The organism is Streptomyces venezuelae (assembly GCF_008642375.1).
GTDB classification, from domain to species: domain Bacteria; phylum Actinomycetota; class Actinomycetes; order Streptomycetales; family Streptomycetaceae; genus Streptomyces; species Streptomyces venezuelae_G.
Genome location: NZ_CP029194.1, coordinates 5,160,327 through 5,216,719, shown reverse-complemented (window position 1 = coordinate 5,216,719; position 56,393 = coordinate 5,160,327). Strand labels below are relative to the sequence as shown.

At 72.8% G+C, this 56,393-nt stretch carries 47 protein-coding genes, 1 tRNA gene and 1 pseudogene (2 of these 49 cut by a window edge); 23 read left to right on the top strand and 26 right to left on the bottom strand.

The window, feature by feature from the left end:
- Positions 1-2,250, top strand: the 3' portion of a protein-coding gene (locus tag DEJ46_RS24060) for a YfhO family protein (protein ID WP_150269545.1). 63 nt of this gene lie to the left of the window's left edge; only the last 2,250 of its 2,313 coding nucleotides appear in the window; its start codon lies beyond the left edge, outside the window; it ends in the stop codon at positions 2,248-2,250.
- 9 nt (positions 2,251-2,259) lie between these two features.
- Positions 2,260-3,054 (top strand): tetratricopeptide repeat protein, encoded by a 795-nt coding sequence (locus DEJ46_RS24055; protein WP_150269543.1) that lies wholly within the window; start codon positions 2,260-2,262, stop codon positions 3,052-3,054.
- Here the strand turns inward: DEJ46_RS24055 and DEJ46_RS24050 are convergent.
- Both DEJ46_RS24050 and DEJ46_RS24045 read right to left on the bottom strand, forming a co-directional pair.
- Positions 3,051-3,542 carry a GNAT family N-acetyltransferase gene (locus DEJ46_RS24050; RefSeq protein ID WP_150269541.1) on the bottom strand — a complete coding sequence of 164 codons (492 nt, stop codon included), beginning with the start codon at positions 3,540-3,542 and terminating at the stop codon, positions 3,051-3,053. The genes DEJ46_RS24055 and DEJ46_RS24050 overlap by 4 nt on opposite strands.
- Before the next feature lie 5 nt (positions 3,543-3,547).
- Positions 3,548-4,276: a DUF2625 domain-containing protein gene (locus DEJ46_RS24045; RefSeq protein WP_150269539.1), complete on the bottom strand. Its 729-nt coding sequence runs from the start codon at positions 4,274-4,276 to the stop codon at positions 3,548-3,550.
- Between the two features lie 94 nt (positions 4,277-4,370).
- Between DEJ46_RS24045 and DEJ46_RS24040 the strand changes: the two genes are divergently transcribed.
- Positions 4,371-4,760, top strand: a complete 390-nt coding sequence (locus DEJ46_RS24040; protein ID WP_150269537.1) for a hypothetical protein — start codon at positions 4,371-4,373, stop codon at positions 4,758-4,760.
- 45 nt (positions 4,761-4,805) lie between these two features.
- Here DEJ46_RS24040 and DEJ46_RS24035 read toward each other — a convergent pair whose 3' ends face one another.
- The 5 genes from DEJ46_RS24035 to DEJ46_RS24015 form a co-directional block, all read right to left on the bottom strand.
- On the bottom strand, positions 4,806-5,201 hold the full coding sequence (locus tag DEJ46_RS24035; RefSeq protein WP_150269528.1) for a VOC family protein: 396 nt from the start codon (positions 5,199-5,201) through the stop codon (positions 4,806-4,808).
- A 133-nt stretch (positions 5,202-5,334) separates the two neighbouring features.
- On the bottom strand, positions 5,335-5,733 hold the full coding sequence (locus DEJ46_RS24030) for a hypothetical protein (RefSeq protein ID WP_150269526.1): 399 nt from the start codon (positions 5,731-5,733) through the stop codon (positions 5,335-5,337).
- A gap of 143 nt (positions 5,734-5,876) precedes the next feature.
- Positions 5,877-7,424 (bottom strand): protein kinase domain-containing protein, encoded by a 1,548-nt coding sequence (locus DEJ46_RS24025; protein ID WP_411757833.1) that lies wholly within the window; start codon positions 7,422-7,424, stop codon positions 5,877-5,879.
- Positions 7,425-7,480: 56 nt separating this feature from the next.
- Positions 7,481-8,095, bottom strand: a complete 615-nt coding sequence (locus DEJ46_RS24020) for a hypothetical protein (protein WP_150269522.1) — start codon at positions 8,093-8,095, stop codon at positions 7,481-7,483.
- A 123-nt stretch (positions 8,096-8,218) separates the two neighbouring features.
- Positions 8,219-10,333 (bottom strand): N-6 DNA methylase, encoded by a 2,115-nt coding sequence (locus tag DEJ46_RS24015; protein ID WP_150269521.1) that lies wholly within the window; start codon positions 10,331-10,333, stop codon positions 8,219-8,221.
- A gap of 353 nt (positions 10,334-10,686) precedes the next feature.
- On the opposite strand from DEJ46_RS24015, the gene DEJ46_RS24010 reads away from it, so the two are divergent.
- Both DEJ46_RS24010 and DEJ46_RS24005 read left to right on the top strand, forming a co-directional pair.
- On the top strand, positions 10,687-11,493 hold the full coding sequence (locus tag DEJ46_RS24010) for a DUF4190 domain-containing protein (protein WP_150269519.1): 807 nt from the start codon (positions 10,687-10,689) through the stop codon (positions 11,491-11,493).
- An 84-nt stretch (positions 11,494-11,577) separates the two neighbouring features.
- On the top strand, positions 11,578-12,294 hold the full coding sequence (locus DEJ46_RS24005; protein WP_150269517.1) for a hypothetical protein: 717 nt from the start codon (positions 11,578-11,580) through the stop codon (positions 12,292-12,294).
- A gap of 7 nt (positions 12,295-12,301) precedes the next feature.
- Here the strand turns inward: DEJ46_RS24005 and DEJ46_RS24000 are convergent, their stop codons facing one another.
- From DEJ46_RS24000 to DEJ46_RS23990, 3 genes are all read right to left on the bottom strand, one after another.
- Positions 12,302-13,048, bottom strand: coding sequence for an N-acetyltransferase (locus DEJ46_RS24000; RefSeq protein ID WP_150269515.1), 747 nt, complete (start codon positions 13,046-13,048; stop codon positions 12,302-12,304).
- A gap of 60 nt (positions 13,049-13,108) precedes the next feature.
- Positions 13,109-13,741 carry an HNH endonuclease family protein gene (locus DEJ46_RS23995; protein ID WP_150274726.1) on the bottom strand — a complete coding sequence of 211 codons (633 nt, stop codon included), beginning with the start codon at positions 13,739-13,741 and terminating at the stop codon, positions 13,109-13,111.
- A gap of 110 nt (positions 13,742-13,851) precedes the next feature.
- Positions 13,852-14,745 carry an SCO6745 family protein gene (locus DEJ46_RS23990; RefSeq protein WP_150269514.1) on the bottom strand — a complete coding sequence of 298 codons (894 nt, stop codon included), beginning with the start codon at positions 14,743-14,745 and terminating at the stop codon, positions 13,852-13,854.
- A 75-nt stretch (positions 14,746-14,820) separates the two neighbouring features.
- Here DEJ46_RS23990 and DEJ46_RS23985 point away from each other — a divergent pair, with 75 nt between their 5' ends.
- Together DEJ46_RS23985 and DEJ46_RS23980 are read left to right on the top strand one after the other, a co-directional pair.
- Entirely contained in the window at positions 14,821-15,402 is a 582-nt protein-coding gene (locus DEJ46_RS23985) for a TetR/AcrR family transcriptional regulator (RefSeq protein ID WP_150269512.1), read from the top strand.
- 48 nt (positions 15,403-15,450) lie between these two features.
- On the top strand, positions 15,451-16,710 hold the full coding sequence (locus DEJ46_RS23980; RefSeq protein WP_150269510.1) for an SGNH/GDSL hydrolase family protein: 1,260 nt from the start codon (positions 15,451-15,453) through the stop codon (positions 16,708-16,710).
- Positions 16,711-16,832: 122 nt separating this feature from the next.
- On the opposite strand, the gene mfd is transcribed toward DEJ46_RS23980, so the two are convergent.
- From mfd to DEJ46_RS23965, 3 genes are all read right to left on the bottom strand, one after another.
- The gene (gene mfd, locus DEJ46_RS23975; RefSeq protein WP_150269509.1) at positions 16,833-20,363 is read right to left on the bottom strand and encodes a transcription-repair coupling factor; all 3,531 of its coding nucleotides are present in this window, start codon (positions 20,361-20,363) and stop codon (positions 16,833-16,835) included.
- Positions 20,364-20,566: 203 nt separating this feature from the next.
- Positions 20,567-23,140: an ABC transporter permease gene (locus DEJ46_RS23970; protein ID WP_150269507.1), complete on the bottom strand. Its 2,574-nt coding sequence runs from the start codon at positions 23,138-23,140 to the stop codon at positions 20,567-20,569.
- Positions 23,137-23,925 carry an ABC transporter ATP-binding protein gene (locus DEJ46_RS23965; protein WP_150269505.1) on the bottom strand — a complete coding sequence of 263 codons (789 nt, stop codon included), beginning with the start codon at positions 23,923-23,925 and terminating at the stop codon, positions 23,137-23,139. Before DEJ46_RS23965 ends, DEJ46_RS23970 begins: the two co-directional genes overlap by 4 nt.
- Before the next feature lie 314 nt (positions 23,926-24,239).
- Between DEJ46_RS23965 and DEJ46_RS23960 the strand changes: the two genes are divergently transcribed.
- A complete protein-coding gene (locus DEJ46_RS23960) occupies positions 24,240-25,694 on the top strand; it encodes an MFS transporter (RefSeq protein ID WP_150274724.1) in 1,455 nt (484 codons plus the stop codon).
- Here the strand turns inward: DEJ46_RS23960 and DEJ46_RS40940 are convergent.
- From DEJ46_RS40940 to DEJ46_RS23940, 4 genes are all read right to left on the bottom strand, one after another.
- Entirely contained in the window at positions 25,589-25,948 is a 360-nt protein-coding gene (locus DEJ46_RS40940; RefSeq protein ID WP_411757832.1) for a VOC family protein, read from the bottom strand. The genes DEJ46_RS23960 and DEJ46_RS40940 overlap by 106 nt on opposite strands.
- Positions 25,914-26,855: a cellulose-binding protein gene (locus DEJ46_RS23950; RefSeq protein WP_150269503.1), complete on the bottom strand. Its 942-nt coding sequence runs from the start codon at positions 26,853-26,855 to the stop codon at positions 25,914-25,916. Before DEJ46_RS23950 ends, DEJ46_RS40940 begins: the two co-directional genes overlap by 35 nt.
- A 130-nt stretch (positions 26,856-26,985) precedes the next feature.
- The gene (locus DEJ46_RS23945; RefSeq protein WP_150269501.1) at positions 26,986-29,517 is read right to left on the bottom strand and encodes an SUKH-4 family immunity protein; all 2,532 of its coding nucleotides are present in this window, start codon (positions 29,515-29,517) and stop codon (positions 26,986-26,988) included.
- Between the two features lie 7 nt (positions 29,518-29,524).
- Positions 29,525-30,523: an SMI1/KNR4 family protein gene (locus DEJ46_RS23940; protein WP_150269499.1), complete on the bottom strand. Its 999-nt coding sequence runs from the start codon at positions 30,521-30,523 to the stop codon at positions 29,525-29,527.
- Positions 30,524-30,770: 247 nt separating this feature from the next.
- Here DEJ46_RS23940 and DEJ46_RS23935 point away from each other — a divergent pair, with 247 nt between their 5' ends.
- Together DEJ46_RS23935 and DEJ46_RS23930 are read left to right on the top strand one after the other, a co-directional pair.
- The gene (locus DEJ46_RS23935) at positions 30,771-31,283 is read left to right on the top strand and encodes a YwqJ-related putative deaminase (protein ID WP_150269497.1); all 513 of its coding nucleotides are present in this window, start codon (positions 30,771-30,773) and stop codon (positions 31,281-31,283) included.
- A gap of 10 nt (positions 31,284-31,293) precedes the next feature.
- Positions 31,294-31,791, top strand: a complete 498-nt coding sequence (locus DEJ46_RS23930; protein ID WP_150269496.1) for an SUKH-3 domain-containing protein — start codon at positions 31,294-31,296, stop codon at positions 31,789-31,791.
- A gap of 15 nt (positions 31,792-31,806) precedes the next feature.
- On the opposite strand, the gene DEJ46_RS23925 is transcribed toward DEJ46_RS23930, so the two are convergent.
- The gene (locus DEJ46_RS23925; protein ID WP_150269494.1) at positions 31,807-33,129 is read right to left on the bottom strand and encodes a sensor histidine kinase; all 1,323 of its coding nucleotides are present in this window, start codon (positions 33,127-33,129) and stop codon (positions 31,807-31,809) included.
- Positions 33,130-33,268: 139 nt separating this feature from the next.
- Here DEJ46_RS23925 and DEJ46_RS23920 point away from each other — a divergent pair.
- From DEJ46_RS23920 to DEJ46_RS23910, 3 genes are all read left to right on the top strand, one after another.
- Positions 33,269-33,340, top strand: a tRNA-Gln gene (locus DEJ46_RS23920).
- A 109-nt stretch (positions 33,341-33,449) separates the two neighbouring features.
- The gene (gene glmU / locus DEJ46_RS23915) at positions 33,450-34,898 is read left to right on the top strand and encodes a bifunctional UDP-N-acetylglucosamine diphosphorylase/glucosamine-1-phosphate N-acetyltransferase GlmU (protein ID WP_150269492.1); all 1,449 of its coding nucleotides are present in this window, start codon (positions 33,450-33,452) and stop codon (positions 34,896-34,898) included.
- Between the two features lie 121 nt (positions 34,899-35,019).
- Positions 35,020-35,994, top strand: a complete 975-nt coding sequence (locus DEJ46_RS23910) for a ribose-phosphate diphosphokinase (RefSeq protein ID WP_017241154.1) — start codon at positions 35,020-35,022, stop codon at positions 35,992-35,994.
- A gap of 100 nt (positions 35,995-36,094) precedes the next feature.
- Here the strand turns inward: DEJ46_RS23910 and DEJ46_RS23905 are convergent, their stop codons facing one another.
- Together DEJ46_RS23905 and DEJ46_RS23900 are read right to left on the bottom strand one after the other, a co-directional pair.
- Entirely contained in the window at positions 36,095-36,970 is an 876-nt protein-coding gene (locus DEJ46_RS23905) for a serine hydrolase (protein ID WP_223835035.1), read from the bottom strand.
- Complete coding sequence (locus DEJ46_RS23900) at positions 36,967-37,926, bottom strand: LysR family transcriptional regulator (RefSeq protein WP_150269490.1); 960 nt, start codon at positions 37,924-37,926, stop codon at positions 36,967-36,969. The genes DEJ46_RS23905 and DEJ46_RS23900 overlap by 4 nt, the downstream gene beginning before the upstream one ends.
- A 224-nt stretch (positions 37,927-38,150) precedes the next feature.
- Between DEJ46_RS23900 and DEJ46_RS40075 the strand changes: the two genes are divergently transcribed.
- The 5 genes from DEJ46_RS40075 (at position 38,151) to DEJ46_RS23875 (ending at position 42,548) form a co-directional block, all read left to right on the top strand.
- Positions 38,151-39,635 (top strand): penicillin-binding transpeptidase domain-containing protein, encoded by a 1,485-nt coding sequence (locus DEJ46_RS40075; RefSeq protein ID WP_263411756.1) that lies wholly within the window; start codon positions 38,151-38,153, stop codon positions 39,633-39,635.
- A 179-nt stretch (positions 39,636-39,814) separates the two neighbouring features.
- Positions 39,815-40,402 (top strand): 50S ribosomal protein L25/general stress protein Ctc, encoded by a 588-nt coding sequence (locus DEJ46_RS23890; RefSeq protein ID WP_150269486.1) that lies wholly within the window; start codon positions 39,815-39,817, stop codon positions 40,400-40,402.
- Between the two features lie 130 nt (positions 40,403-40,532).
- A complete protein-coding gene (pth, locus tag DEJ46_RS23885; RefSeq protein WP_150269484.1) occupies positions 40,533-41,129 on the top strand; it encodes an aminoacyl-tRNA hydrolase in 597 nt (198 codons plus the stop codon).
- A gap of 52 nt (positions 41,130-41,181) precedes the next feature.
- Entirely contained in the window at positions 41,182-41,625 is a 444-nt protein-coding gene (locus DEJ46_RS23880; RefSeq protein WP_150269483.1) for a hypothetical protein, read from the top strand.
- Between the two features lie 125 nt (positions 41,626-41,750).
- Positions 41,751-42,548, top strand: a complete 798-nt coding sequence (locus DEJ46_RS23875; protein WP_150269482.1) for an LPXTG cell wall anchor domain-containing protein — start codon at positions 41,751-41,753, stop codon at positions 42,546-42,548.
- A 67-nt stretch (positions 42,549-42,615) separates the two neighbouring features.
- On the opposite strand, the gene ppc is transcribed toward DEJ46_RS23875, so the two are convergent.
- A complete protein-coding gene (gene ppc, locus DEJ46_RS23870; protein WP_150269480.1) occupies positions 42,616-45,345 on the bottom strand; it encodes a phosphoenolpyruvate carboxylase in 2,730 nt (909 codons plus the stop codon).
- A gap of 238 nt (positions 45,346-45,583) precedes the next feature.
- Between ppc and DEJ46_RS23865 the strand changes: the two genes are divergently transcribed.
- The 4 genes and pseudogenes from DEJ46_RS23865 to DEJ46_RS23850 all read left to right on the top strand — a co-directional run bounded on the left by DEJ46_RS23865 (position 45,584) and on the right by DEJ46_RS23850 (position 50,974).
- The gene (locus tag DEJ46_RS23865; protein ID WP_190622857.1) at positions 45,584-46,585 is read left to right on the top strand and encodes an acyl-CoA desaturase; all 1,002 of its coding nucleotides are present in this window, start codon (positions 45,584-45,586) and stop codon (positions 46,583-46,585) included.
- Positions 46,585-47,277, top strand: coding sequence for a TetR/AcrR family transcriptional regulator (locus DEJ46_RS23860; RefSeq protein ID WP_150274718.1), 693 nt, complete (start codon positions 46,585-46,587; stop codon positions 47,275-47,277). The genes DEJ46_RS23865 and DEJ46_RS23860 overlap by 1 nt, the downstream gene beginning before the upstream one ends.
- A 282-nt stretch (positions 47,278-47,559) precedes the next feature.
- A pseudogene (locus DEJ46_RS23855) lies at positions 47,560-49,008 on the top strand (FG-GAP repeat domain-containing protein); the annotation flags it as partial.
- Between the two features lie 241 nt (positions 49,009-49,249).
- On the top strand, positions 49,250-50,974 hold the full coding sequence (locus tag DEJ46_RS23850) for an FG-GAP-like repeat-containing protein (protein ID WP_223835031.1): 1,725 nt from the start codon (positions 49,250-49,252) through the stop codon (positions 50,972-50,974).
- A gap of 87 nt (positions 50,975-51,061) precedes the next feature.
- On the opposite strand, the gene DEJ46_RS23845 is transcribed toward DEJ46_RS23850, so the two are convergent.
- The gene (locus DEJ46_RS23845) at positions 51,062-51,895 is read right to left on the bottom strand and encodes a trans-aconitate 2-methyltransferase (RefSeq protein ID WP_150269478.1); all 834 of its coding nucleotides are present in this window, start codon (positions 51,893-51,895) and stop codon (positions 51,062-51,064) included.
- 163 nt (positions 51,896-52,058) lie between these two features.
- Here DEJ46_RS23845 and DEJ46_RS23840 point away from each other — a divergent pair, with 163 nt between their 5' ends.
- Complete coding sequence (locus DEJ46_RS23840; protein ID WP_017241145.1) at positions 52,059-52,556, top strand: MarR family winged helix-turn-helix transcriptional regulator; 498 nt, start codon at positions 52,059-52,061, stop codon at positions 52,554-52,556.
- On the opposite strand, the gene DEJ46_RS23835 is transcribed toward DEJ46_RS23840, so the two are convergent.
- The 4 genes from DEJ46_RS23835 to galT form a co-directional block, all read right to left on the bottom strand.
- Positions 52,515-53,300 (bottom strand): response regulator transcription factor, encoded by a 786-nt coding sequence (locus DEJ46_RS23835; protein ID WP_150269476.1) that lies wholly within the window; start codon positions 53,298-53,300, stop codon positions 52,515-52,517. The genes DEJ46_RS23840 and DEJ46_RS23835 overlap by 42 nt on opposite strands.
- Positions 53,301-53,551: 251 nt before the next feature.
- Complete coding sequence (gene galK, locus DEJ46_RS23830) at positions 53,552-54,700, bottom strand: galactokinase (protein WP_150269474.1); 1,149 nt, start codon at positions 54,698-54,700, stop codon at positions 53,552-53,554.
- Complete coding sequence (gene galE / locus DEJ46_RS23825; RefSeq protein WP_150269472.1) at positions 54,697-55,692, bottom strand: UDP-glucose 4-epimerase GalE; 996 nt, start codon at positions 55,690-55,692, stop codon at positions 54,697-54,699. Before galE ends, galK begins: the two co-directional genes overlap by 4 nt.
- Positions 55,689-56,393 carry the 3' portion of a galactose-1-phosphate uridylyltransferase gene (gene galT, locus DEJ46_RS23820; protein WP_150269470.1) on the bottom strand. 339 nt of this gene lie beyond the right edge of the window, so 705 of the gene's 1,044 nt are visible here — the last part of the coding sequence; its start codon lies off the right edge, out of view; the stop codon is at positions 55,689-55,691. Before galT ends, galE begins: the two co-directional genes overlap by 4 nt.

The window sequence follows — 56,393 nt, the reverse complement described above, 5'->3', positions numbered from 1 at the left end:
GGCGACGCCGTGGCCCGGGTCTTCCCCTTCGGGCCGCGCCACCGGGCCGTCAACGACCTCGCGAACCAGTTCGTGCCGTTCCACGCGCACCTCTGGGACCTGCTGCGGGGCCGCGCGGACGGCGGGCTGCTGCTCGACTGGCGGGCGGGCTGGGGCACGAGCTTCCTCCCCGACTACGGCACCTACCTGTCGAGCCCCTTCGCCCCGCTCGTGGCGCTCCTCCCACGCGCGGACATCGAGTACGCGGTGTACGGGATCACCGTCCTGAAGACGGCGGTCGCGGCGGCGGCGATGACGTTCCTGCTGCGGCGGACCGGGCCGGGCGGCGTGTGGTGGTGGGCGGCGGTCCTGGGCGCCGCGTACGCGCTGTGCGGCTGGTCGCTCGCGGAGGGCACGTACAACCCGATGTGGCTGGACGGCCTGATCGCCTTCCCGCTGCTCTGCCTGGTCGGCGAGTGGGTACGGGAGGGCCGCAGGCCGCTCCTGGGGCCTGCGGTGGTGGCGGTGTGCTGGCTGGCGAACTTCTACACGGCGTACATGGCGACGCTCGGCGCGGCCCTCGTGCTCCTGGTCCGCCTGGCGACGACGGACGGCGTCCGTGCGCGTCCGGTGGTGCGGGCGGCGCTGACGACCTCGCTCGGCATCGGTCTCGCCGCCCCCGTCCTCGTCCCCGTCTTCCTCGGGTCGCGCCACGCGTACCCCGGGGTGGTCAGGGAGTTCGACCCGGCGGCCGGTACGGACGTCCTCGCCCGGCTCCTCCCGGCGACGTACAGCTTCGCCACCCCGGCGGCCTTCGTCAGCACGGCGGTGCCGCTGCTCGCGGCCACGCTCCTCTTCCGCAGGGACCTCCCGGGCCGGGTGCGGTGGCTGTGGGCGGGCCTGTGCGTGGCGGTCGCGCTCTCGATGCAGTGGGGGCCGGCCCATCTCGTCTGGCATGTCTTCGCCACGCCGAACGGCAGCCCGTACCGGCAGACGTTCGTCTTCTCCGGCGTCCTCGTCCTCGCCGCCTGGACGGCCGTCTCCCACAGGCTCCCGGACCGGCGGTCACTGGCGGCGGGGGCGGCGGTCGTCCTCGCCCTCGCGGCCGGGGCGCTGCCGAGCCGCATCCTCACCCCCACGGCGCTGCTCCTCGCGGGCGCGGGCCTCGCGGCGGTGGCGGGCGCGCTCCTCCTCCCCCGCCGGGGCCGGTACGGGATCCTGGCCGCGCTCCTGGTCACGGGCACGCTGCTCGGGCAGGCGGCGGCGACGGCGGCCCACGCGGACCGGGAGCGGGCGGCCCGGCTCGACGACTACCCGCCGCTGGGCGCGGAGCAGCAGCGCCGGGCGGCGGCCCTGGCGGCGGCCGACGGCTGGCCCGCGTACCGCACGGACACGGGGCTGCCCCGGGTCGCGGGCAACGATCCGCTGCTCCTGGGCGGTCAGGGCGCCGCGTACTACAGCAGCCACACCCCGGCGGTCCTCACGGAGACGCTGACGGCGCTCGGCGGCGGCTGGACCTCGCGGGGCCGGAACCTGCTGAGCCTGGACAACCCGGTGACGGACGCGGTGTTCGGGGTGGGGGCGCGGTGGCGGGACGGATCGGTGGAGCGTACGGAGACGTACCTGCCGCTCGTGAGCGTGCGCCCGCCGGGCCCGCCGCCGGTCTACGGCCCGTCGCCCTTCCGCAACCAGGAACTCCTGCTGGGCTCCCGGGTGTACGAGGCCGCGCGCGCGGGCGCCTGCCCGGTCGGCACCGAGGTCTTCCTGTGGGCGCCCGACGCCACGGGCCGGGCCCGGCTGGGCGCGAGCACGGCGGCCCTCCTGGGCGGCCGGCCGAAGCGCAGCGCGGCCATGACGTCGCTGGGGGTCCAGCGGACGGCGGGCACGAGGGTGGAGGTGCCGGGCGGCGGACGCGGCGAGATCGGCTGCCTGGACCACGCGCGGCTGCGGGAGGCGGTGACGTCGCTGCGCGCCGAGGCGGCCACGGCGGTCCGTGCCGCGCCCGACGGCATCAGGGCGGCCCTCCCGGCGGGCCGGCCGGGAACCGTCGTCGTAGCGGCCCCGCACATCGCCGGCTGGACCTGCGCAAACTCCCCCACGACCTCGTACGGCGGCCTCCTCGCCCTCCCGGCGCCCGCCTCCGGCACCGTCGACTGCGCCTTCCGCCCGCCGGGTCTGCGGGCCGGTCTTGCGGTGGGAGCGGGCGCTCTGGTGGCGCTGGCGCTCTCGCGCCTGACCTCCGCCATCAGGCGTTCCCGGGACCGGCCTTAAGGTCGTCGCATGCATCTGGACGAGGGACGGAAGGCCGCCGAGGCCGGGGAGTGGGTGGCGGCCGGGCACGCGTTCGTGCGGGCCGCCATGGAGGGCAGCGCGGAGGGCGCCGAGCTCGCGACGCAGGTGACCGTCGGCCTCGTGCCGCTGGCCGACGCCGGGTCGGCGGAGGCGGCCGCGCTGCTGGCCGGGATCTATCTGGAGTACTTCGACGAGTCGGCCCTGCCCGACGCCGTGCGGTACGCCCGGGCGGCGGCCGGCGCCGGGGACCCGGCCGGGCAGCGCACCTACGGGTACATGCTGCTCGAAGGGATCGGCGTCCCGGAGGACCACGAGCACGCCGCCGAACTGTTCCGGGCGGCGGCGGAGGCGGGGGACGCGTACGCCTGCCTCAACCTCGCCCAGCTCGTCGACGACTTCGACGAGGCCCGGCTCCTCCTGGAGAGGGCCACCCGCGAGGGGATCGACCTCGCCGGCGCCCTGCTCGCCGACCGGCTGTCGGAGCTGGACCGCGACGAGGAGGCGCTGACCTGGTACCTGTGGGCGGCCGAGCGCGGCCACACGGGCGCGATGCACGCCGCCGCCTGCTGGTACCGCGACGGCTTCGGCACCGAGCCGGACCCGGTGCAGGCGGTGCGCTGGTTCCTCGTCATGCTCGCGCACGGCGAGGGCGACGGCGTCCACGAGGCGATCGAACTGGCGAAGTCCGGGGCCCTGGACGCGGACGAGGTCCGCGAGGCGGGCCGCCTGGCGGGCGACCCGGCCACGGCCGACGCCGTCATCGCAACGGTGTGGGGGTCTTAGGGCCTGTCCAGACGCCAGCGGATCTCCCCGTCCTGCTCCTCCCCGGTCGGGGCGAGTCCGGCCGCGCGGGCGACGGCGGCGGAGGCCGTGTGCTCGGGGTGGACGTGCGCGAGGACCGTCCGTACGCCCTGGGCGACGAGCAGGCCGACCAGCCCCTGGGCGGCCTCGCGGGCGATCCCGCGCCCCTGCCAGTCGGTGCCGACGACCCAGGCGACCTCCGCGACCCGCCCGCCGTCGGTGACGGTGGCCTGCACGGCCCCGGTGAGCCGGTCCTCGTCGCGCAGCCGCACGACCCAGTTGCACCAGACCACGGAGGGGTCCGGCGACCCGGTGGCCAACCGCTCGTACCGGGCGCGCAGTTCGGGCGCGGTGAGCGGGGCTCCCCCGATGAAGGCGTGCAGGGCGGGATCGGCCAGGACGCCGGCCATCTCCTCGGCGTGCGCGACGTCGAGCGGTACGAGGTCGAGCCGCCCGGTCCGTACGGTCATCCCGCTCACAGCGCCCCCAGCGAGCCGGGGTCGACCTCGTCGAACTGCGTGCTCGTCTCCCGCTCCAGCTCCAGCAGCTCGGCCATCGTCACGACGCGCCGGCTCGTGGCCCCCAGGTCCTGGTGCGCCTCGGCGGACCACAGCGGCGGGTGGAGGGTGAGCCCCCGGTCGCCGTCCAGGTCACGGACCTCGTCGCGCCAGCCGGGCCAGCGGAGGTTCTCGTAGAACTCCTCGGTGCCGCCCGCGAGCATCCACGACAGCCAGGCCCCGTATCCGGCACCCAGCGCCTCCCACCGGAGCGAGTCCGGCGCGAAGTAGACCACTTCCGCGGGCTGTCCCGGCAGCCCGGCCTCGTCGGCGGGCCCGCCCTGGACGACGAACGTCCCGCCCAGGACGTCGTGGGCGACGACGAGCCCGGCCCGCGGCAGCCAGTCGGGGACGGTCAGCGGCGGGTAGCTGTTGACCCGCGCGAGGGAGGGCAGCCTCCGGGAGTTGTCGGCGGGCGGGCTGCCGTACACCCGGAGCCAGCCGTCGTCGACGAACGCCCCGCCACTGCGCAGCAGGAACGCCCCGAGGAACGACCGCACGGTCACCTGCGTCTGCACCAGCGCGGCGGCCCCACGCTCCGGATCGGCGTCCAGCACCTCGACGGGCACGGCCGCGCCCCGCAACTCGGCACCGAGCACCGGCCACGCCGGATCCTCGACCTCGATCAACTCGCTCAGTTCACGCACCGCAGCATGCTCGCACGCATGCGGACCGAGGCGGCATCCCCGCTTCGGAACGAAGTCACCCACCGAACTGGTGAGCGGCTGTAGCATCCGGCGGATGATCAGTCAGGGGTGGCGGGCAGGGATCGGCGCCGTGGGCGCGGTCGCGTTCTGCTGGGGTGTGGCGGGCGCGGTCCATCTGGGGTTCGAGCATCAGGGCAGCAACGGGAGGGGCGCGAACTACTACGGCCTGCCCGAGGGCGGCTGGGGGTACGAGATCGCCCTGCTCGCGGGGTTCATCGTCTCCGTCTACTCCACGCCCGGGCTCCTGCGCCGCGCGGCCTGGTGGCCCTCCATGAGCCTGAGCCTGGGCGCCGGGGCGGGTGTCGTCGCCGTGCTGTCACTGGGGCAGGAACCGAGGCACTGGGTGGCCGCCGCGCTGCTGTGGGCGACCGGGATCGCGGCGCCGCTCGTGAACCGCTTCTGGGGCCGCCACCACCCCGTCTAGCGTCCGGTCGCGCGGCGGTCCGCTCCGCGTCGCGCCCCGACGGCGTCAGCGCAGGTAGGGCGTGGTCATGATCTCCATGTTGTGTCCGTCCGGATCGTCGAAGTACGCGCCCCGGCCGCCGAAGAGCCGGTTCACCTTGCCCGGCTCGGTGTGGCCGGGGTCGGCGTAGTACGTCACGCCGGCCGCCTCCAGGCGCCCGATCATCGCGTCGAAGCTCTCCTCGGGCACGAGGAACGCGAAGTGCTGCGACTGGACCGGGGATTCCTTCCACTCGTAATAGTCGAGGGTCACGCCGTTGGAGAGGTCGACGGGGAGGAACGGCCCGAGGGGGGTGCCGACCTCCAGGCCCAGGATGTCCGCGAGGAAGTGCGCGGAGAGGGAGCGGTCGTAGGCGCGGACGATGGTGTGGTTCAGCTGGATCGCATCTGAGGGATGTGCCATCCGGCCGACGGTAGACCCGGCCCACGAGCGGACCAAGGCGGATCCCCGGGGACACGCCGCATTCCGGCCACGACGCGAGAAGGGCCGGGACCCCGTGGGGTTCCGGCCCTTCTCGGTACGCGTGTCCGCCGTACTACTTCGCGGCGATCTCTTCGAGGCACAGCACGAACTTGATCGTCTCGAGCTGCTGCGCGAGCGCCGAGAGCTCCTCGCCGCACTTGTTCACGTCGAAGGTGTCCTCGACGACCTTGACGACCTTGAACGTGTCGGCCTTGCCGGCCGCGCAGTCGACGGTGTCGACCTTCGGGTCGTTGTCCGGACCGGTCACCGTGACGCACTCGCCCGCCTTGGCGTGCACCGGGGCCTCGCCCGTGAGGTACGGGACGCCGAACTTCCAGGCGAGGACGGCGACGATCGCGACGAGGACGGCGCCGATCTTCTTGAGGATCTTCTTGCCCTTCGAGGGAGCCTCGGGGGCGCCGGAGGCGGCGGGCTGCTGCTCGGGGGTGAGGGGCGCGGACGGCGTCGTCATGAGGATTCCTTGCAGGACGTGGACATGATCAGACGCGAACGTTACATGCACCAAAACCGACAAAAAGGAAAGGAAAGATCCACTTCTCCATCAGATGCCGAGTCGTGATTCTGGCGCTCCGTCAGGGTCGCACCGGGGTCGCGTCAGGGGCGTGGGCCCAGCTGGCGCTGGCGGTCCAAAGCCCTTCGCAAGTCGACCGGAAGCGGGTGATACGGGCCGTACGCGCGCTCCGCGTCGAACAACAGCCGCTGGAGTTCCGCCTGTCCGGCCGCGTGCTCCCCCGTCGCCAGGTGCAGCAGCCCCGTCCGGTGCCGGATGTCGAAGGCCCGCGCCGGGTCGGCGGCCTGCTCGTAGAACGGCAGGACCGCGCGGAACTCCGCGAGCGCGGCGGCCGTTTCGCCCAGCTGCTCCAGGCACACGGCCGCGTCGTACCGGAACTGGAGCGTCTGCGCGTCCGCCGGGCCCGCCTCCGCGGCGCGGTCCTCCGAGAGACGGCGCAGCTCCGGCAGCGCGCGCCGGTACTGGCCGTCGTCCATCAGCGTCGACGCGTACTGCTTGCGCAGGATGCGGACGACCGGCGAGGCCTCGCCGTGCTCCGCAGCGGCGGCGGGCAGGATGCCGCCGAGGATGTCCACGGCCTGCGTCAGCGAGCCCTCGGCGAGCAGCCGCTTGACCTCGTCGACCGCTGCGGCGACATCGGGCCGGGGAGGCGCCGTCGGAGGCGGGGGCGTCGTCGCGTACATCCGGGGATCGGCGGGCGGGGACGACGGCGGCTGTACGGGCAAGGGGACGGGTACGGGAGTGGGGGCGGTCGTGGGCGCCTGGGGAGACTGCGTCGTGCTCCGGTCCGGCCAAGGGGCGTGCGGGCGCAGGAACGGGCGGGTCGGGTCCATCGGCCCCGCCGGGGCGCCGCGCGCGGGCAGCAGCGGGAGGAGGTGCTCGTACACCTCCTGCGCGCCCGACGGCCGGTCGCGCGGGTCCTTGGCCAGGAGGCGCAGCACGAGCGCTTCGAGCGCCTCGGGGACCTCGGGGCGCAGCTGGCGGATCGGGCGCGGCGGTTCGTACAGGTGCCGGTGCAGCACGCCGAGCGCGGTCGAACCGGAGAACGGCACGTCCCCGCTGAGGAGTTCGTGGAGGAGGGCGCCGAGCGCGTACAGGTCGGTGTACGGGCCGACGGCGCCGCCCATGGCCTGCTCGGGCGCCATGTACGCCGGGCTGCCGATGGGGGAACCGGTGTGGGTGAGGCGGGTGGTGTCCGTGTCGAGGACGGAGGCGACGCCCAGGTCGAGGACCGTGACCGTGCCGTCCGGACGGACCATCACGTTCCGCGGCTTGAGGTCGCGGTGCACGATCGGCACCGCGTGCACGGCGGCGAGCACCGCGCACAGCTGCGCGGCGACGCAGACGGCCCACACCCAGGGGTACGGGTCGTTCTCGGCGAGGTGGTCGGCGAGGTCCGCGCCCTCCACGTACTGCATGACGAGGTACAGGTCCTCGCCGTCGCTGCCGGCGTCGTGCACGGTGACCAGGCCCGGGTGGTCGACCTGCGCCGTGACCCGGCACTCGCGCACGAAGCGGCGCCGCAGCTCGTCGGCGGCGGTCGCGGGCCCGGCGATGCCGGCGGGGTGCAGCAGCTTCACCGCGACCCGGCGGTCGAGCCGGCCGTCGTACGCCGTCCAGACCTGGCCCATGCCGCCCTGCCCGATGACGGTGGCGAGCTCGTAACGCCCGCCGATGACACGCCCGTTCATCTCCGGCCTTCGCCTTCCCCGCCCTGCCCGCCGTGCGGGCCGTCCCGCCCGTCCCGTCCGTCCTGGCGCAGGAGGTCGCTCAGCTCGTCGAGCTCGGCGCGGACCTGCTCGATGCGGGGCGCGGTGGGCGGCTGGACGGGCTGGGGGACGGCGCCGAAGTACGGAGCCGGGGCCGGGGGCGAGCTCGGTGTCGTCGTGGCGGCGGAGCGGTCAGGCCCGTACCCGTACCCGAGCGGCCCGTACGGGGCCGGCACCGCCATCGCGCGGCGGCGGTCGTAGTAGCGGATCTCCCCGACCAGGTAGTAGGCGACGGAACCGGCCCCCAGGGCCAGGATCGTGCCGACCCCGATGACGGCCTCCAGGTCGGTGGCCTCCTTCTCGCCCGTGACGCCCATGTAGACGAAGAGCGCGGTGGCCACGACGAAGGCCAGCCCGAAGAACACCCAGTCCCGCACCGCGCGGGTGAGGATCGCGAGACGCAGCATCGGCGCCCACGCCAGGAAGCCGCAACTGAGCAGCGGCAGCGCGACGAAGAGGACGCGCAGCGCGATCAGGCCGCCGGAGGCGGGACCGGGCGGCGACGGCTGCGGGGCCTGCGGGGGGCCGTACATCTCGGCTGCTGCTCCTGCTCGAACGGATCGGAACGGATCCGGAGCGGATCCGGGACGAGCGTATACACCGTCACCGACAACGGTTCCGGGTTGTCCGGAACCGTTGTCGAACCGATCAGACCCTCACGGCTCCACCGTGCCGTCCGCCAGGCCGTCGTACAGGCCCTGGACAAGCTGTTCGCCCAGCCGGGAGGCCTGCCGCAGGCTCTCCTCGAACTCCGCGAGGGCACGGAACCGCTCGCCGAACCGGCGCTGTTCGGCCAGGGGCAGGCGCGGCAGCTGGAGGCGGCGCACGTCGAGCCTGGTCGCGGTGGAGGCGTAGCTGCTGGCCTGCCGGGTGTTGGCGGTGGCCCGGAGGAATCCGGCCAGGAACCACGGGTCGAGGGCTGCCCGGTCGGGGCGGAGCAGTTGGAGGTTGCGCCCGAGGGCGGCTCCCTCGGCAGGGGTGTCGACGACGCGGACGGCCGCGCCGCCGCCGAGGACCGGGACGACGACGTCACCGGCGGCGAGGAGGACCGGGTCCTCGGGCGGGCCGTCGGGGAGCGTGCCGGAGGGCGGCTGGGCGGCGAGGACGTCGTGGTCGGTGAGGACCGCGACGGGGGCGCCGGCGGGGGCCGTGCCCGCGCCGCCCGCGTGCAGGGTCAGGGCTCCGGCGCGCGCCAGTTCGCCGACGGTGGTCGTGCCGGCCGTGGCACCGGCCGGGCCTCCCCCGGCCGTGGCGGGCTCGGTCACGGGCGCCGGCGTCAGCTCGCGGGTCCGGTGCAGGGTCTCGGCGAGCCGCTCGCGGACCAGGGCCAGCTGGGTCGCGCCCTCGGCGGCGGCGCGGGGCGGGAGGTGGCGGGCCGGGGCGAGGTCGACGTCGTCGTCGAGGAGCTCGATGACGGGGACGGCGCGGCTCTCCCCGGGGGTCGCGGCGAGGGTCCCGTCCCGGTCGAAGGCCGTCCAGGCGTCCAGTACGGCCGTGTGGACGGCCGGCCAGTCGAGCCGGTCCCGGCTGTCCCTGCCGTCCCTGCCCTGGCCGTCCCGGCCGCCTTGGCCCGTGTGCTCGGACGCGGTGTCGACGAGGAGCAGTTCGGCGGCGGGGCGCTCGCCGGGGACGGGCCTGCGCAGGACCCAGAGGTGGAGCGGGATGCCGTACGGCGGTGCGGCACCGGCCGGGAGAGCGACGACCGCGCGGAGGGCACCCCGGCGGAGCAGGTCGGCGCGGATCCGGCGGCCGGAGCGGCGGGAGGCGGCGGCGGGCGGCATGAGGAGGACGGCGGTGCCGCCGGGGCGGAGGCGGGCCAGGGCGTGCTGCACCCAGGCGAGCTCGGACTCCGTACGGGCCGGGAAGCCGTACTCCCAGCGGGGGTCGTAGGCCAGTTCGTCGTGGCCCCAGTTGCGCTCGTTGAACGGCGGATGGCACAGGACGGCGTCGGCGGCGAGCGCCGGGAACGCGTCGGCGCGGAGACTGTCGCCGGAGCGGACGCGGATGTCGGCGGCGGTCTCGGCGGAGAGGGCCAGGCGGAGGGCGGTGAGCGCGGCGAGGTCGTGGTCGGCGTCCTGGCCGCAGACGGCGCCGGGCCGCTCGACCGCGCTGAGCAGGCCGCCGGTGCCGCAGGCGGGGTCGAGGACGGTGAGCGGGGCACGGGTGCCGTCGGCGGCCGCCGACGCCGTGCCGCCGGTCGCGAGGGCGGCCATCAGGGAGGCGGGTCCTGGCGGGGTCAGCGTGTACTGCCGGGGGTTGGCGTCGAGGTGACGGCCGAGCAGGAACTCGAAGGCCGGGCGGACTCCGCCCATCTCCGCCGCGAGCTCGGCGGCCCCTCGGAGGAGGGGGACGGAGGGGGCGAGCGCGGAGACGGTGGGGGTCAGGACGGCCCGCTCGGGGCCGAGGCGCCCGGTGAGCGTCTCCTCCAAAGCGACGGGGAGGACGCCCGTGAGCCGCTCGTCCGGCAGCGCGGCGAGCGCCGGCCAGGCCGCCGACCTGTCCCGTACGAGCAGGAGGGCGCAGCCCGCGTGGACGAGGGCGGTGACGGCGCCGGCGGGGTGGCCCGCGATCTGCTGCCACACGCGCTCGCGCAGGGGGACCTCGGCCAGCTTGCCCTGCTCGCGGAGCCACCGCTCGACGTCGGCGAGGGCGAAGGAGGGGCTGGTCTCCGTGCCGCCCACGGGCTTGGGGAAGTCGGAGTGGCGGCGGCGCCAGTTGCTGACGGCTGCCCGGCCGACCCCGGCGAGCCGGGCGATCCCGGCGGCGGTCACCTCTGCCGAGCCGGGGTCTGCGGCGTCTCCCGTGGCTCCGGCGGCTCCCTTGGCTCCCGCGCCTTCCGTGGCTCCCGCGCCTTCCGTGGCTCGCGTGTCTTCCGTGGCTCGCGTGTCTTCCGTGGCTCCCGTGTCCCCTGCGTCTCCTGCGCGCTCCTCCGGCACCTGACTCATCTCCCTGGCTCGCCTCGCCCACGTCCTCGTGTGACATCGATCTTACCGACGAACACGCACGGCACCACTTCACAGCGTGAGCGGACTCGTTTTTCGTGAATCGTGTTGACTCGGTTCACAAGCTCTGTTGTGATTGACCCATCGCTTCAGACAGCTTCTCTGTCCGGGAGGACACACCCATGTCGTACGACACTCAGGTCCCCGCCGCCGCCCCGCGGCAGGTCATGCGCAACGGCCTCGGCACCGCGGCCCTGATCCTCGGCATCATCGGCACGGTCTCCGGCCTCATCCCGCTGCTCTTCTGGCTGGCCGGCACCCTCGGCGTCATCGCGCTGGTCCTGGGCCTCGTCGGCAAGGGCCGGGTGAAGCGCGGCGAGGCGAGCAACAAGGGCGTGACGATCACCGGCGCGATCCTGGGCCTCGTGTCCCTGATCCTCGCGACGGTCGGCCTGATCATCACGGTCACGGCGGTCAGCGACGCGGTCGAGGAGATCGACAAGAGCATCAAGGACGCGGCGCCGAAGGACCCGACGAAGGCCGGGGCCTCGTCGGGCGACGCCGGGACGTCGGACAAGGGGACGGCGGACAAGGGCAAGGCCCTGGCGGACGGCGACACCTCGGTCTACGACAACGACCTGAAGATCACGGTCTCGGACCCGAAGGCGTACACCGCCAGCGAGTACGCGGTCGGCCACACCAAGGGCAACAAGGCCTACCAGGTCACCGTCGTCGTCGAGAACGGCGGCAAGAAGAACTTCGACGCCGTCGGCGTCCTGCTGAGCGCACGCGCCGGCACCGACGGCGTCGAGGCGGAGCAGATCTTCGACGAGAAGGTCGGCGCGGGCTTCCAGGGCGCCGTCCTGCCCGGCAAGAAGGCCACGCTCACCGTCGCCTTCGACACCCCGAAGGACGCCAAGAACCTGACCGTCGAGGTCAACCCCGGCTTCGACTACAACGCCTCGCAGTGGGAGCTGAAGCTCGGCTGACCCAGACGGTCACCACGCACCACCAGGACCGGGGGCCCCACGGGGCCCCTTCCCTCGTTCACGCCCCCCGGAGAGACTGCCCCCATGCACGCCTTACTCCGCCGCCCCGTCGCCGTCGCCCTCCTCTGCGCGGCCTCCGGCCTCTCCGCCACCGCCTGCGGTCGGCCCGCGGCGGACCCGGCCGAACCCTGGATTCTCGACAAGGCGATCAGGGCGACGGAGTCGGCGGAGTCCGTGACCGTGCAGTCCGACGGGTTCTCGTTGATGGTGCCGATGAAGAGCCGCAGCTCCCGCGACGGCCGGGGGAACTGCACCACGACGCTGTCCCACGGCACGTCGGACACGCTCGACGTCATCAGGGTCGACGGGGACGTGTACGTCCGCCGCGACGAGGCGCGCCTGCGCCGGGAGGAGAGCCACCGGACCCCGGAGGACCTGGAGGCCCTGATCGGCAGGCTCAAGGGCCGCTGGACGAAGTCGCCCGCCGACGGCCCCGCCGCCCCGGAGGGGCTGGGGACCTGCAGCTGGAAGGTGGGTTCCCCGAGCTTGGTGAACGGCTGGGACGACGACTCCGTGGAGCCCGCGGAGACCACCGTCGACGGCCGGAAGGCGCTGAGGCTGGCGCAGCCGGTCGGCGGCGACGGCGAGACGACCACCGTCTACATCGCCGCGGAAGGCCCGCCGCACCTCCTGAAGATCGTCATGACGGGCGGCGAGACGCCGGGGACCACCACCTACCACTACGACAGGCCGGTCGAGGTGAAGGCCCCGCCGGCCAAAGATGTCGTCGTGATGAATTGATCTCTCGTCAGATGCTGTGCCGCACCCACACGTTGGGCTCGACGTAGACGGCGTACCCGCGCGAGACCTCGCAGTGGACCGGGACGAGGGCCTTCTCGACCTCGACCGGGCCGTCCGTGTCGAAGGGCAGCCCCGTCCACGCGCGCCACTGCTCGACGGAACCGCTGACCGTCATCGACGCCGGGGCCACCGCCTCGACGACACCGCCCGCGCGGACGTGGACGCGCAGCCACGGGTCGACCGGCAGGCCGTCGGACTCGCGGGTGCGGAAGGCGTACTCGTGGATGGAGGACTCCGCCTCCAGGTGCTTGCCGTTGGGGCGGACCGGGGCGACGAGCTCCGAGAAGCCGAGCCGCTTCGTGTTGTCCCGCATCGCGGCGAGCATCCGGTGCGAGACGCCGTTGCCCAGCGCGCTCGTGTCGACCGTGATCTCGATCGCGCTGACGGTGTCCGGCTCGCGGCCGGCCCGCAGGTCCGAGAAGGCCCAGAGCAGCACCTCGTCCCAGCCCCGGGGCGGCAGCTCGCGGCGGCCGTCGACGTCCATCCGGAAGGGGACGCTGAAGCCGCGCGCGACGACCTTGCCCTCGGCGTCGGTGGCGACGAGGACGTACTCGGGCAGCTCACGCACGATCCGGCCGATGTTCGCCCAGCCCACCGGGTCGTACATCATGAACTCGGGCCAGAGGTCGAGCATGCTCCACATCGGCCCTTCCAGCTCGGGACGGGCGGCGAGGGTCGATATGTTCAGGTCCATGCGGGCAGGATAAAGATCGTCTTCCGAAGGGCGAAACGATTTTCCCGGCGGCTCGGCTCCCTACGGGAGTTTCTGCTGCGGGCAGCCCTTGAGGACCCGCTTCATCGCGTCCCGCTCGGCGCCCGTCACCCACACGCTGTACTTCTGCTTCACGGAGACCTGCCGGGCCACGTACGTGCAGCGGTACGCCTTGTTCGGCGGGAGCCAGGTCGCGGCGTCGCCGTCGGACTTGCGCCGGTTCGCCGAGGAGTCGACGGCGAGGAGGTTGAGGGGGTCGTTGGCGAAGCGGCGGCGGGTGTCCGCGTCCCACCACCTGGCGCCCTTCTGCCAGGCGTCGGAGAGCGCCACGACGTGGTCGATGTCGACCTTGCTGCGGCCCCGGACGTACGCGACGGTGGTGCCGGTGTACGGGTCGTCCATGAGGGTGCCGGAGGCGACCTTGCAGCGGCCGTCCGTGAAGCGGACGCCGGACAGGTCGCGCCGGAGTATGTCGTCGCGGGTGCCGCAGCCGTTGCCGTCGACATCCGCCCAGGCCCGGCCGAACTCCTCCCGCGCGTAACCGGTCTTCGGGGCCCGGCCCTTGACCGTGAGGGTGTCCACGGCGGCGAGCGCGGTGCCGCGCGCGGCGGGCTTCCCGCCCGAGCCGCCGTCGGCTGCGGGGGTGTCGGAGCGGGGCGTGCAGGCGGTGGCCATGAGGGCGGCCACGGCAAGCGCCGTGGCGGCCGAGGGGCTTCGATATACGCGGAACGTCCGTTGTGTGAACACCCCCGCATCCTAGGCGGGGGTGTGGCGCGGCCCTCGCCTCACACCTTGCCGATGCCGAGGGTGTTCTCGGCGGGGAGCAGGCCGGAGCCGATCGCGGAGAGCCAGGGCCCGCCGAGCAGTTCGGCGAGGCGGGTGGTGCCGTCCTGGCCGAGGGCGTCCCAGGGAGCGGCGGCGAGTTCGTCCGTACGCAGCTCGACCTCGGCGCGGAGCGCGCGGCCGGCTTCGGTGACGGTCCCGTCCGCGTCCAGGACCCCGCGGGCCGCGAGGCGGGTGCGGGCGGCGGACCACTCGGCGGCGGACCAGCCGCGGCTCTCGAACACGGCCTCGGGGGCGGCGCCGACCGCCGCGAAGGAGACGAGCGCCTCGACCGGGTCGAGGCCGGCGACGAGGAGCGCGGCGAGGTGCCCGTCGCCGCGGTGCTCGCGCAGGATCGTCGCGGCCTGCCAGAGGACGAGGTGCGGGGCCCCGGGCCAGGGCAGGGCGGCGTTGGCGGCGGCGAGGGGGCGCCCCTCCGTCCCGGCGGCCTCGGCGGCGCGGCGGGCGAGGGCGGCGGCCTCGGTGAGCTCGGGGCTCTTGACCGTGTCCTCGCCGAGGACGGCCCGGTAGGTGCGGTCGACGGCACGGAGGCGGGCGGCGAGGACGTCGGCGGGGGCCGCGGAGGGCCCGCCGGGGACGTACCGGGCGACCATCCCGGGACTGAAGCTGTAGAAGGCCGAGGCGACCCCGACCGGGCCGGCCGCGCCCAGCGGGGCGGAGCGCCAGGCGAAGTAGGAGGGCCAGCGCTCGGCGGTGTCGTAGCCGAGGGCGGCGGCCTCGTCGAAGGCCTCGGGGGCGTAGTAGAGCAGGGCGTGCAGGGGTTCGAGCAGGTGCCACATCTGACGTACGCGTGCGGATTCCACGAGGTACCCCTCTCGTGTTGAACGGCGGACCATCAACTTGTCACTGACTAGATAGTGCGCACCGAAACGGGAACTTGTCAACGACTAGATGAGGGCTAGGCTGCCCCCATGAGTCCGAGCCGGAAGACCTACCACCACGGCGACCTGCGGCAGTCCGTCCTCGCCGCCGCCCTCGACGTGATCGCCGCCGAGGGCCCCGGGGCACTGAGCCTGCGCGACCTCGCCCGCCGCGCCGGCGTCTCCCACGCGGCCCCCGCCCACCACTTCAAGGACCGCACCGGCCTCCTCACCGCCATCGCCACCGAGGGGTACGACCTCCTGGCCGCGACCCTCGCCGGGACGCCCGAGCTGCGCGAACGCGGCGTGCGGTACGTACGGTTCGCGACGGACCACCCCGCCCACTTCCAGGTGATGTTCCAGCCGGGCCTGCTCCGCGCCGACGATCCGGAGCTCCTCGCCGCCAGGGAACGGGCCTCCGCCGAACTCCGCGCGGGCGTGGCCGGCCTGCCGGACGTCCCCGACGCCCGCACGGCGGGCATCGCCGCCTGGTCGCTCGCCCACGGCTTCGCGACCCTGGTCCTCACCGGGAACGTCGAGGCGGCGCTGGGCGGCCGGGAGCCGGAGGAGTACTTCCGCTCCCTGACCGGCCTCCTCTTCGCCGGCCAACTCCCCGAGGAGAGCGGGCATTAGAACCCGGCGGCCGGGAATAGCCCGCGCCTGCCCGTAATTGACGCAAGCATGCATACGACGAACACCCTGCGCCGCACCGCCATAGCCGTCCTCACCGCCGCCACCCTCGGATTAGCCCCCACCGCACTCGCCGACTCCGGCCACCAGGGCCCCTCCTGGCGGGCCGCCTGGGCCGCCTCCCCGCAGTCGCCGACCGCGCCCTTCACCGCCAACTGGTCGCAGCAGGGCTTCGAGAACCACACCGTCCGCCAGGTCGTCCGGGTCACCACCGGCGGCACCCGGGCCCGGATCGAGCTGACGAACCGATACGGCTCCACTCCACTGCGGATCACCGGCGCGACCGTGGCCCGTACCGCCGAGGGCGGCGCGGTGCGCCCCGGCTCCGTACGCCCCCTCCGCTTCGACGGCCGCGCGTCGGTGACGATCCCGGCCGGCGGCACCCTCCTCAGCGACGCCGCGAACCTCCCCGTCGAGGCCTTCGGCTCGCTCACCGTCACCCTCTACCTCGCGGAGAAGACCGGCCCCGCCACCTTCCACCACTTCTCCTCGGCCACCAGCTACCGCGCCGACGGCGACCACCGGGGCGACCTGACCGGCACGGCCTTCCGGGAGACCAGCGCGTCCTGGTACTTCCTCTCCGGCGTCGAGGTCACCGGCGGCCGGGACACCGGACGCCGGAACGGCGTCGTGACCTTCGGCGACTCCATCACCGACGGCGTCGGCTCCAAGCTCGACGCCAACGGCCGCTACCCCGACGAGCTCGCGGAACGCCTCGCCGAGTCCGGGCGTCCGCGCGCCGTCGTCAACCACGGGATCGCCGGCAACCAGGTCGTCAACGACACCACCTGGGCGGGCGAGAGGGCCCTCAAGCGCTTCCGTCAGGACGTCCTCACGGAGCCCGGCGTCCGGACCGTGATCGTCCTCGAAGGCATCAACGACATCGGCGGCAGCACGGCGACCTTCCCCGCCCCGCCCACCCCCGACGTCTCCGCCGCACAGCTCATCGCGGGCCACCGCACCCTGATCCGCGAGGCGCACGCGAAGGGCCTCAAGGTCGTCGGCGCGACCCTCACCCCGATCAAGGGCTCCTTCTACGACACCCCGGCGAACGAGGCCAAGCGGGAGGCCGTCAACGACTGGATCCGCACGTCCGGCGCGTACGACGCGGTCGTCGACTTCGACCGCGCGGTGGCGGACCCGACGGACCCGGACCGCATCCTCCCGGCGTACGACTCGGGCGACGGCCTCCACCCGAACGACGCGGGCTACGAGGCGATGGCCGAAGCGGTGGACCTGAACGAGCTGTAGCCGACGGCTTGCGGCACCCCGCGCACCCCTACGACTCGGGGTGCCGCACCAGCCACTCCTGGAATCCGGCCCCCTCGTCCCCCGTCCTGGGGACACCCTGCCGGAGGGGGACGCTCAGAGCGTCACGAACCCAGGATCGTCGTGAGGAACTCCCCGGTCCACGCGAGCAGTTCGCGCCCCACCACCGGCTTCCCCCCGATCTTCCCGCTCGTCGGCCGCGGCACCAGGATCTGGTGCACCGCCGGCTTGATCACCGTCCGGGGGTACAGCCGCTTCAGCCGCAGTTCCTGCGACTCCCTCAACTCCACCGGCGCGAAGCGGATGTTCGGGCCCTGGAGGACGATCTCGCCGACTCCGCACGCGCGCGCCAGCATCCGCAGGCCCGCCACGAGCAGCAGGTTCTCCACCGGTTCCGGCAGCTTGCCGTAGCGGTCGGTGAGTTCCTCGCGTACGGCCCTGATGTCCTCCTCCGAGTTCGCGGAGGCGATCGAGCGGTAGGCCTGGAGGCGGAGCCGCTCCCCCGGCGCGTAGTCGTGCGGCATATGGGCGTCGACCGGGAGCTCGATCTTGACTTCCAGCGGCGCCTCCTCCTCCGCGCCGCCCTCCATCTGCGCCCGGTAGTCCGCGACCGCCTCGCCGACCATGCGGACGTACAGGTCGAAGCCGACGCCGGCGATGTGGCCGGACTGCTCGCCGCCGAGGAGGTTGCCCGCGCCGCGGATCTCCAGGTCCTTCATCGCCACGTACATGCCGGCGCCCATCTCGGTGTGCTGGGCGATCGTCGCGAGCCGCTCGTGCGCGGTCTCCGTCAGCGGCTTCTCCGGCGGGTACAGGAAGTACGCGTAACCGCGCTCGCGGCCACGGCCGACGCGGCCGCGCAGCTGGTGGAGCTGCGAGAGGCCGAAGTTGTCGCCGCGCTCCACGATCAGGGTGTTGGCGTTGGAGATGTCGATGCCCGATTCGACGATCGTCGTCGAGACGAGCACGTCGAACTTCTTCTCCCAGAAGTCGACGACCACCTGCTCCAGGGCCGATTCCGACATCTGGCCGTGGGCCGTGGCGATCCGCGCCTCCGGCACGATCTCCCGGAGCCGGGCGGCCGCGCGGTCGATGGAGTCGACACGGTTGTGGATGTAGAAGACCTGGCCCTCGCGCAGGAGTTCACGGCGGATGGCCGCGCCGATCTGCTTCTCCTCGTACGGGCCGACGAAGGTGAGGACCGGGTGCCGCTCCTCCGGCGGGGTCGTGATCGTCGACATCTCGCGGATGCCCGTGACCGCCATCTCCAGGGTTCGCGGGATCGGGGTGGCCGACATCGTCAGCACGTCGACGTTGGCGCGGAGCTTCTTCAGCTGCTCCTTGTGCTCGACGCCGAAGCGCTGCTCCTCGTCGACGATGACCAGGCCCAGGTCCTTGAACTTCGTCTCGGAGGCGAAGAGGCGGTGGGTGCCGATGACGACGTCGACCGAGCCCTCCCGCATCCCCTCCAGGGTCGCCTTCGCCTCGGTGTCGGTCTGGAAGCGGGAGAGTGCCCGGACGTTCACCGGGAACTGCGAGTACCGCTCGCTGAACGTGCCGAAGTGCTGCTGCACGAGCAGCGTCGTCGGGACGAGGACGGCGACCTGCTTGCCGTCCTGGACGGCCTTGAAGGCGGCGCGGACCGCGATCTCCGTCTTGCCGTAGCCGACGTCGCCGCAGATCAGGCGGTCCATGGGGACGGTCTTCTCCATGTCCTCCTTGACCTCGGCGATCGTGGACAGCTGGTCGGGGGTCTCCGCGTACGGGAAGGCGTCCTCCAGCTCGCGCTGCCACGGGGTGTCCTGGCCGAAGGCGTGGCCGGGGGCCGCCATCCGGGCCGAGTACAGCTTGATCAGGTCGGCGGCGATCTCCTTGACGGCCTTCTTCGCGCGCGCCTTCGTCTTCGTCCAGTCCGCGCCGCCGAGCCGGTGCAGGGTGGGCGCCTCGCCGCCGACGTACTTGGTGACCTGCTCCAGCTGGTCGGTGGGGATGTACAGCCGGTCGCCGGGCTGGCCGCGCTTGGCGGGGGCGTACTCGACGAGGAGGTACTCGCGGGTCGCGCCCTGCACGGTCCGCTGGACCATCTCCACGTAGCGGCCGACGCCGTGCTGCTCGTGCACGATGTAGTCGCCGACCTCCAGGGTCAGCGGGTCGATGGTCTTGCGGCGCTTGGCCGGCATCCGCTGGCCGTCCTTGCCGGCCGCCTTCTGGCCGGACAGGTCGGTCTCGGTGAGGACGGCGAGCTTCAGCGCCGGGTCGACGAAGCCGTAGTCGATGGAGCCGGTCGCGACATGGACGACGGACGGCGAGATCTCCGCGAGGTCGGCGTCGAGACGCGCGGCGATGCCCTCGCCGCCGAGGACCTCGACCGTACGCGTGGCGGGGCCGTGGGCCTCCGTCACGTACACCGTCCGCCAGCCCTCGGCCAGCCAGCCCTTGGTGTCGGCGAGCGCGCGGGCGGTGTCGCCGCGGTACGACTCGGGGGCGTGCATGCCGAGGGTGAGGGTGTCCCCCGAAAGGACCTCGTCCGCCGCGAACGGCGACACCGACCACCAGGCGATGTCCAGCTCGCGCGCCCGGTCGCGGACGTCCGCGATCCCCCACAGGGAGGCCGCGCCGACGTCGATCGGGGCCTCGCCGCCGCCCGCGGTCGCCGCCCACGAGGCCTGGAGGAACTCCTGCGACGTCGCCACCAGGTCCGAGGCCCGGGTCCGGACCCGCTCCGGGTCGCAGACGACGGCCATGGCGCCCTTCGGCAGCACGTCGAGCAGCAGCTCCATGTCGTCGACGAGGACCGGCGCCAGGGACTCCATGCCCTCGACCGCGATCCCCTCCGCGATCTTGTTCAGGAGCTCGCCCAGCTCCGGGTGCTCCTCGGCGAGCGCCGCCGCCCGCTCCCGTACGTCCTCGGTCAGGAGCAGCTCGCGGCAGGGCGGCGCCCACAGGCCGTGCTCGGCGACTTCGAGGGAGCGCTGGTCCGCCACCTTGAAGTAGCGGATCTCCTCGACGTCGTCGCCCCAGAACTCGATGCGGAGCGGGTGCTCCTCGGTGGGCGGGAAGACGTCCAGGATGCCGCCGCGCACGGCGAACTCGCCGCGCTTCTCGACGAGCTCGACCCGGGAGTACGCGGCGGCCGCGAGGCCCTCGACGACCTCGTTCAGATCCGCCGTCTGCCCGCTGCGCAGCGCCACCGGCTCCAGGTCGCCGAGGCCCTTGACCTGCGGCTGGAGCACGGAGCGGATGGGCGCGACGACGACGCTGACGGGGCCGGCGGCCGGGTCGTCGTCGCGGGGGTGCGCGAGGCGGCGCAGCACGGCGAGGCGGCGGCCGACGGTGTCGGAGCGGGGCGAGAGCCGCTCGTGCGGCAGGGTCTCCCAGGAGGGGTACTCGGCGACCGTGTCGGGGTCGAGGAGCGAGCGGAGCGCGGCGGCCAGGTCCTCGGCCTCCCGGCCGGTCGCGGTGACGGCGAGGACCGGGCGCCCCGAGTCACGGGCGAGCGCGGCCACGGCGAACGGCCGTGCGGCGGCGGGCCCGACCAGGTCGACGTGCGGGCGGTTGCCGTCGGCGGCGGCCTTCACCGCCTCGGCGAGGGCCGCGTCCTTGACGACTACATCAAGCAGGCCGTGCAGGCTCATGGAGCTTTCCATCCCGGGTTCGGAGTACGGGGCGCGGTGGCGCGGGGCGGGCAACGCGAACAGCCCGACACGTCGTACGGGCCGGGGTGTCCAGCGTACGACGGGGCAACGACAGTCGCTCCCGAAACACGGGGCGGCCCCGGCGGACAACTCCACCGGGGCCGCTCGGGAGCGCGTACGGCTCCTCGCCTCCTCCTCGCCTCCTACTCGCTGGCGATCGCGTTCAGGACGTTCATGCGGCCCGCGCGGAAGGCCGGGACCAGGGCCGCGAAGAGGCCCACGAAGGCCGAGCCGACGAAGACGGTGAGGATCGTCGGCCAGGGGATCTCCAGGACGCCGAGGCCTTCCAGGGCCAGCAGCTTCTGGGCCGCCGTGCCCCAGCCCATGCCCAGGCCGAGGCCGAGGAGGGCGCCGAAGAGGGCGATGACCACGGACTCCAGGCGGATCATGCGGCGCAGCTGGCGGCGGGAGAGGCCGATGGCGCGCATGAGGCCGATCTCGCGGGTCCGCTCGACGACCGAGAGGGCCAGGGTGTTCACGACACCGAGGATCGCGACGACGATCGCGAGGGCGAGGAGCCCGTACACGATGTTGAGGAGCTGGCCGACCTGGTCCTTGAGGGTCTCCTTGTAGTCGGCCTGGTTGCTGGCCTTGTACTGGGGGTAGGGCGCGAGGGCCTTCTTGACGGCCTCGTAGGCCTGGGCCTCCTGGCCGTCCTTCGCGCTGGCGAGGATGAGCAGGCTCTGCGGCATCCGGTCGGCGGGGACGTACCGGGCGAGGGTGGTGACGTGGGTGTACATCGCGCCGTTGTCGACCTGGCCGGTGTCCGCGGTGATCGCCGCGACCTTGAGCTTCGCCGTCTCGCCGCCCTTGAAGGCGACGGTCAGCACGTCGCCGACCTTCACGCCGTACTCGGTGGCGTAGTCGCTGCCGACGGACATCGCGTCGGCGCCGTAGGCGTCGGTGAGCTTGCCGGAGGTGACCTCGCGGCGGAGGTCCTGCACGTACGTCGGTTCGGTGGCGGCCAGGTAGGCCTTCTTCGTCTTCCCGCTCGGGGCGGTGACCTTGGTGTCGGCCAGCTTGTACTGGGTGACGTGGTCGAGGCCCGGGACCTTCTCCAGGGCGGCCTGCGCCTGCGGCACGATCGGCTGGCCGGTGCCGGACTGGACGATGAAGTCGGCGCCGACGGAGCGGTCGAGCTCGTCGGTGGCCGAGGCGACCATCGAGGAGCCGACCACCGAGAGGCAGGCGACGAGGGCGAGGCCGATCATCAGGGCGGCGCCGGTGGCGCCGGTGCGGCGGGGGTTGCGCAGGGCGTTGCGCTCGGCCATGCGGCCGACCGGGCCGAAGACCCGCAGGACGACGACGCCGAGGGCGCGGACGACTCCGCCCGCGAGGAGCGGGCCGATGACGATGAAGCCGAGGAGGGAGAGGACGACGCCGAGACCGAGCCAGAGGGAGCCGGGGCCGGCCTCGTCGGCGCGGGTCGCGGTCCACAGGGCGGCTGCGCCGGCGGCGGTGAGGGCGAGCCCGAGGGCGCCCCGGATGCGTCCGGCCTTGCCGTCGGCGGGGGTGCCGGCGTCGCGGAGGGCGGCCATCGGGGAGACCTTGCCGGCCCGGCGGGCCGGGATGTAGGCGGCGAGGACGGTGACGACGATGCCGAGGGCGAGGCCGACGGCGGGGGTCGTCCAGGCGACGGTGAGGTCGCGGGTGGAGAGCTCCATGCCCATCGAGGACATGAGCTTCATGAGGCCGACGGCGAGTCCGACGCCCGCCGCGACACCGGCGACCGAGCCGACGACGCCGAGGAGCAGCGCCTCGACGAGGACGGAGCGGTTGACCTGCTTGCGGCTGGATCCGATGGCCCGCATGAGGCCGATCTCGCGGGTGCGCTGGGCGACCAGCATGGAGAAGGTGTTGACGATGAGGAAGATGCCGACGAGGAAGGCGATCCCGGCGAAGCCGAGCATCGCGTACTTCATGACGTCGAGGAATCCGGCGACGTCCTCGCGGCCCGCGTCGGCGGCCTCGGCGGCCGTCTGGAGCTTGTAGCCGTCGCCGATCGAGGCGGCGACGTTCCTCTTCAGCACGTCGTCGCTGACACCGGGCTTCGCGTCGACCAGGACCTGGGTGAACAACCCTTCTTTGCCGAGGAGTTCGCGCTGCGCGGTGGGGGTGTCGAAGTAGACGACGGTGGCGCCGGGGTTGGTGACCTTGAAGTCGACGATGCCGGAGATCTTCGCGGTGAAGTCACCGGTGACGGCGATCGTCCGCAGCTCGTCGCCGAGCTTCAGACCGTGCTTCTCGGCGGTGGCTCCGTCGACGACGACGTCGGTGGGGCCGCGGGGCTCCTGGCCGGAGACGAGCTCCACCGAACGGAGCTCACTGGGGCTCCAGTTGGTGGCGATGGTCGGGGCGCCACTGGTGGGCCCGACGTTCTTGTTCTCGGCGTCGACGACGGTGACGCTCATGGAGATGACGTCGCCCTCGGCGGCCTGGACGCCCTCGGCCTTCCCGACCTGCTCGACGAGCGAGGCGGGGAAGGACTCGGGGCGGCCGGACTGCGGGGTCTCGTCGTCGGTCGCCGCGCCCTTCGGGCTGACGGTGACGTCGGAGGCGGTCGACGAGAAGAGCTTGTCGAACGTCGTGTTCATGGTGTCGGTGAAGACCAGGGTCCCACTGACGAAGGCGACGGAGAGGAGGACGGCGACGGCGGAGAGCGCCATGCGTCCCTTGTGCGCGAGGAAGTTGCGCAGCGAGGTCTTGAGGACGGTCATGACGTCCGCCCGCGCGCGTCGAAGTCCTTCATGCGGTCGAGGACGGCGTCGGCGGTGGGCCGCTCCATCTCGTCCACGATCCGCCCGTCGGCGAGGTAGAGCACCCGGTCGGCGTAGGAGGCGGCGACCGGGTCGTGGGTGACCATGACGATCGTCTGCCCCAGCTCGTCGACGGACTGGCGGAGGAAGCCGAGGACCTCGGCGCCGGCCCGGGAGTCGAGGTTTCCGGTCGGCTCGTCGCCGAAGATGATCTCGGGCCGGGCGGCGAGCGCGCGGGCCACGGCGACGCGCTGCTGCTGGCCGCCGGAGAGCTGGTTGGGCCGGTGCTTGAGGCGCTCGGAGAGCCCGACGGTGTCGACGACCCGGCGCAGCCACTCGGCGTCCGGCTTCCGTCCCGCGATGTCCATCGGGAGCGTGATGTTCTCGATGGCGTTCAGGGTCGGCAGCAGGTTGAACGCCTGGAAGATGAAGCCGATCCGGTCGCGGCGCAGCTGCGTGAGCTTTCTGTCCTTGAGCCCGGTGATCTCGGTGTCGTCGAGGAAGATCTCGCCGCTGGTGACGGTGTCGAGTCCGGCGAGGCAGTGCATCAGGGTCGACTTGCCGGAGCCGGAGGGCCCCATGATCGCGGTGAAGCGGCCACGGGCGATGTCCACGTCGACGGAGTCCAGCGCGACGACCCGGGTTTCCCCGGTGCCGTACGCCTTGACGACCTGACGCGCCCGCGCGGCGACGGCCGTGCTCTCTCCCGTACCCCCGTGCCTGGGGATGGTCACAGCCGAAGTCACGGTCTTCTCCTTGATGGGCGGTGGGGTCGTGCCTGGTTTGTAAGTTCAAGTTAAGAAGCGAGAACCGGACTTCTCCTCCTCCGGCGGGACGAACGACCCCTGGCCCGTATGGGGGAGATCCCCCTAGGGGTTCCTACGACCCGGGTACGGGTGAGACCCTGACCGCGAACATTTAGGTGTACGAAGAAAGGAAGCGTGCGGTGGCCGAGTCCGACACGACGCCGGCGGGCAGTCCCGCCGGAAAGACCGGGTCCACCGCCCCCGCCCCCGGCTCCCCCTCCGCGGCGCGACGCGGCCCCGTCGTCGCCGCGCTCATGCTCTGCATGGGGCTCGCCGCCATCGACGGCACGATCATCGCCACCGCCGTCCCCCAGATCGTCGGCGACCTCGGCGGACTCGCCGTCTTCTCCTGGCTCTTCGCCGGCTACCTGCTCGCCGTCACCGTGACCCTGCCGGTGTACGGGAAGCTCAGCGACACCTTCGGCCGCAAGCCCGTCCTCGTGGCCGGGGTCGTCCTCTTCCTCATCGGCTCCCTGCTCTGCGCCGCCGCCTGGAGCATGGCCTCCCTCATCGCCTTCCGCGTCGTCCAGGGCCTCGGCGGCGGCGCGCTCCAGGGCACGGTCCAGACGATCGCCGCCGACCTGTACCCGCTGAAGGAACGCCCCAAGATCCAGGCGCGACTGTCCTCGGTGTGGGCCGCGTCCTCGGTGGCGGGACCGGCGGTCGGCGGACTGCTCGCCGGATACGCCGACTGGCGCTGGATCTTCCTCATCAACCTGCCGATCGGGCTCGTCGCCCTCTGGCTCGTCACCCGCCACCTGGTCGAACCGCAGCACACCACGACCACGCTCCGCGAGAAGCCCCGGATCGACTGGGCCGGCGCGCTCGCCGTCTTCGCCACCGGCGCCCTGCTGATCACCGCGCTCGTCCAGGGCGGCGTCGCCTGGCCCTGGCTCTCGGCCCCGTCCCTCGGCCTCCTGGGCGGGGCGGTCGTCCTCGGCGCCCTGACGGTCGTCATCGAGCGGCGCGCAGCCGAGCCGATCATCCCCGGCTGGGTCTGGCGCCGCCGCACGATCGCCGCCGTCAACCTGTCGCTCGGCGCCCTCGGCCTGGTGATGGTCGCCCCGGCCGTCTTCCTGCCCACGTACGCCCAGTCCGTCCTGGGCCTCGGCCCGATAGCCGCCGGCTTCGTCCTCTCCACCTGGACCCTGAGCTGGCCCATCACGGCGGCGCTCTCCAACCGCGTCTACACCCGCATCGGCTTCCGCCTCACCGCCGTCCTCGGCATCTCGGGCGCGCTGCTCCTGCTGCTCGCGTTCCCGTTCCTGCCGTTCCCCGGCGAGCCGTGGCAGCCGGCCCTGCTGATGCTACTGCTCGGCGCGGCGCTCGGGCTGTTCCAACTCCCCCTGATGGTCGGGGTCCAGTCGACCGTCCCGTACGAGGAGAGGGGCACGACGACCGCCTCGGTCCTCTTCTGCCGCCAGGTCGGCCAGAGCGTCGGAGCGGCCCTCTTCGGCGCGATCGCGAACGGGGTGCTGGCGGCCCGCCTGGGCGGCGGCACCGACCTGGACACCCTGGCCCGCGCCCTGGACGAGCCCGCGTCCCTCACGGCCGAGACGATGGACCGGCTCCGCCGAGCGGTCGACGCGGCGGTCGACTGGGTCTACCTGGGCGCGGCGGCAGCGGCGGCCCTGGCGCTCCTCGCCCTCCTCACGCTCGCACCCCGCCGCTTCCCGGTGCTGAAGGAGGCGGCGGGAGACGAGGACTGAGCGGGTGACTCGTACAGAAGGTGGCCCGGGTACGGCCCCGCCGGGTCCAGTACCACCCGCCACCGGTCGGGGCGCGGCTGCGTCTCCGGCACGGTGGCGCCCCACTCGACAAGCCGGGCCGCGGCCTCGTCCAGGTCGTCGGCGTCGAAGTCGAGGTGCGGCTGGGGTCGGCGCGGTCGAGCGTGACCGCCGTCAGCCGCATCCCCCTGGGAGGGGAGGCTACTTCGGGCCTCCGGAGCCGTCCTGACCCTCAGAGCCCTCCAAGTCCCCCTTGCCCGCGCCCTGTTCCGGCTCCGGCTCCGGTGCCGCCACCCGGCCCGTCAGCGCCGCGAGCGAGTTGCGGATGTGCTCCATGTGCCCATGGATCTCGTCCCGCGCCTCGTCGTGCTCCCGCAGCACCCGCTCCGTCTCGCGCTCGGCCCGCTCCCCCTTCATCCGGGCCTCGGCGAGCACCTCCTCCGCCCGCGCCTCCGCGTCCTCCTGACCGTGCCGGGCCTGCTCCTCGGTCTCCGCGAGGGACCGCTGGGCGTCCGCGAGCCTCTCCTCCGCGGAGGCCACCAGCGCCTCGTGGCGCGCGTCCAGTTCGGCCGCCGCGCTCTGCGCCGTACGCTCGGCCTCGTCCCGTACGGCCGCCTGCTCGGCCCGCTGCTCAGCCAGGAGCTCCGCCGCCCGGCGCTCGGTCTCCTCGAAGGCCTCCCGCGCCGCCGACCGCTGCTCCTCCGCCTCGCGGCCCGCGTCCGTCGCCAGCTCCTCGGCCCGCTCGCGCGCGGTCTTCAGGGTCGCGCGGGCCGTCGACTCGGCCGCCGCCCGGACGCCCTCCGCGTACGCCCGGGCCGACTCCTCCGCCTCCCGGCCCGCCGCCTCGGCCGCCTCCGCGAGGGCCTGCGCGTCGGCCTCCGCGGCACGGACGAGCGTCTCGTCCTCCTGCTCGGCCATCGCCAGGATCTTCCGCGCGCGCTCGCTCAGCGACTCGTACCGCTGCGGCGCGAGCGCCTCGACGGCCGCGCGCAGCCGCGCCGCCTCCGCCTCCATGTCCTTCGCGAGGACGGTGAGCCGCGCCGCCCGCTCCCACGCCCCGTCGCGCTCCTCGGAGAGCGCGGCGAGGTGGCGGTCGACCTGCTCGGGGCGGTACCCGCGCCCCCGCCCGACTGCGAAATTCATCCCTGACGCCCCTTCCGTCCTACGGCCCGACCCGTACAGGATGCGCCATCAGAACGGACAAAAGGCGCCCAACGTGGATACACGTCGAGCGCCTTTCGTCACATTCTGTCCAACTGGGCCTGCAGAAGGGCTACAGAAGGCCGTCCCACATCTGCTCAAGCAGCACGGACCACCAGTTCTCCGGCGACGACAGCGCCGCCGGGTCCAGCATCGCCAACTGCGCCTGGAAATCGACCGTCCAGCGTCCCGCCTGCTCCGGATTGAGCCCGAAGCGCAGCCGCCACATGCGGCCAAGCAGCGCCATCGACCGCGTGAACTCCGGCAGTCCGGTGTTCACGAACTGCGGCGGCACCGACTGCCCGCCAGGACCGGCCTCCACCGGAACCGCCACGATGTGCGCGGTCCCGTACTGGACACAGATCGCCCGCCCGAAGTCCGAACCGAGCACCAGGTACGAGCTCGCGTCCGGCGCCGACTGCACCTGCCGCTGAGCCGCCAGCTCCGCGAGCGTCGGCACCACCGGCACAGGAGGCTGCGCCCAGAAGAACGGCCCGAAGTCCGCCGGCAGCCCCGCCCACACCAGCGTCCGCGCCACCAGCTCCGGCACGCCCTGACGCGACACCGCGTTCTGGTCGAAGCGCAGCACACCCGGACCGAAGGCCCCGGCCAGCTCCTGCGCGATCGCCTCCGGCGGAACCGGCGGCGCCGGCTGCACCTGCGGCAGCGGAGCCCGCACCGGCGCGGGACGCGCCGGACCGTCCGCGACCTGATGCAACTCACCCTGATGCGTGAGGAGTTGCCGCACGCCCTGCTGCCGGCCCGCGTGATCGCGGCCGTACGGAGCGATGCTCGTGATCCGCGCCTGCGGCCACGTCTCCCGGATCATCCGCGCACAGTAACCACCGGGCAGCTCACAGGACTCCAGCTCCGTGTGCAGTTCCAGCACCTGCTGCGGCGGCACGTTCATGGCGCGCAGCTCGTGCAGGATCTGCCACTCCGGATGCGGGGTGCCCGGCGCCGAACGCCGGATGATCTGCGCCTCCGAACCGTCGGGCGCCCGGTAGCGCAGCACCGCCTGGTAGCCGGGACCCACCGTCGGCTGCCCCGCGGCCTGCGGATACCCGTACGCGGGAGGTACGGGCCCGGGGCCGGGAGGCGGCGTGTGACCGCCGTGCACCGGCGGCGCCGGAGCGGGCGGAGGCGGCGGACCGGCCGGACCACCGGGACCGGGGTGCGCCAGCATCGTCGCGGCATGCGCGACACCACCCGCGGGCGTACCACCGGGCACACCCGGCGGCGGCGGGGGCGGCGGAGGCGCGCCCGGACCACCCTGGTTCGGATGCGCCAGCATCGTCGCCGCCTGGTGCACGGGCTGCGGCGGGGTCGGCGGACCGGGAGGCCCCGGAGGACCGGGCGGGGCGGGCTGCGACGGCCCGGGAGGCTGAAGCCCCTCGGGCCCGAGCTGCGACACCAGCTGCGTCGGTACGTACGCGGGGGCGCCCCCCAGCGACCCACCGGGCACACCGGGCGCACCCGGCGGCGGAGGCGGCGTCCCCGGCCCGCGCCCGCCCTTCGGCGGCAGCGTGGCCTTGCTCGTCGCGGCGTCCGCGATCTCCCCGGCACCCGGCACCCGCGGCGCGGGCGGCGGAGGCGGCACACCGGGCCCGGCCGCCGGGGCGGGAGGCACGGGAGGACCGGACTGGACAGGGGGCACGGGAGGACCGGGCTGCACCGGCGGCGGCACCGGCACCGAAGGCGGCGGCGCGGCCGGGTCGAGCCGCGGAGCCACCGCGGTCGGGGGCAGCGCACTGCCCCCCTTCATCAGCGCGGTCGGCGCGTCGGCACCGATCAACGGGGGCGGGGTGTCCTCGTCGTCCGTCCCCGACAGCGGCGGCGCGAACACGGTCGCGGGCAGCGGAACAGCCCCGTCGGCACCACCGGAACTCGCGTTCGCATCCGCCCACGGACTCACCGCGGGAGCGGGGGTGGGGGTGGGCGCGGAGGGGGGCTCGGGGGTGGGCGCGGGGACAGGGGCGGGAGCGGGCGGAACCGGCGGAGCCGCCGGAGCGGGGATGGCGGGCGCGGCCTCGGCCGAGGCCGCGGCCACCGGCTCACGGTCACGGTCACGGTCACGGTCACCGGAGTCCGACGGCGTCGAAGACGCCGAAGGCACGGGTGAAGGCGCGGGCACCGAAGGCGCGCCCGCAGGCGGCACCGCGTCCGACGCGTCGTCCATCGGCGCCGACGAACTCCCGCCCTCCTGCGAAGCGTTCGGCCCCTGCGGCGGCAGTCCGATCCGGTCCGCCGCGTCCTGCAGCCACTCCGGAGGACTCAGCAGGAACGACGTCTGGTTCAGATCGATCCGGGCCGCCTGAGGCGCCGCCGGGGCGGCCGCCTCCTCCGGCGACCCGTACTCCTCCTCGTACCGCCGGATCACCTCGCCCACCGGCAGCCCCGGCCACAGCGTGGCCTCACCGCTGTCCCGGGCGATGACCAGCCGCTGCCGGCCGCCGTCCGAGACCGGACCGCCCTGGCGGTCCTCGGCCCACACCACGAAGCCCAGCTCGAACTCCCGTACCCGCACCTCACGGTGCTGGTACGCCGGCAGGTCGCCGTTGATCCATTCCTCGGCGCGCTCCTGCGCCTGCGCGAACGTCACCACAGCCAGTTCACTCCCCTACCGGGACCACGGGCACGGCACGCGCGAAGCCGCCGTCCACCATCAGGTTCGCCACCGTCTCCAGCTCCGGCGGACTGCCGGCGAGACGCTGCAGGAACGCGTCGAAGTCCTCGCCGCAGGGCAGCAGCAGCCGCTCCACCCGCTCGGCCACCGTCCAGCCCGCCGCCTCCGGCCCGGAGTCCCGCGCGTCGTCGTACGCGCAGAACCACACCGAGCCGATCGCGTCGCCCCGCACCTTCACCGCGACCAGACCGCCCTGGACGAAGGCGACGCCCAGATAGTCCTTGGTCAGGTGATCGCGCAGACACTTGTTGACGTACACGAGGTCGTTCGTCCCCGCCTGCTCCCGCACCGTGAAGAACGGCTGGTCGACCAGGAGCCCGAGCTCCGCGTCGAGCGCCGTGCCCACCGGCGCGCACCCGCCCGCCGCCTTCAGGAACGAGCGGTACGCGCCGGGCAGCCGGTAGCCGAGATCCTCCTCGACACCCTGGAGCTGGAGCTCCGACACCGACACGAGCGCCTTCGGCAGGCCGAAGTGCGCGGGACGGGTCTCCTGCAGCGGCCGCGTGCCGCGCTTCGCATGATCGACAGCGGCCGTCGCCACCCCGCCGTGGTGCCGCAGCAGCGCCTTCACCTCGACCGGGACCAGCTCCATCCGGCGGCTGCGCGCCACGTGATGCCAGGTCCAGCCGTGCGGGGTCGCCACCGAAGGGATCGTGTCCCACAGCTCATGACCGGTCGCCGCCATCGCCGCGTTCGCCGACACGTAGTCCGTGAGACGCAGCTCGTCGACGCCGAAGCCCTCCGGAGGATCGGCGATCTCCGCCGCCGCACGCGCGTACGGCGAGAAGTCCGGATGGCCGTGCTCGTCGATCCGTACCCCTCTGGGGTGACGGGCGGCGCGGACCGGGTCCGGAAAATGCACGACCTGCCCGGCATAGGCCGCGTTCGGTGGCGCGGTGTCCTGCCCGAGCCGACCTGTCGTCATGGCGGTTGCCCCCTGCACTGGCGTCGCTGACTGCTGCTACCGACTGATCTGGCACAGCCTATGCGCTGCCACAAGAGCCCGAACGGCCCCCGCCCGACGGTGACCAACTGTCACGACGCCATGACAGTTGCACCATGGTTCCGACACACCGGACACACCATTCGCCGCCCCAGCTTCCCCATATGGCTCCCTATTTGGCAGGCTGTCCACGCAACTCGGGGGATTGCAGGAGGGGAAGACCAGCACCATGCACACAGCACCGACGCCCACACAGGGTGACCCACGCCTCAACTGGAGCAGCAGCGCCGAAGCCACGCGCGCGCCCTTACTGCTCCACCGCCGCGACGGCATCCTTCCCACCGTCGGGGCAGCTCTCTCCGTACGCGGCGAGACGCTCACGTGCACCGCGGGCCGCGGCGACCGCCCGCCCCTCCTGCACGCCCTCGTCCAGGACTTCCTGGACACCCTCACGAGCGGTCAGCGGGAGCGTTTCACCGGGCGATGTCCCGAGGCGATCCTGCTCTCCCGGCACCTCACCGCCACCGAGAACGGCCGCTCCAAGCGCGCCCAGCGCAAGCCGCTCACCCCCGGCGAAGCCCGCCGGTCCCTCAAGCACGCCAAGCTCACCGCCCGGCGCATCCGGGAGGACGGCGACCCGCTGCACGGCAGCTACGCGGCACCCTGCCGCTCCTGCACGGCGATGCTCGCCCACTTCGGGGTCCGCCCCGTCGACCCCACGACGCCTGTCGAGAACGGCTGACCGCACACCCATGCCCGACCACCTCAGCACCACGCGCTTCCCGGTCAACGTCGACGCCGCCCTCCGCGAGGCCGGCTGGCAGCCCGGCCGCTGGGACATCAAGCTCGCCGAAGAATGGGCCGACGCCCTGCGCGCCCACGTCTCCCCCGCCGGCCACCGGCACAGCGTCTTCCCCGCGGCCGTCGAGGCCTGGGCGGAGTTCGGCGGCCTGCGGATCACCTCCCCCGGGCACGGTCGGCAGATAGCTCCCACGACGGTCCGCTTCGACCCGCTCGCCGGACTCCACCTCGCACGCACCCTCGCCGACCTGGGGCGCGCCCTGGAGAGCGAGCTCGCGCCGCTCGGGGAGGAGGGCGAGCACCAGGCCGTCCTGGCGATGGACGTCGAGGGCCGGGTCTACAGCCTCGACCACGCGGGCGACTGGTACCTCGGCAAGGACATCGACGCGGCGCTGTCGACCCTGGTCAACGGCGTCCAGCCGACCCGCCTGACGGCGGACAGGCCCTAGGGACGGACCCCCCGCTCACTCCCCGACCGGCAGCACGGCCGACACCCGGAACCCGCCCGCGTCCGTCACACCCGACACGAACACGCCACCGATCCGCAGGACCCGCTCCCGCATCCCGACGAGCCCGTTCCCGCCGCTCGGCAGCTGCGCGTCGGCCACCACGGTGTCGGCCGGACAGGGCCCGTTCTCCACCTGCATCGCGACCTCGGCCTCCCGGTGCGCGAGCCGGACCACGACCGCGGCGCCCGCCGCGTGCTTGTGGACGTTCGTCAGCGCCTCCTGGACCACGCGGTACGCCGTACGCTCCACCTCCGGCGGATACGCCCGCGCCTCCCCCAGCACCACGAACTCCACGACGGCCCCCGCGAGCCTCGACTGCTCGCACAACGCCTCCAGGGCGTCCAGGCGCGGCCCGTCGTCGGCGGCGGCCTCTGCGGCAGCGGCGGCGGCCCGCCCCACGGCGGCCAGCGGCACCGCGGCGGGGGCGACGGGAGCGGCCTCCTCCCGCAGGACCCCCAGCATCTCGCGCAGCTCCGTCAACGCCTGGCGGCCCATGTCACCGACCAGGGCGGCATTCCGCACAGCCTTCTGCGGATCCTTCAGGGCCACCGCCTGGAGCGCCGCCGCGTGCACCACCATCAGCGACACCCGGTGGGCGACCACGTCGTGCATCTCCCGGGCGATCCGGGTCCGCTCCTCCTGCCGCGCCCACTGCGCCCGCTGCTCGGCCCGGTCGGCAAGCAGCGACAGCTCCTGCTCCAGACTGTCGGCCCGCTCGCGCAGGCTCTCCATCAGGCGGCGGCGGGCCCCTATGTAGAGGCCGAAGAGCACCGGCGGCGCGTTGAGCCCGAGAGTCATGAAGAGCGACACGACGGGCACGTACCAGCCGCTCGGGTCGATGTCGGGCTGCCCGACATCGGCCTGGGCGACGTCCTGGCGCATGCGCACGAAGGTCACGACGAAGACGGCGACGGTCGACATCGAGGCGAGCACGGCGGTGATCCGGCGCGGCACCTCGGAGGCGGCGAGCGTGTAGAGCCCGACGATCCCCATCAGGAAGCCCATCTCGGCGGGCGTGACGGCCATGGAGACGAGGACGACGGTGATCGGCGACCGCCGCCGGACGAGCAGCGTCGACCCGACGATCAGCCCGAACAGCACCCCCACGGGCACGGGCAGTCCGGCCTTCTCGGCGAACCCGATCCCCTGGAGCCCGCACTCCAGCGCGGACACCGCGGCGAGCCCCACATCAAGAACGACACTGCGCCGTCTCCCCCACCACCACCAACTCCCCGAACGAACGCCCACAGCGTCCCGGTCTGCCCCCGTCGCGGTCATGCCCTCCACCCTACGGGCGTTGCGGGAACAGTCACGAGGAGCGCGGAGCTATACCGTCGCACGGAAGGCGCCTGGTACGGCATAGTGGATGCCGCCGGGCGCACGACTGACGACTTGTCCGTTTTAGCCCCATACGCTATCCCCTGTGGTGTAATTGGCAGCACTGAGGCTTTTGGTGCCTTATGTCCGGGTTCGAGTCCTGGCGGGGGAGCTTCTTCACCCGGGTCCTGACCGTCGCGGTCAGGACCCGCGCTCATGTCCGGGCCCCGGCCCCCCGGTATCCTTCGTGCGTCCACCACCCAAAGCCGAAGGGCATTCCCGTGAGCGCCAACCGCCCGGCAGCCGTCGTCGTCCTCGCAGCGGGTGAGGGCACCCGCATGAAGTCGAAGACCCCCAAGGTCCTGCACGAGATCGCCGGGCGTTCGCTCGTCGGGCATGTCGTGTCCGCCGCCCGGGAGCTCGAGCCCGAGCACCTCGTCGTGGTCGTCGGGCACGCCCGTGAGCAGGTGCGCGGCCACCTGGAGGCGCACTACGCCGGGACCCGGACCGCCGTGCAGGAGGAGCAGAACGGCACCGGGCACGCGGTGCGCATGGCCCTGGAGGAGCTGGGCAAGACGCCCGAGGGGACCGTCGTCGTGGTGTGCGGCGACACTCCGCTGCTGTCCGGCGAGACCCTCAAGGCGCTGGCCGGCACGCACGCCGCCGACGGCAACGCCGTGACCGTGCTGACCGCCGAGGTGCCGGACTCCACCGGCTACGGCCGGATCGTGCGCGACGCCGAGACGGGCGCCGTGACCGAGATCGTCGAGCACAAGGACGCCACCGCCGCGCAGCTCGCCATCCGCGAGATCAACTCCGGTGTGTTCGCGTTCGACGGGAAGCTGCTCGCCGAGGCGCTCGGTCAGGTGCGGACGGACAACAGCCAGGGCGAGGAGTACCTCACCGACGTGCTGTCGATCCTGCGCGAGGCCGGTCACCGCGTCGGCGCCTCCGTCGCCGGTGACCACCGCGAGATCCTCGGGATCAACAACCGCGTGCAGCTCGCCGAGGCCCGTGGCCTGCTGAACCAGCGGCTCCTGGAGCGCGCCATGATGGCCGGCGTCACGATCGTCGACCCCTCTTCCGTCCTCGTGGACGTGGCCGTCACCTTCGAGGCCGATGCCGTCATCCTGCCGGGTACGCAGCTCCTCGGCTCGACGCACGTCGCCGAGGACGCCGTGGTCGGCCCGAACACCCGCCTGCAGAACACCCGCGTCGGCAAGGGCGCCCGGGTGGACAACACGGTCGCGGACACCGCCGTCGTCGGCGAGGGCGCCTCCGTGGGTCCGTACGCGTACCTCCGTCCGGGCACGAACCTCGGCACGAAGGCCAAGGCCGGCACGTACGTCGAGATGAAGAACGCGACGATCGGCGAGGGCACGAAGGTCCCCCACCTGTCGTACGTCGGCGACGCGACGATCGGCGAGTACACGAACATCGGCGCCGCGAGCGTGTTCGTGAACTACGACGGCGAGGCGAAGCACCACACCACGGTCGGGTCCCACTGCAAGACCGGTTCGGACAACATGTTTGTGGCTCCCGTCACGATCGGGGACGGCGCCTACACCGCCGCCGGGTCCGTGATCACGAAGGACGTCCCGGCCGGTGCACTGGCCGTGGCCCGGGGCCAGCAGCGGAATATCGAGGGTTGGGTGGCCCGGAAGCGGCCCGGAAGCGCTGCCGCGCAGGCCGCCCTGGTCGCCTCGGAGGACGCCGCAAGCGAAAGCTGACCGGAAACGGGTGCGTCGAACTCGGCGTACCGTGATACGTGCACACAAATTCGGCTGGTTCGCACACGCGCTCGCAGGGCGTGGGACCGCGGCCAGAGAACACGTCTGAGGAGACAGTGCTGTGACCGGGATCAAGACGACCGGCGAGAAGAAGCTGATGCTCTTCTCCGGCCGCGCCCACCCCGAGCTGGCCGAGGAGGTCGCGCACCAGCTGGGCGTCGGCCTCGTTCCCACCAAGGCGTTCGACTTCGCCAACGGTGAGATCTACGTCCGCTTCCAGGAGTCGGCCCGCGGTGCGGACTGCTTCCTGATCCAGAGCCACACGGCTCCGATCAACAAGTGGATCATGGAGCAGCTGATCATGATCGATGCTCTGAAGCGGGCCTCGGCCCGGAGCATCACCGTGATCATCCCGTCGTACGGCTACGCCCGTCAGGACAAGAAGCACCGCGGTCGCGAGCCGATCTCGGCCCGTCTGGTCGCGGACCTGCTGAAGACCTCGGGCGCGGACCGCATCCTGACCGTGGACCTGCACACCGACCAGATCCAGGGCTTCTTCGACGGTCCGGTGGACCACCTGTCCGCTCTCCCGGTCCTCGCGGACTACGTGGGTGCGAAGGTCGACCGCTCGAAGCTGACGATCGTCTCCCCGGACGCCGGGCGCGTGCGGGTCGCCGACCGCTGGTGCGACCGTCTCGACGCCCCGCTGGCGATCGTGCACAAGCGCCGTGACAAGGACGTCGCCAACCAGGTCACCGTCCACGAGGTCGTCGGTGACGTGAAGGGCCGTGTCTGTGTCCTGGTGGACGACATGGTCGACACCGGTGGCACGATCTGCGCCGCCGCGGACGCCCTGTTCGCGCACGGTGCCGAGGACGTCATCGTGACGGCCACGCACGGCATCCTGTCGGGCCCGGCCGCCGACCGTCTGAAGAACTCCAAGGTCAGCGAGTTCGTCTTCACGGACACGCTGCCGGTTCCGGGTGCCCTTGAGCTCGACAAGATCACGGTTCTGTCGATCGCGCCGACGATCGCCCGCGCCGTGCGCGAGGTGTTCGAGGACGGCTCGGTGACGAGCCTCTTCGAGGAGCACTGAGTCACCAGGTCTTCGTGAGGAAGGGCCGTTTCCCCCCATCGGGGGAAGCGGCCCTTCCTCATGTCCTGAGTCTCATGGCCTGCGTCTCATGGCCTGCGTCTCATGTCCTGAGCGCGTCCACCGCGATCCTCGCCGCCCCGCCGATCACCGCGTCCGCCGCCGGGAGCGTCACGTCCGTGGAGGCCGCTCGGGTGAAGACGGCGACGGCGTAGCGGCCGCCGTCGGGGTACTCGACGACGCCGGCCTCGTGCCGGAGCGTGGGCAGGGAGCCGGTCTTCCCGCTGACGCGCACGTCGTCGAAGGGGAAGCCCGCGGCGAGGCGGTGGCTCCAGGCCTGGAGGCCGAGGACGGCCCGCAGCTCCTCGCCGTACTCCCCCGGGCAGACCTCGTCGCGCCAGACGGCGGTGAGCAGGGCGGTGATCTCGCGGGGGGTCGAGCGGTTGGTGCGGGTGGGGTCGAGGGCGCGGAGGCGGGCGACGACGGCGGGGTCGGTGAGGGCGGCGGGTTCGCCGGCGGCGTCCTCGCGGACGGTGGCGAAGAGTTCCCGCATGGTCTGGACGGCGTGGGTCCTGGTCAGTCCGAGGCCGGTCATGGTGGCGTTGACGGTGTCGAGGCCGAGGGTGTCCCAGAGGAGGTCGGCGGCGGTGTTGTCGCTGACGGCGACGGCGAGGCTCGCGAGGTCGCGGAGGGAGAGCCGGGCGGCGTCGCGCATGGCGGAGAGGCCGGTGGCGCCCGGGGCACGGTTCTCGGCGGGGATGTCGACGGGCCTGGTCGGGTCGACGAGGCCGAGGGACGACTGCCGGTAGAGGGTGGCGACGAGGCAGAGCTTGTGGACGCTGGCGGTCGGTACGAGGGTGTCGGAGCCGACGCCGAGCGCGGTGCCGGTGTCGATGTCGACGGCGTGGAGCTGGCCGGTGACGCCCGCGTCGGCGAAGGCCGTGGTGATGCGGCGGCGGGCGGCGGCGTGCGCGGTCACAGGGGGAACTCCGATGCGGGGCGGGGGAAGACCATCCTCGTCGACGGGGCGGTGCGCATGTCCGCGTGCTCGCGGAGGACGGTGTGGGCGGTGTCGGTGAAGAGGCGGACGGCGGGGCTGTCCTTGCCTTCGGGCCAGGCGGTGGAGGTGCGCCAGGTGACGGTGGTGCCGTGCAGGGGGCGCCAGACGGTGCCGGCCTCGTCGGGGGTGCGGGGGACGAGGGCGACGGCGCCGCCGGAGAGGACGAGGCCGCGGGTGAAGTCGGGTCCGGTGGCGGCGAGGACGGCGGTGGGGGTGCAGCCGTGGCGGGCGCAGGCGGTGAGGGTCTCGTCGTGGAGGGCGGGGGCCTCGGCGCGGGGGAAGAGGACGAGGTCGCGGCCGGTGAGGGCGGCGGCGGGGAGTTCGGCGGGGCCGGTGAGCGGGTCGGCGAGCGGGTCGTCGGCGGCGAGGAGGGCGCCGAGGGGCTGGTGGAGGGTGGGGCCGAAGGCGAGGCCGGGGGCGGGGCAGGGGTGGCGGACGATGCCGACGTCGAGGGTGCCGGCGGTGAGTTCGGCGGTCTGTTCGGCGGTGGGGAGTTCGCGGAGTTCGAGGGTGGCGCCGGGTGAGCGTTCGCGGAAGGCGGTGAGGAGGGCGGCGACGGCGGTGGCGCCGAGGCCGGGTGGTACGGCTGCGCGGAGGGTGCCGGCGGCGCCGCTGTGGACGCGGGCGACAGTGGCGGCGAGCCGGTCGGCGGCGGCGAGGAGGTGGTCGGTCTCGGCGAGGACGAGGCGGCCGGCGGGGGTGAGGGTGGCGCCGCGCGCGCCGCGGTCGAGGAGGCGGACGCCGAGTTCGCGTTCGAGGCGCTGGATGCGCTGGGAGAGGGAGGGCTGGGCCATGCGCAGGCGGGCGGCGGCCCGGCCGAAGTGCTGTTCCTCGGCGACGGTCCTGAAGTACCGCAGATGCAGGAGCAGGTCCATGAGCAGCAAGGATAGGCATACGGCTATGTCTTTCATGGCGATATGAGTCTTGGACCGGTCGTACGCGTGTCTGTTTCGCTGCCGGTATGACGATGCAGACGACACATCGGGCAAGGCGCCGACGCAGGTGGCCGGCGGTGGTGGTGGCGGGCGCTGTGGTGGCGGGGGTCGCGGGGTGGGCTGTCGCGTACGGCCCGCTGAAGGGGGAGGAGCCGCCGAGGACGGTGGATCCCGAGGCCGTGCGGACGGCGCGGGCGTTCCTGAGCAGCTGGGCGGCGGGGGATCTGCCGGCGGCGGCGCGGTTGACGGACTCGCCGGCGAAGGCGGAGGAGACGTTGCGGAACTTCACGGCGGGTCTGGAGATCGTGAAGCCGGTGCTGACGGCGGGCGCGGCGCGTGTGGACGGTGCGGCGGGCACCGGCGCCCGGGTGCCCTACCGGGCGAGGATGCCGGTGGCGGAGCTGGGGACGTGGTCGTACGGCTCCGAGTTCGCGGTGGCGCGTACGGAGGCGGGGTGGCGGGTGCGGTGGGAGCTGCCGCTGATCCATCCGCAGCTGAACGACAAGCAGCGGTTCAAGCTGGTGGAGGAGGAGTCGGCGGAGCTCGCGGCGGTGGACCGGGACGGGCAGGCGATCTCGGCGGCGGAGCATCCCTCGCTGGTCTCGGTGCTGGGCCTGGGCGGCGGGAAGCCGCGGGGCGAGGTGCAGGTCGTGGACCGGATCACGGGTGAGACGAGGTCGACGGCGGTGCGGTTCGGGCCGGAGCCCGGGGAGGGCGGCGGTCCGCTGCGGACGACGATCGACGCGCGGACGCAGCGGGCGGCGGAGAAGGCGCTCGCCCGGCACACCGCCGGGCGGAACGCGGGCCTGGTGGCGGTGCGGATCGACAGCGGCGAGGTGGTCGCGGTGGCGAACGGGCCGGCCGGCGGCTTCAACCGGGCCTTCCAGGGCACGTACGCGCCGGGGTCGACGTGGAAGGTGGTGACGAGTGCGGCGCTGCTCGCGAAGGGGGCGGTGACGCCGGAGTCGCGGGTGGACTGCCCGAAGTACCTGACGGTCGGGAAGCAGTTCCACAACGTGGAGACCTCGGAGATCCCGGGCGCGTCGTTCCGTGAGGACTTCATCCATTCGTGCAACACGGCGTTCGTGGCGCTGCGGGGGCGTCTCGCGAACGGCGAGATGACCGTGTTCGCGAAGGAGCACTTCGGGATCGGCCCGGAGTGGAAGACGGGGGTGGGTTCGGTGGATGCCGAGGTGCCGGTGCCCGCGGGTGAGACGGAGAAGGCGGCGGCGCTGTTCGGGCAGGGGAGGCTGCGGACGAATCCGCTGGCGATGGCGTCGGTGACGGCGACGGCGGTGTCGGGGACGTTCCGCCAGCCGCTGCTGGTGAAGGGGACGGACCAGCCGTCGGTGGCGACGAAGCCGCTGCCGTCTGGGGTGGCGAAGCAGTTGCGGTCGCTGATGCGGGACACGGTGACGGAGGGGTCGGCGAAGGTGCTCGCGGGGGTGCCGGGCGAGGTGGGGGCGAAGACGGGGACGGCCGAGGTGACGGAGGACGGGAACAACAACGGCTGGCTCGTCGCGTACGACGGGGAGATCGCGGTGGCGTGCGTGGTGGAGGGGGCGGAGAGCGGTTCGGGGTCGGCGGGCCCGGTCCTGCGTGACCTGCTGACGGAGCTGGCGGGGCGGCCGGGCGGGGCTGCGGACTGATCCATTTGGGCGGTCAGGTGGCGGCGGGTAGACTGCCGTAGTTGCTCGGCGAGGGAGGCCGTACCCGTACGGATGTACAGGGTCATGGCTGTCCGTTATCGACGCGCTCTTCGTAGCAGGCCATCGCCAGTCGTGGCCGGGTGACCACTTTTTTCGTCACCATCTACGAGGAGTGCAACATGTCCGAGGTCAAGCTCGTCGCTGCTGTCCGTACCGAGTTCGGCAAGGGTGCTTCCCGCCAGCTCCGTCGTGACTCCCTGGTCCCCACGGTCCTCTACGGCCACGGCACGGACCCGGTCCACATCTCCCTCCCGGCCCACGAGCTCGGCCTGGCGCTGCGTACGCCGAACGTCCTGCTCTCCCTGGACATCGAGGGCACCCACGAGCTCGCGATCCCGAAGGCCGTCCAGCGTGAGGCCATCAAGGGCTCGCTCGTGCACGTCGACCTGATCCTCGTCAAGCGCGGCGAGAAGGTCACCGTCGAGATCCCCGTCCAGGCCGAGGGCGAGCTCGCCGCCGGTGGCAACCTGCTGGAGCACGTGCTGAACACGCTCTCCGTCGAGGCCGAGGCCACCCACCTCCCCGAGTCCGTCTCGGTGTCCGTGGAGGGCCTGGAGGCCGGTGCCTCCGTCCTCGCCAAGGACATCACCCTCCCGGCGGGCACCACCCTGGTGACCGACGCCGACGCCGTCGTCCTCCAGGTCCTGGCCGCGCAGGCCGAGGAGCCGGCCGCCGAGGCCGAGGCCACCGAGGGTGCGGAGGCCTGAGCCGTAGGCTCTGCCTGACGTGACGGGGTGACGGGCCGTACGGCCCGTCACCCCGTTTCTCTTGCACGGACGCATGTACGGACCCCTGCACGGACGCGTGTACGGAACGGACACGAGGAGATCTGACGCGATGACGGACGACGCCAACGCCCCCTGGCTGATCGTCGGCCTCGGCAACCCGGGGCCCGAATACGCGGCCAACCGCCACAACATCGGCTTCATGGTCGTGGACCTGCTGGCCGAGCGGATCCGCGGCTCGTTCAAACGGGCTCAGAAGGCCCAGGCGCAGGTCGTCGAGGGCCGGATGGGTCCTCCCGGGCCCGAGAACCGCCGGGTGATCCTCGCGAAGCCGATGTCGTACATGAACCTGTCCGGCGGTCCGGTGACGGCGCTGCGCGACTTCTACAAGGTGCCGACGGCGCACGTGGTGGCGATCCACGACGAGCTGGACATCGACTACGGGGTGCTGCGGCTGAAGATCGGCGGCGGCGACAACGGGCACAACGGTCTGAAGTCGATGACGAAGGCGATGGGTCCCGAGTACCACCGGGTGCGGTGCGGCATCGGGCGTCCCCCGGGCCGGATGCAGGTCGCGGACTTCGTCCTGAAGGACTTCTCCTCGACGGAGCGCAAGGACCTCGACTGGTTCGTGGACCGGGCGGCGGACTCGGTGGAGTGCCTGGTCGCGGAGGGCCTGGAGCGGGCCCAGTCCGCGTACAACTCCTAGGCACCCCGTAGGGCCGTTCCCCCGGGAACGTACGACTGTACGATCGCGGGTCATGACGCACGTCCGTAACGCCGCCATGGCCCTGGTCGCCCTCCTCCTCGTCGTCGGGGGTGCGTGGGCCTCGTGGGGCTCCGCCCAGCACGTCCTGCTCGCCAAGGGCCGTGAGCACGGGACGCTGACGGTGACCGGCTGCACGGAGGAGACGTGCAGCGGTACGTACGCCTCCGAGGACCCGTCGTCGACGCGGCGGACGCTGACGATCGCCGCCTCGGTCGCGGCGGAGAAGGGCGTGACGATCCCGGTGGTGGTGAAGCCGGGCACGGGCGAGGGCGTACGGACGGGCTGGGGCGGCGGCCTGCACGCGTGGCTGCCGCTGGGGGGTGCGCTGCTGCTCGCGGCGCCGGTGATCGGCGGCGGGCTGCGGATGACGCGGACGGCGTGGTCGGTCGCGGGCGCGGGCGGGGCGCTGTTGGTGGCGGCGTTCCTGACGCTCTGAGCGTATGGCGAGGGTTGGTGGCGCGATTGTTACGGACCTCTGGGTTAAGGCCGACTTAAAGCGATGGATAGGCTGCGTCCGCCACCTCCCACGGCAACCCTTTTCCCACAGATGGACGACAGCACATGCGACGTTCCCTCATTTCCGCCGGCGCGCTGGTCGCAGCCCTTGCCGGCTCCCTCGTGCTGGCCCCCGCGGCCTCCGCGTCGGGCACCAAGCCGCTTCCCCTGAACCCGGGTCAGAAGCTTCCGATCACCGCCGACGAGTTCGAGAACGGCGACTGCCCGACCGTCCCCGCCGGCAAGGACGGCTGGCACTTCGTCATTCCCGGCGGCAAGGGTGTGTTCACCAAGCTGACGGTGACCTTCGACAACGGCACCCCGATCGAGGTCACCGACTTCGGCCCGCCGAAGGACGACCACGCGTACGTGGCCTCCGAGCCGGGCGCGGAGCTGACCGCCGTCGTGGCCGAGGTCTCGGGCGACGTCACGAAGGACTTCTTCAACCTCTCCCACACGTGCCCGGCCACCCCGGTCGAGACCACGCCGCCGGTCGAGACCACGCCCCCGGTCGAGACCACGCCTCCGGTCACCGAGACCCCCGGCACCGAGACGCCCGGCACCGAGACCCCCGGTACGGAGACCCCCGGTACGGAGACGCCCGGCACCGAGACCCCGGCTCCGTCCGAGTCGACGCCCGCCGGCACCGAGTCCCCGGCGCCGTCCGGCAGCGCGTCCGCGACCGCCCCGGCCGGCGAGACCGCCGGTACCGGCTCCACGGGCTCCACCGGCTCCACGGGTGAGGGCGACCTCGCCGAGACCGGCTCCAGCGCCCCGGTCGGCATCCTCGCCGCCGTGGCCGTGGCCCTCGCGGGTGCCGGCGCGTTCCTGGTGACGCGCCGCCGCAAGGCGCAGCAGCACTGATCCACGCGCTCATGACTGTGCCCCCGCCGGAATCCGGCGGGGGCACAGTCATGTCGTACGGCCCGGGTCAGCCGGTGTTGCGCAGGCCCGCCGCGACACCGTTCACCGTGAGGAGCAGGGCCCGGGCGAGCAGCGGGTCCGGCTCCTCCTCGCGCTCGGCGGCCGCGCGCTGGCGGGCGAGGAGGGCGACCTGGAGGTAGGAGATCGGGTCCAGGTAGGCGTCGCGGATGGCGAAGGTCTGCTGGAGGACCGGGTTGGAGTCGAGGAGTGTCTCGCCGCCGGTGACCTTGAGGACCTCGGCGACCGTCAGCGCGTGCTCGGCCTCGATGGTCTCGAAGACGTGCTTCAGCTCGTCGGGGACGAGGGTGTCGACGTAGTGGCGGGCGATCCGCAGGTCGGTCTTCGCGAGCGTCATCTCGACGTTGGCGAGGAAGTTGCGGAAGAAGTGCCACTTTCCGTACATCTCGCCGAGGACCGCGTCGAGACCGGCCTCGCGCAGCGCCTTGAGGCCCGAGCCGACGCCGAACCAGCCGGGGACGATCTGCCGCGACTGCGTCCAGCCGAAGACCCACGGGATGGCGCGCAGTCCGTCGAGGCCGGCACCCGAGTCGGGGCGGCGCGAGGGGCGGGAGCCCAGGTGGAGGTCGGCCAGCTGGTCGACGGGGGTGGCCGCGAAGAAGTACGCGGGCAGGTCCGGGTCCTCGACGAGCTTGCGGTACGCGGTGTGCGCGGCGTCCGAGACGGTGTCCATGGCCGCGTCCCAGCGGGCGAGGGCCTCGTCGGACTGGCGCGGGGAGGTGTGCAGGGCGGAGGCCTGCAGCGTGGCCGCGACGGTCAGTTCGAGGTTCTCGCGGGCGAGGGACGGGATCAGGTACTTGTCGGAGATGACCTCGCCCTGCTCGGTCACCTTGATCTCGCCCTCCAGGGTGCCCCAGGGCTGCGCGAGGATCGCGGTGTGCGAGGGGCCGCCGCCGCGGCCGACGGTGCCGCCACGGCCGTGGAAGAGGCGCAGACGCACGCCGTAGCGGTGGGCGACGTCGCGGAGCCTGCGCTGGGCGCGGTGGATCTCCCACTGGCTGGTGGTGATGCCGCCGAACTTGGAGGAGTCCGAGTAGCCGAGCATGACCTCCTGGACGTCGCCGCGGAGCGAGACGAGCCGCCGGTAGGAGGGGTCGGCCAGCATGTCGTTGAGGATGACGTCGGCGGCCTTGAGCTCGTCGGTGGTCTCCAGGAGCGGCACGATGCCGATCTTGGCCCAGCCGGCGTGCAGGTCGATCAGGCCGGCCTCGCGGGCGAGGACGGCGGCGGCGAAGACGTCGTCGGCGCCCTGGCACATCGAGATGATGTACGACTCGATGACCTCGGGGCCGAAGCGCTCGAAGGCCTGCTTGATGGTGTGGAAGACGCCGAGGGTCTTCTCGCCGGCGGCGTCCAGCGGGGCCGGGGTCGGGGCGAGCGGGCGGCGCGAGCGCAGCTCCTTGGCGAGCAGCTTCTGCCGGTAGTCGCGGGGCATGTCCGCGTACCGCCAGGACTCCTCGCCGAGGCGGTCGAAGAGCTGGCCGAGGGCGTGGTGGTGCGCGTCGGCGTGCTCGCGGACGTCCATGGTGGCGAGCTGGAGGCCGAAGGCCGACAGGGTGCGGATGGTGCGGTCCATCCGGCCGTCGGCGAAGAGGCCGCCGCGGTGCTCGCGCAGCGAGGTCTGGATCAGGGTGAGGTCGTGGATCAGCTCGGCGGTGCCGAGGTAGTCGCGGCCGTCCTGGTGCGGGGTGCCGGAGGCGAGCCGGGCGCGGGTGTTGACGAGCTTCTGCCGGATGCAGGTGGCCTTGAGCCGGTAGGGCTCCTCGGCGTTGAGGCGCTTGTAGCGGGGACTGATCTCCGGGAGGAGCTCCAGGTCGCGCTGGAGGGAGTCCAGGAGTTCCTGGGTGGCTCCGGTGTAGCGGATGGAGTTGGACAGAAGTCCGCGCAGGTAGTCGACGAGTTCGAGGGCGTCGGTGATGCCGTGCTCGTGCTGGAGGATCAGGACGTCCCAGGTCACCTGCGGGGTGACGTTCGGGTTGCCGTCGCGGTCGCCGCCGATCCAGGTGCCGAAGGTCAACGGGCGGGTGCCGGCGGGCAGTTCGACGCCGACGCGGTCCAGCTCGGCGGCGAGGTCCTCCAGGACGTCGCCGACGGCGTTGGCGTGCAGCTCGTCGAGGTAGTAGATCGCGTTGCGGGCCTCGTCGGCGGGCTCGGGGCGGACGACCCGGAGCTCGTCGGTCTGCCAGATGAGGTCGATGTTCTCGGCGAGCCGCAGGTCGTGGCGGCGCCGGTCGGCCTCGATGACCGGGGTCTCCAGGAGGGCGGCGATCCGGCGCAGCTTGTTGAGGACGGAGCGGCGGGCGGCCTCGGTGGGGTGCGCGGTGAAGACCGGGCGCACGTTGAGGTTCTTGACCGTCTCGCGTACGTGCTCGGGGTCGCCGTCCTTGAGCATGTCGGCGGTGCGGGCGAGGAGGCCGCCCTCGGCGGCCCGCTTCTCGCGCATCTCGCGGCCGCGGTGGACCTGCTCGGTGACGTTCGCCAGGTGGAAGTAGGTGGAGAAGGCGCGCACCAGCTTGGCGGCGGTCTCCAGTTCGACGCCGCGGAGCAGCTCGGCGGCGGCCTCGCCGTCCTCGCGGGTGAGGGAGCGGACCTTCTCGACGAGGTCGAGAAGGTCGTGGCCCTCCTGGCGGACGAGGGTCTCGCCGAGGAGGTCGCCCAGTCGGCGGATGTCGGCGCGCAGCTCGGCGCTGGCGGTGGGGGTCTGGTCGGCACTGCTCACAGGTGCGGCTCCTTGCAGTGTTTGAGCACGTCTGGAGGGGTACTGGAGGCTTGCGGACCGCGCTGTCCGACGCACCCAGGATAGGTGTCCGCGGTCGCGGCGTGGGCAACGCCCCTCTCGTGCCCCCTTGCCGCGCGTCACGGCACTGCCATACTTACGACGCCGTAGGTTACGGAGGCGTAGCCACGGCTCAGGTTTCCGCTCTTCTCACCCTCACCCTCACCCCCAGGGGACACCCATGACCACTAGCCCCGAGGTGACCTCGGCGCCCGAGACGTCCACGACGACCGAGGCACCCGCCGGCGCCGAGGCTCTTCCCTTCGCCACGCTGGGCGGTGACCGCAAGGGTTCGACCGAGCAGCTCACGCTGGGCCTGTTCATCACGGTGCCGTTCGTGGCGCTGCTCGCCGCGGTGCCGCTGGCCTGGGGCTGGGGGGTGAGCTGGCTGGATCTCGGTCTGATGGTGGCGATGTACTACATCGGCTGCCACGGGATCACGATCGGCTTCCACCGCTACTTCACGCACGGTTCCTTCAAGGCGAAGCGGCCGCTGCGGATCGCGCTCGCGATCATGGGTTCGCTGGCCGTGGAGGGGCCGCTGGTGCGCTGGGTGGCGGACCACCGCAAGCACCACAAGTTCTCGGACGCGGAGGGTGACCCGCACTCGCCGTGGCGCTTCGGCGAGACGGTCCCGGCCCTGATGAAGGGCCTGTGGTGGGCGCACATCGGGTGGATGTTCGACGAGGAGCGGACGCCGCAGCACAAGTACGCCCCCGATCTGATCAAGGACCCCACGCTCCGGGCGATCTCTCGGCACTTCCTCTCCTTCACGATCCTGTCGCTCGCGATCCCGCCGCTGGTGGGCGGTCTGGTGACGATGTCCTGGTGGGGCGCGTTCACGGCGTTCTTCTGGGGCTCGCTGGTCCGGGTGGCACTGCTGCACCACGTGACCTGGTCGATCAACTCGATCTGCCACGCGGTGGGCAAGCGTCCCTTCAAGTCGCGTGACCGCTCGGGCAACGTGTGGTGGCTCGCGGTGCTGTCCTGCGGCGAGTCCTGGCACAACCTGCACCACGCGGACCCGACCTCGGCCCGGCACGGGGTGCTGCGCGGCCAGGTCGACTCCAGCGCGCGGCTGATCCGCTGGTTCGAGCTGGCGGGCTGGGCCTCGGACGTGCGCTGGCCGGCGAAGGAGCGCATCGACGCCCGGCGCCAGAGCACGTCCGCAGAAGCGGCATGATGGAAGACGTGGCGATCGACGGCAGTTCCAGTGGTACCGGCAGCAACGACAGCGGAGAGCGGAAGCCCCGGCGTGGCCGCCGGGTGAGGATGACGGGCGCGGAGCGCCGGGAACAGCTCCTCGACATCGGGCGCACGCTGTTCGCCGAGAAGGGCTTCGAGGGCACGTCGGTGGAGGAGATCGCGGCGAAGGCCGGGGTCTCCAAGCCGGTGGTGTACGAGCACTTCGGCGGCAAGGAGGGGCTGTACGCGGTCGTCGTCGACCGGGAGATGCGGCAGCTCCTGGAGGGGGTGACGGGTGCGCTGACCGCGGGCCACCCGCGCGAGCTCCTGGAGCAGGCGGCGTTCGCGCTGCTCGACTACATCGAGAACTACACGGACGGTTTCCGGATCCTCGTGCGGGATTCGCCGGTGGCGCAGTCGACCGGCACGTTCGCCTCGCTCATCAGCGACATCGCCACGCAGGTCGAGGACATCCTCGGGATGGAGTTCAAGAACCGCGGCTTCGACCCGAAGCTGGCCCCGCTGTACGCGCAGGCGCTGGTCGGCAGTGTGGCGCTGACGGGCCAGTGGTGGCTGGACGTCCGCAAGCCGGGCAAGGCGGAGGTCGCGGCGCATCTGGTGAACCTGGCGTGGCACGGGCTCGACGGTCTGGAGCAGAAGCCGCGGTTGATAGGGCATCGCAAGAACTGAACCGGAAGGTTCGGTTCTGGCAGTTTCACTGAGTAAAGCTCTGGCATAAGGCGCCCCCGTGGGTAGACTCCTGTTCAACATCCGGGGGGGTGTTCCGACCTTCGAACGATGCCGTCTCCGCGCGCCTGTCGGCGTGCGCTGACACCGTTCGACGTCCGTACGGACCCCCCTGGCTGGTTCCCTTGAACCTCTGATTCCCTGGGGGGGATCTCCTTGTTCTTCTCGCGCTCCAAGCGTGCCGGCCGCATCACCGCCTGCACCGCTCTCGCCCTCTCCGCCGGCATGCTCCTCACCGGCACGGCCTCCGCCGACACCCCGGCGCCGCGACCGTCGATCGAGAAGAAGACGCCCGCCTTCACCCCGCCGAAGCTGACGCTTCCGAAGCAGGACGGCGCCCGGGCGGGCCTCGCCGCGGCCGAGGCCGTGTCGCTGCCGCTCTCCGACCTGAACGGCGACGGCATCGAGGACCTCATCTTCCGCGCCGTGGACGGCCAGCTGTACACGGACGTCTCGGAGGAGCCCTTCGAGCTCCACCGCCTCGACGACGTCGCGAAGGACATCATCCCGATCGGCAACCAGGGCGGTGACACCACCGAGCCCGAGGTACTCGTCCTCTCCGAGAACGGCACCCTGACGCTGTACCGGGACGCCGACCCGACCGGCACGCCGTACGAGTCCGTCGTGGGTGGCGGCTGGCAGATCTACAACAAGGTCACCTCGCCCGGCGACGTGAACAACGACGGCAAGGCCGACGTGCTCGCCCGCACGCAGGACGGCCAGCTGTTCCTGTACCTGGCCACCGGCGACCTGAGCAGGCCGCTCGGCGGCCGGATCAGCGTCGGCAGCGGCTGGGGCGTCTACGACCAGCTCGTGGGCGCCGGTGACGTGACCGGCGACGGCAAGGCCGACCTGTACGCCCGCGACACCGCCGGCAACCTGTACTTCTACACCGGCACGGGCAGCACCACCGCTCCGTTCTCCGCCAGGAAGCTGATCGGCGGCGGCTGGGGCGTCTACAACCAGATCCTGCCCGTCGGCAACGGCGACCTGCTGGCCCGGGACAACGCGGGCACGCTCTACTTCTACGTCAGCAACAGCAACGGCACCCTGGCCGGGCGCCAGCAGGTCAGCGCCCCGGGCGACTGGGCGGGCATCACGCAGTTCGCGCTCGCCGGCAGCAACCCGTACACCGGCAAGGAGGGCGTCATCGCCGGCACCTCCGGCGGGTCGCTGTACTGGTACGGCAACGACACCACCGGCAAGCTGGGCGCGCGACAGATCCTCGACGCGCCGGGCAGCTGGGCCGGGCTGAAGGTCTCGCACCTGTCCTCGATGGACTCGGACGGCTTGTCCGACATCGCCATCACCTTCGGCGACGGCGAGCTCTGGATCGAAGGCTCCCCCATCGGCTACGGCTGGAACGGCTACAACACCCTCGTCGCCCCCGGTGACCTCAGCGGCGACGGCAAGGGCGACCTGCTCGCCCGGGACGGGTCCGGTGTCCTCTGGATCTACCGCGGCGACGGCAAGGGCGAGGCCCTCTCCGGCCGGGTCCGGGTCGGCAGCGGCTGGGGTGCGTACAACAAGATCCTCGGCGCCGGCGACTACACCGGCGACGGGCGTACGGACGTGCTGGCCCGCACCACGGGCGGCGACCTCTACCTGCACCCGGGCTCCGGCAACGCGACCACGCCGTTCAAGCCGCGCGTGAAGATCGGCAGCGGCTGGGGCACGTACAAGCAGCTGGCCGCCCCCGGCGACCTCAACGCCGACGGCAAGGCCGACCTGCTCGGTGTGACCTCGGGCGGCGACCTCTACCGCTACCTGGGCACCAGCCCGTCGAAGTTCTCGGCGCGGACCAAGATCGGCTACGGCTACCAGGCGTACAACTCCATGTCGTAACGGCTCCGCCGTCACCGACCGGCCTGCACCGGAGTTCCGGTGCGGGCCCGTCTCATCCCTGGGGGGATTTTTGAGTTCCGCATTCTTCGGGCGTGCCCGCCGTGTCACCACGTGCACCGCGCTCGCCCTGTCCGCCGGCATGCTCCTCGCCTCGCCCGCCGTGGCCGAGCCCGCCGAGCCCGGCCCCCGGCTCTTCGTGAAGCAGGCGCCGACCGACGACACCGCGACGCCGAGGCTGGACATGTCGCAGCCGGCCGTCGAGCAGGGCGGCACGGCCCGCGCCGCCGCGGCGACGGCCGTCGTCCGGCCCCGCTTCGACGTGACCGGGGACGGCAGGACCGATCTGGTCCACCGCAGGTGGACCGGCTGGACCTTCGTCGCGCCGTCCAACGGCTCGGCCGCCACCGTGTTCGACGCCGCGGGTTCCTCGTACGGCTTCGACCTCGTCCCGCTCGGAGACCAGAACGGCACCGGCAAGCCCGAGCTGCTCGGGCTCTCCAAGGACGGCGTGCTCCGGCTGTTCTCGGAGTCGACCACGACCGGCGGCTCGATCACCTGGTCGGGCAAGGGCTGGAACCTCTACAACAAGGTCTTCTCGCCCGGTGACATCAGCGGCGACGGCAAGGCCGACCTGCTGGCCCGCCAGCACAACGGCGACCTCTACTACTACCGCTGGACCGGCACGGCGACGGCGCCGTTCGCCGGCCGCGTGAAGATCGGCCCCGGCTGGGGCGTCTACGACCAGCTCGTCGGCATCGGCGACAACAGCGGCGACGGCCGCGGCGACGTCGTGGCCCGGACCACGGACGGGCGGCTGTACTTCTACGGCAGCACCGGCGACCCGCGAGCGCCGTTCAAGCCCCGCAGGGAGCTCGGCAAGGGCTGGAACACGTACAACCAGCTCCTCGCCCCCGACGACCGCAACGGCGACGGCAAGGCCGACCTGCTCGCCCGGGACGCCGCCGGTGCCCTCTGGGCCTACAGCGGCCTCGGCAACGGCTCGTACTCGGCGCGCCTGAAGCTCTCCGGCAGCTGGGTCGACGTCGACCAGTTCGGCGCGGGCGGCAACATCCCGACGATCGGCAAGCGCGGGATCCTCGCCCGCGACAAGGGCGGGACGCTCTTCGAGTACCGCCACCGGAACAGCGGCAAGCTCCACGCGCGCGAGCAGGTGGGCCCCACCGGCTATTTCGCCGGGGCGAGCATCTCGTTCGTCTCCGCGCTGGACCCGGGCCCGCTCTCCGACCTCCTGGAGGTCTACCAAGGCCGCCTGTACAGCAACGGCGAGACCGACCTCGGCGGCGGCTGGCAGATCTACAACCTCATCGCCGGCCCCGGTGACCTGACCGGCGACGGCAAGTCCGACCTGGTCGCCCGGGACCGTACCGGTGTCCTCTACCTGTACCCCGGCAACGGCAAGGGCACGGCCGTGGCCTCCCGGATCCGGGTCGGCGACGGGTGGAGCGCGTACAACCGCGTCCTGGGTGCGGGCGACTTCTCGGGCGACGGCCGGTCGGATCTGCTGGCCCGCGACGGCGCCGGCACCCTCTGGCTGTACCGGGGCACGGGCTCCGCGACGGCTCCGTTCGCCAAGCGCGTCAGCCTCGGCGGCGGCTGGGGCACGTACAACAAGCTGGCGGCGCCCGGCGACATGAGCGGCGACGGCAAGGCCGACCTGCTGGCGGTGAACTCCGCGGGTGACCTGTACCGGTACCTGGGCACGGGCACCGCTGCCGCCCTCACCCCCCGGGTGAAGATCGGCTACGGCTACCAGACCTACGACAGCCTGTACTAGGCCGGCCGGTCCGCACAGGACTCGGGCGCCCCGCACCGGATCTCCGGTGCGGGGCGCCCGTGGTTAAGCGCCCGTGCGTCGCGGCCCTCACGCCGGCTTGCGTGCGACGGCGAAGACCCGGCGGAACGGGAAGACGGTGCCGTGCGGGCCCGGCGGATAGGCCTGCCGGAGCAGCGTCCGGTACTGCGCGAGGAACGCGTCGATCGCCGCCTGGTCGTCGCCCAGCGTCGTGAGGACGGGCCGCAGCGCCGTCCCCAGCACCCAGTCGAGGACGGGGTCCTCGCCCTGGAGGAGCCGGCAGTACGTGGTCTCCCAGACCTCGGTCTCGCAGCCGAGGTCGGTGAGCCGGGTGAGGTACTCGGCCGCGTCGAGGATGTGGACGAAGCGGCGGCCCTGGTCGCCGAGGCGGGAGCGCCACTCGGGGGCGTCGCAGAGTTCGCCGATCAGGGCGTGGCTGGGCGAGACGAAGTTGCCCGGCACCTGGAAGGCGAGGGTGCCGCCGGGGCGGAGTCCGTCGATCCACGCGGCGAAGGACTCGGGGTGGTTGGGCACCCACTGGAGGGCCGCGTTGGAGACGATCAGGTCGAAGGGCTCGGCGGGCGTCCAGTGCGCGGCGTCGGCGGCCCGGAAGTCGAGCCAGCCGCCGCCCCGGGTGGTGCCGGACCAGTCCTTCTCGGCGCGCTCCAGCATGTCGGGCGACAGGTCGAAGCCGGTGATGTGGGCGTCGGCCCAGTGCTCGGCGAGGAGCGCCGTGACGTTTCCCGGGCCGCAGCCGAGGTCGGCGATCCGGGCCGGCCGGTCCTGGGCCGGGAGGCGTGGTATTCGGGCGAGCAGGTCGAGGAAGGGCCGGGTGCGGTGGCCGGAGTGACGGAGGTACTGCTGCGGATCCCAGGTTGGTGCGGCGGATTCCACGGAATGCATGTTCGAAGCCCCCTTGCTGGAACGAGTAACCGAAACGGAACGATGTTCCGGCCGGGTCCCTTCCCCGCACATGGCTGAAATATATCTCGCAACCGAGATTCTCTATATCGAGAAACTTGATCCCAAGAGACTTTATGTCAACAGACCCTCTACACTGATCGCCATGGAGGACGAGGTCGACCGACTGGTCGCAGCATGGCGCCGCGAGCGCCCCGACCTCGACGTGGAACCGCTCGAGGTGCTCAGCCGCGTCTCGCGGCTCGCCCGGCACCTCGACCGCGCCCGTCGGCTCGCCTTCTCCGAGCACCAGCTGGAGCCCTGGGAGTTCGACGTCCTCACCTCGCTCCGCCGGGCCGGCGCGCCCTACCAGCTCTCCCCAGGTCAGCTCCTGACGCAGACTCTGGTCACCTCGGGCACCATGACCAACCGCATCGACCGGCTCACCAAGAAGGGCCTGGTCGAGCGGCTCCCCGACCCCAGCGACCGGCGCGGGGTCCTCGTCCGGCTCACCCCCGAGGGCCGCGACCGCGCCGACGAGGCACTCGCCGGGCTCCTCGCCCAGGAGCGCGCCATCCTGGCCCAGCTCTCCCGCGCCCAGCGCGGCGAACTGGCCGCGCTGCTACGCCGGCTGACCGCCCCGTTCGACAACATCCCCGGGTAGGACGTCCGCTTCCAGGGGTGCCGGGCCGACGCCCGCGCGGCGGGCCAGCGCCACCGCCGCCAGGGTCGAGTGGACGCCCAGTTTCCCCAGCACGTTCTGCATGTGCGTACGGACGGTGTGCGGGGAGAGGAAGAGCCGCTCGGCGACCGCCTTGCGGCCCAGGCCCGCGACCATGCAGCGCAGCACCTCCCGCTCGCGCGGCGTCAGCGACTCCACGAGCCGCTCGCTGTCCGTGCGGTGCTTGCGGGCCTCGGTCAGCTCCCGCAGGACGCCCGTGAGCAGCGCGGGCGGCAGATGCGTCTCGTCCCGCAACACCCCCCGGACCACGGCGAGGAGACGCTGGAGCGAGCAGTCCTTCGCGACCCAGCCCGAGGCCCCGGCCTGGAGGGCGAGGGCCGCCCTGCGCGGGTCGTCCTTCTCGGCGAGGACGACGGTACGGACGGCGGGCTGGGCCCGGCGCACCCCCGCGACCAGGGAGATCCCGTCGACCACGGGCTCCGCCTGGTCCGGCACCGTGCGCGCCGCGGCGGTCGTCGCCGCGACGGGGCCGGCGCCCAGCTCGGCGTCGACGAGCAGTACGTCGAACCTGCGCCCCTCCGCGACCCCGCGGTCCAGGCAGCGCAAGGCGGCCGGGCCGCTGCCCGCGGCGGAGACGTCGACGTCGGGTTCCGCCGCGAGAGCGGCGGCCAGCGACTCGGCGAAGATGCGGTGGTCGTCCACCACCAGGACCCGGATACGTGCCACGGACACCCCCAAGTGTCGAGGAACCGACCGGCGCGGGCACGGCGCCGGGGGCGGGTCCGCCGGTCGCACGGCCGCCGCCGTGCGTTGACTGTTACCCCGCTCGCGGCGCCGTACCCGGCTGGGCTCGACCCCTGAACAGCACCGGCCCCCACCGGCGCCGCCCCTCACAGTAGGGGTGGGGCGGCGCGGCGGGGGCCGTTTGGCGGAACTGTGCGAAGTCGTCCGTTTGTACGAGCGTTGCCCGGCGGGGATCAGAGGCGGCGCGCGCCCCCCGCGGGCACGGCCGGGAAGATCCCCGGAGCCGTGTACCCGGCCTCGGCGAAGGCCTTCCCGACGGCGGCGGAGACCGCCTCCGCCCGGTCGGTGTCGACAAGGACGACGGCCGAGCCGCCGAAGCCGCCGCCGGTCATCCGGGCGCCGAGCGCCCCGGCCGCGTTGGCCGCATCGACCACGAGGTCCAGCTCGGGGCAGGAGACACGGAGGTCGTCCCGGAGGGAGGCGTGCCCCTCGGTGAGGACCGGGCCGACGGCCCGGGTGTCGCCGGCGTCCAGGAGGGCGATCACGCGCTCCACCCGGGCGTTGTCCGTGACGACGTGCCGGACGTAGCGCAGAACCGTATCGTCGCTCAGGAGTGCGAGGGATTCGGGCAGGTGCACGGAGCTCACGTCACGCAGGGCGCGCACGCCGAGCGCCCGCGCACCCGCTTCACAGCCGGCGCGCCGCTCCGCGTATGCGCCGTCCCCGAGCGCGTGTTTCACCCGGGTGTCGACGACGAGCAGCCGGAGCCCCTCGCGGGCCAGGTCGAAGGGGACCTGCCGGTACGAGAGGTCGCGGGTGTCCAGATGGAGGGCATGCCCCTCCTCCGCGCAGGCGGAGGCCATCTGGTCCATGACGCCGCAGGGGACGCCGACGAAGGCGTTCTCCGCGCGCTGGGCGAGCCGCGCCAGCTCGGGCCGGGAGAGCCCGAGGCCGAAGAGGTCGTTCAGGGCGAGTGCCGTGACGACCTCCAGGGCCGCCGAGGAGGAGAGCCCTGCGCCCGTCGGCACGGTCGAGGCGAGGTGGACGTCCGCCCCCGCCACCGGGTGCCCTGCCTCCCGCAGCGCCCAGACGACTCCGGCCGGGTAGGCCGCCCAGCCGCCGCCGGAGAGCGGTTCGAGCTCCTCGACGTCCAGTTGGACGATCCCGCCGTCGACGTCGGCGGAGTGCAGGCGGAGAACGCCGTCGTCGCGGCGCGAGACGGCGGCGACGGCGGTGTGCGGCAGCGCGAGCGGCAGCACGAAGCCGTCGTTGAAGTCGGTGTACTCACCGATGAGGTTGACCCGCCCGGGGGCGGCCCACACCCCGTCGGGGGCGGCGCCGTACAGCGCCTCAAAACCGGCGGCGACACTCGTCGACCTCACGGCCGCACCCCCGCCCGCTGCCGCGCGAAGGCCCAGGCGTCGGCGACGACGTCCGCCAGGTCCGGCCGGGACGGCGTCCAGCCGAGCCGCTCGCGGGCGGTGCCGGCGGAGGCGACGAGGGCGGCCGGGTCGCCGGGGCGGCGCGCGGCGGTGAGCTCGGGGATCGGGTGTCCGGTGACCGCGCGGACGGCCTCGACGACCTCGCGGACGGAGAAGCCGTTGCCGTTGCCGAGGTTGCAGATCAGGTGCTCGCCGGCCGGCACCTCGTCCGCCGTCATGGCGTCGAGGGCGAGGAGGTGGGCCTCGGCGAGGTCGGCGACGTGGATGTAGTCGCGGACGCAGGTGCCGTCCGGGGTCGGGTAGTCCTCGCCGTACACGGAGATGGCCTCGCGCTCGCCCAGGGCGACCTGGAGGACGAGCGGGATCAGGTGCGACTCGGGCGCGTGCCGCTCGCCGAGCGCGCCGTACGCCCCGGCGACGTTGAAGTAGCGCAGTGAGACGGCGGCCAGGCCGTGGGCGGCGCACTCCCCGCCGATCATGTGGTCGACGGCCAGCTTGCTCGCGCCGTAGGGGCTGGTGGGCGCGGTCGGCGCGGACTCGGTGATCGGGACGGACTCGGGCTCGCCGTAGGTCGCGGCGGTGGAGGAGAAGACGAGCTTGCGCACGCCGGCCTCGCGCATGGCGGCGAGGAGGGCCATGGTGCCGCCGACGTTGTTGTCCCAGTACTTCTCGGGCTTGGCGACGGACTCGCCGACCTGGGAGAAGGCGGCGAAGTGCAGGACCCCGTCGTAGGTGCCGTCCAGCCACTTCGCAGCGTCCTGGACGCGGCCCGCGATGAACTCGGCGCCTTCCGGGACGCCTTCGGTGAAGCCGGTGGAGAGGTCGTCGAGGACGGTGACCCGGTGGCCCCGCTCCAGGAGGTGGGCGGCGACGACGCTGCCCACGTATCCGGCCCCGCCGGTCACCAGGTACTTCTTGGCTGCCGTGGTCACTTGCTCGCCACCTCTCGGATGCGTCGGGCCGCGTCCTCCGGCCGTACGTCGTTCATGAACGCGCCCATGCCGGACTCGGTGCCCGCGAGGAACTTCAGCTTGCCAGAGGCCCGTCGGACGGTGAAAAGCTCCAGGTGCAGTCCGAAGTCCTCCCGCCGGGCGTCCGTGAACGGCGCCTGGTGCCAGGCGGCGATGTAGGGCGTCGGCGGCTCGTCCGGGCCGAAGAGCCGGTCGAAGCGCCTCAAGAGTTCCAGGTGGACCTGTGCGAACTCTGTGCGGGCGGCCTCGTCGAGGGCGAGCAGGTCGGGCACCCGGCGCCTGGGGTACAGGTGGACCTCGTACGGCCAGTGGGCCGCGTACGGCACGAAGGCGATCCAGTGCTCGGTCTCCAGGACGATCCGCTCGCCGTCGGCCAGCTCCCGGGCTACGACGTCGTCGAAGAGGTTCCGGCCGGTCGCGGCCCGGTGCTCGTCGAGGCGGCGGCGCATCCGGGCCGTGCGGGGCGTCACGTACGGGAAGGCGTAGATCTGGCCGTGCGAGTGGGGCAGGGTGACGCCGATCTCCTGGCCGCGGTTCTCGAAGCAGTAGACCTGCTCGACGCCGGGCAGCGCGGAGAGTTCGGCGGTCCGGTCGGTCCAGGCGTCGAGGACGAGCCGGGCCTGCTCCTCGGTGAGGTCGGCGAAGGAGGCGGTGTGGTCGTC

Coding starts and splice junctions, on each gene's coding strand:
- DEJ46_RS24055 (WP_150269543.1), top strand. CDS start 2,260: ATGCATCTGGACGAGGGACGGAAGGCCGCCGAGGCCGGGGAGTGGGTG.
- DEJ46_RS24050 (WP_150269541.1), bottom strand. CDS start 3,542: ATGACCGTACGGACCGGGCGGCTCGACCTCGTACCGCTCGACGTCGCG.
- DEJ46_RS24040 (WP_150269537.1), top strand. CDS start 4,371: ATGATCAGTCAGGGGTGGCGGGCAGGGATCGGCGCCGTGGGCGCGGTC.
- DEJ46_RS24035 (WP_150269528.1), bottom strand. CDS start 5,201: ATGGCACATCCCTCAGATGCGATCCAGCTGAACCACACCATCGTCCGC.
- DEJ46_RS24030 (WP_150269526.1), bottom strand. CDS start 5,733: ATGACGACGCCGTCCGCGCCCCTCACCCCCGAGCAGCAGCCCGCCGCC.
- DEJ46_RS24025 (WP_411757833.1), bottom strand. CDS start 7,424: ATGGGCCAGGTCTGGACGGCGTACGACGGCCGGCTCGACCGCCGGGTC.
- DEJ46_RS24020 (WP_150269522.1), bottom strand. CDS start 8,095: ATGTACGGCCCCCCGCAGGCCCCGCAGCCGTCGCCGCCCGGTCCCGCC.
- DEJ46_RS24010 (WP_150269519.1), top strand. CDS start 10,687: ATGTCGTACGACACTCAGGTCCCCGCCGCCGCCCCGCGGCAGGTCATG.
- DEJ46_RS24005 (WP_150269517.1), top strand. CDS start 11,578: ATGCACGCCTTACTCCGCCGCCCCGTCGCCGTCGCCCTCCTCTGCGCG.
- DEJ46_RS24000 (WP_150269515.1), bottom strand. CDS start 13,048: ATGGACCTGAACATATCGACCCTCGCCGCCCGTCCCGAGCTGGAAGGG.
- DEJ46_RS23995 (WP_150274726.1), bottom strand. CDS start 13,741: ATGGCCACCGCCTGCACGCCCCGCTCCGACACCCCCGCAGCCGACGGC.
- DEJ46_RS23990 (WP_150269514.1), bottom strand. CDS start 14,745: ATGGTCCGCCGTTCAACACGAGAGGGGTACCTCGTGGAATCCGCACGC.
- DEJ46_RS23985 (WP_150269512.1), top strand. CDS start 14,821: ATGAGTCCGAGCCGGAAGACCTACCACCACGGCGACCTGCGGCAGTCC.
- DEJ46_RS23980 (WP_150269510.1), top strand. CDS start 15,451: ATGCATACGACGAACACCCTGCGCCGCACCGCCATAGCCGTCCTCACC.
- mfd (WP_150269509.1), bottom strand. CDS start 20,363: ATGAGCCTGCACGGCCTGCTTGATGTAGTCGTCAAGGACGCGGCCCTC.
- DEJ46_RS23970 (WP_150269507.1), bottom strand. CDS start 23,140: ATGACCGTCCTCAAGACCTCGCTGCGCAACTTCCTCGCGCACAAGGGA.
- DEJ46_RS23960 (WP_150274724.1), top strand. CDS start 24,240: ATGCTCTGCATGGGGCTCGCCGCCATCGACGGCACGATCATCGCCACC.
- DEJ46_RS23950 (WP_150269503.1), bottom strand. CDS start 26,855: ATGAATTTCGCAGTCGGGCGGGGGCGCGGGTACCGCCCCGAGCAGGTC.
- DEJ46_RS23940 (WP_150269499.1), bottom strand. CDS start 30,523: ATGACGACAGGTCGGCTCGGGCAGGACACCGCGCCACCGAACGCGGCC.
- DEJ46_RS23935 (WP_150269497.1), top strand. CDS start 30,771: ATGCACACAGCACCGACGCCCACACAGGGTGACCCACGCCTCAACTGG.
- DEJ46_RS23930 (WP_150269496.1), top strand. CDS start 31,294: ATGCCCGACCACCTCAGCACCACGCGCTTCCCGGTCAACGTCGACGCC.
- DEJ46_RS23925 (WP_150269494.1), bottom strand. CDS start 33,129: ATGACCGCGACGGGGGCAGACCGGGACGCTGTGGGCGTTCGTTCGGGG.
- DEJ46_RS23900 (WP_150269490.1), bottom strand. CDS start 37,926: ATGGACCTGCTCCTGCATCTGCGGTACTTCAGGACCGTCGCCGAGGAA.
- DEJ46_RS23890 (WP_150269486.1), top strand. CDS start 39,815: ATGTCCGAGGTCAAGCTCGTCGCTGCTGTCCGTACCGAGTTCGGCAAG.
- pth (WP_150269484.1), top strand. CDS start 40,533: ATGACGGACGACGCCAACGCCCCCTGGCTGATCGTCGGCCTCGGCAAC.
- DEJ46_RS23880 (WP_150269483.1), top strand. CDS start 41,182: ATGACGCACGTCCGTAACGCCGCCATGGCCCTGGTCGCCCTCCTCCTC.
- DEJ46_RS23875 (WP_150269482.1), top strand. CDS start 41,751: ATGCGACGTTCCCTCATTTCCGCCGGCGCGCTGGTCGCAGCCCTTGCC.
- DEJ46_RS23865 (WP_190622857.1), top strand. CDS start 45,584: ATGACCACTAGCCCCGAGGTGACCTCGGCGCCCGAGACGTCCACGACG.
- DEJ46_RS23860 (WP_150274718.1), top strand. CDS start 46,585: ATGGAAGACGTGGCGATCGACGGCAGTTCCAGTGGTACCGGCAGCAAC.
- DEJ46_RS23845 (WP_150269478.1), bottom strand. CDS start 51,895: ATGCATTCCGTGGAATCCGCCGCACCAACCTGGGATCCGCAGCAGTAC.
- DEJ46_RS23840 (WP_017241145.1), top strand. CDS start 52,059: ATGGAGGACGAGGTCGACCGACTGGTCGCAGCATGGCGCCGCGAGCGC.